The organism is Sediminibacterium goheungense, assembly GCF_004361915.1.
GTDB lineage: Bacteria > Bacteroidota > Bacteroidia > Chitinophagales > Chitinophagaceae > Sediminibacterium > Sediminibacterium goheungense.
Genome location: NZ_SNWP01000013.1, coordinates 57,672 through 115,342 on the forward strand (window position 1 = coordinate 57,672; position 57,671 = coordinate 115,342).

The window sequence follows — 57,671 nt, forward strand, 5'->3', positions numbered from 1 at the left end:
CGCTCCTGTAATACACGTAGTAATTTACTTTGCAGGCTCAGGTCCATTTCAGCAATCTCATCTAGAAAAATACTACCTCCGTTTGCCTCTTCAAATTTTCCCGGCTTTCTGGTTAAAGCGCCGGTAAATGCGCCTTTCTCATGTCCGAATAACTCGCTTTCAACAAGGTCTTTTGGAATGGCCGCCATATTTACGGCAATGAAATTTTTCTTTTTCCGATCGCTATTATAGTGAATGGCTTTGGCCACTACTTCTTTACCAGTTCCAGTTTCGCCTGTAATAGAAACATTGATGTTCGTTCTTACGGCTTTCTCCATCATCGTAAACACTTTTTTTAGCTTATCACTCTGTCCGATAATAGATTTTTCAAATGAAAATTTCTGACCAAGCTCTTCCCGCAAATGTTCAACTTCTTTTTTCAAAGACTGGTTTTCCCTGATTTTCACTACACTATTCCATAAGAGATCCTTGGTGGCTTCATCTTTTATCAGGTAATCACTTACACCCATCTTGAGTAACTTAACTGCCACGGCCACTTCATCCTGCCCACTGATAATCACCACTGGTACTGTTGGATTTACCTCCCTGATTCTCCGGAATAATTCATCACCCTGCATATCAGGCAATGAAAAATCAATGGTAATCAAATCAGGTTTATCTGAAAGTTTAGCCAAACAGTCTTTGGCAGACTCATACCGTGTGACTTTATAATCAGGATTCAAACTGAGATGGTAGGCCAGAATTTCGCCATACCATTTATCGTCTTCAACAATAAAAATAGAAAATGCCATATGCTAAATGAATGCGTGTATATATTGACTGTTAATATAATCAAATAATTACAGTATTTGGATTTATTCCAAATAATAGACTTTCGCATTTTTTATAACTTATATAAAACGTTGTTTTTCAATAACTAATGTTCTGGCACTGGCTTTGGCAAAAGGATATTCAGAAAAAAAAGATTATGAAAAGAGCCACCATTCATCTCAAACCCCTTACCCCCCAGTATGCCATTGTAGTACCCTGCTATAATGAAGAAAAACGTTTCCCTTACAGCAGTTTTTTACAATTTGCCAAAAGCCATCCTGAAGTGGTTTTGTGCTTTGTTAACGACGGCAGCAAAGATAAAACCCTTGCTGTGTTACATGCCATTCAAATGGAATGCCCTACCAATATTGCCGTTTATTCACTGGAACAAAACAGTGGAAAATCAGAAGCAGTAAGACAAGGTATGATTCATGCACATAACCAGTACCATGTGAACATGCTTGGATTTTTAGATGCAGATCTTGCAACAAAACCGGAAGAATGGCTTCAGATGGCTAAGTATAAGGAAGCCTATCCACAGTATGGAGCCATTGTAGGAAGCAGGATTCAACGCCTTGGCGCTGAAATTAACCGCAATGATAGCCGTTCCCTTTTCAGTTCGGTCATTAAAAAATGTATCCGGGTAATATTAAAAGCACCTTTTCAGGATACACAATGTGGCGCAAAAATTTTCCAGAGAGACCTTGTTCCTTTTTTATTCAGGAAACCTTTTCTTACTCCATGGCTTTTCGATGTAGAGATTTTCCTGCGCCTGCAGAAAAAATTTGGTAAAGCTACTTTGCAAAAAGGTGTACTTGAATTCCCTTTACTGCACTGGTCAGAAATCGGGGGTTCTAAACTTACCCTAAAACACACACTCAAGATTCCCATACAATTGATCAAACTGCATTATCAATATAATATTGCAGAAAAATTTATTACCAAATCAGGGTATCCTATTTTTTCGAGAAAACATACGGATACATTTTTCAGAAACTTCCTGTTTCGCTTTGTCAACATATTCTTTTAATCATTTTTTACATCCTTCTTATATGAATGCAAACAACTATGCAGTTATTATGGCTGGCGGCATCGGAAGCCGCTTCTGGCCTATGAGCAGAACAGCTTACCCAAAGCAGTTTTTAGATATACTCAATACAGGACACACATTATTACAATCGACCTTTAACAGGTTTGCAAAAATAATTCCTGTTGAAAACATCTTTATTGTTACCGCTAATGACTATACGGATATTGTAAATCAACAACTACCTCAGCTACCCGTAAGCAATATCATCGGCGAACCTGAGAGAAAAAATACAGCCCCCTGTATAGCACTGATCGCATTAAAAATTAAAAAGCTAAATCCACAAGCTAATTTAATTGTCTCACCCAGCGATCATTTAATTGAAAACGAAACAGTGTTTATCCATCATTGCTTGACAGCTTTAGCAGAATCTGCAGCTGGCGACAAACTGATCACTTTTGGTATTCAGCCTTCCCATGCGAATACGGGATATGGATATATCCAGTACGAAGCCAATCAACCGAATACCTCAGCATATAAAGTAAAACGGTTTACGGAGAAACCTGATAAAAAAACAGCTATACAATTTCTGCAGAATGGCTCCTACCTGTGGAACTCGGGTATTTTCTTCTGGAAAGCAGATACTATTATTAACGCTTTCAGAATGTATATGCCCAATATGTTTGATGTATTTGTGTGTGGACAATTGGATCTGAATACTGAAAAAGAAGCTGCTGCCATTGAACATATCTACCAGCACTGTCCATCTATTTCAATTGATTATGGTATTCTTGAAAAAGCAGAAAATGTTTACGTTATGCCGGTAGCGTTTGGCTGGAATGATCTGGGAACCTGGAACAGTGCCTGGGAAAATGCTGAGAAAGACCACTCACTCAACGCTATAAAAGGCCATAATACTATGGCTATTGATTCCAGGGGATGTATAGTTCATTCAACTGATAAAAAATTGGTTTTGGTAGGCGGGGTAAGTGATCTGATCATAGTAAATACGCCTGATGCCTTACTGATATGTAATAAAGATAATGAGCAACAGATCAAAGAATATCTCACCATCGTTAAAGAAACAAAAGGCGAATTGTATCTTTAAGTATAGACCCAACCCAAATGCTACATGCTGATACTTTCAGGTTATGGAATGAATACAAAGGTAAAAAGCTTTTGCTGGTTGCCCTTTCGCTCGCCTTGCTCACACACGGTGTAATTATCTATTTTACGCTACCAAAGACCTATGACGCTTTTGTGCATATTTTCTTTGCCGATCACTATGCAAGATTCTGGTTTGAGCCCTGGGAATACAGATGGTATACTGGTTTTTTAACAACCAGTTACCCCCCACTGGTTCATCAGGCCATTGCATTGATCAGTAAAATCTTTCCGCTTAAAATAGCTTTTTGTATTTATGCCATCATCATTATAGAACTGCTTATCATTGGGGTTTACAGGTTCAGTAAACTTTTCTTTGATAAGCAGATCGCAGGTATTGCCGCAATTCTAACAGTTGTCCTTTCATCTGTAATTGAAACTTTGCATGTGTATGGTCAGATGCCGACATTAACCGGTCTTGCTTTTCTATTGAATGCGCTTCCTTTTCTTTACCAGTATATCGTGAAGCGAAAGCTGGTTTATCTGCTCATGTCGCTGTCTTTTCTGGCGGTAACGGTAAGTTCACATCATGTTACCGCCATATTCGGAATGGCTTTTTTTATTGCCCCAACTGTTTTTATGGCATTGGCTGATGATCTTGCAGTTCAGGGAAAGCCTTACAAGTTGTTTGGCTGGTTACTGGCGATTATTAAAACAGCATTCCAAAAGAAAAAAGAGCTCATACTGTTCGGTATCCTGATGTTGATACTTGCCATCGGCTTAATTTTCCCGTACTGGTACTGGAGTAAAACTGATCCCATTACACAGGTATCTATACCACATGGCTCCAGAGATAATTTTCTTACACATCAGGCATCGGGTCTGGTTTTTTTTGTTATTCCACTAATGCTGATAGTGGCTTTATTACCTGCCATCAGTTATTATATTACCGTCAGCAGAAGATTTTTGGGTTGGGCCGTTTCTTTTTTTCTCTGTCTATTATTAGGCAGTGGCGGCACCACTCCTATTCCGAAAATGTTATTGGGTGAAAATGCATTCAACATACTTACATTAGACCGTTTTGGTTTCTGGGCCTCCATCATTGCGATTCCTTTTATCGCAAAATTTCTTTTTGCATTTTTATACGGATCGGTAAAACAATACTGGGTATCAAGATTCAGTACAAAAACACATTTTTTACTCTCTGCCAGTTCGGGTTTTTCTTATTTGCTATTCATCTTATTTATTTTCCATCTCGGTAGTTTCAGACCCTTACAACCTAAGGAAATTGAAATAGACCCAATGCTCAATTTCCTTAATCGCGATGAACATATGCGCTGGAGATACCTTACCCTTGGCTTTGGCGACCAGATGGCATGGCTCAGTGCCAACTCCCTGGCGGCTACTGTTGATGGCAATTATCACAGTGCCAGAAGATTACCTGAATTAACCAGCAGGCCAGTAGAACGCATAGAAAATGCAAAGTTCAGTGGTGTTGAAGGAATCGCCTCTCTGAACGACTTCTTAAGCAATGCAGAAAAATATAGCCTCAAATATGTCTTCAGCAACGACCGTTATTATGATCCCCTTTTGTATTACAGCGGCTGGAACAGAACCATCCGACTCGAAAATGGAATCATGGTATGGGAAAAAGGTAATATTTCTACCATACAACCTATTCAACCCAAAGTGCTTCATCCCTTGCTGAAAAAAGCCTGGGGAATTTTTCCACTAAGCAGTCTGGTCCTTGCTTTCCTGCTTACCCTTTGGTATTTAAAGAGAATAAAGGAAAAGGATTACACAGCTACTGTTCCAGAAAGTTCAGATCAACTTCCGGTTACCATCACCTATCTCTCATCTTTATTACCCCTGGTTTTCTCCACATCCTTTTTAATCAATCAGGTATATGAACTGCTGCTGGTAAAAGAACAGGATACACCTAAAAATGCTATCGTTAACTATTACAACCATCTCGACTTCCAAAGATTTGAGAAAGCATTTCATTTTTTTGAACCCAGTCCTACCTATCCGCTGGATCAATACCTTCTTGAAAAATCTGTAACAGACGGAGGTCTTTTACCTTCCTATGCAAAACTCGACAGTATCCATACCAGAGAATTATTCCGAAGTAAGGATGCTGCCAGGATACAGGTCTATACACGGTGGCGCACTTCACTTGGATTTCGTGAAAAAAAAGACACCATGCAACTGATCAGGCAGGAAAGAAAATGGTACCTACTTCCACCCTACTATACCCCTGAAATACCTGAAGAACAGGTGCGCAGCTATACGTATACCCTCTTTAAGCGACAGGGAAAAAGAGTGATCAGCAGCTTTCCCACTGTTAAGGACGACAGGGTAAAAAAACCTTTTGCCGTATTCCGACAGGTAAACCTTATCAGAAACGGAAATGCCAATTTTATAACGGGCGAACTACTGAATGCAGATGATGTACCGGTTAACCTGGCTTTAAGGGTTCAGGTGCTGTTTAAAGATAACAGCAGCAGAACCTATTATCCGGGTACCCATTTTCAATACAACCTTGCTCCGAAAGCCAGTACTTTTTTCCAGGTAGATATTGACAACTCCCGCTTACTCGATTCACTGCAAATCCGTTCGGTATCTGTGTATTGTGATACGGATATAAGTGAAAGGGGGTATATACACGGCGGCACGCCCGGTTATTCCGTTACGGCCTTGAAAAATAATCGTGTACAGATACATACCAGTTTGTACAATGAATTACCCACCGAAATCAATATACCGGGTGTATTGGTTGCTGAGAAAGACAGGCAGGGCACTATCTGGCAAACCAAACTGCTATTACATGAAAAGTCGGCCAGAAGCGGGTTGCATCTGAGCTTTACACATGAACTGGAAAAAATTCAGCAGAAGGCACTAAGAATACAGCAGATACCTATCACCATATTTATCAATGGACAACTAAGAAAGATACTGCCTTTACAAACAGATAACAGCGCCAATAACTCCCAGGGTATCGCACTGATTTCCCATTGTTTTATTAGCCAGGAAATTTACCTGCAATGACAAAGAAAACCATCTATTACAGTATCCTCTTCTTTTTCTTTTTTGCCTGCACCAAAAAGAAAATAACAGCACCTGTATGGTTAGATCATACCGGCATGATTACGATGCCGACCGATACTTTATTTTTCTCTTCTCCTGTAAAAGATAAGTGGAAGGCCAGTTTATTAAGTTTTGTGCAACCGGTTCAGTTAGAAGTAATACCGGGTTCTGAAGGTTTTATCGTATATCTGAAAGAAAGAACAGGTATTACTGAAGGCCCTGCACATTTAGTATTACAAAATGAAAAAACAGTTTTCTTTTTTCCCATACAGTTGCGTAATAGTTCACCGGGTTTGATTACAGAGAAAGACTATCGCTCCCCTAAAACTGTAAACCCCGATTCGGCCCTGCATCAGCATCGTATGTTATACACAACCGACCAGTGGAGAAACCTTAGGCCATTGCATAAGTCTACACAATTCTTTACAGAAAATATACTGGAGCTTACTAGCCAAACCGGCACTTATACTGCACAAAAAAATAATCCGGTAACTGCATTTTATGTACAGGCAGGCTCAGTACAAAAAATACAGTTGCATGCAAGTTATCAGGCATCAGACAATAGTTATACAGTAGTAACTGAGCTGCTGAAAGATGTTCATGATAACACCGTTGCCAATGGTACCAATGTGGTATTTTCTTACTGGAACAAAACGATGGTTTATAAAATGGAATCCTTAACCATCGATGGAAAAGCATCTGTAAAAATACCGGCTTTAGCAGATGGTTATTTCATTACTGCCACGATTGGGCAATATTCATCACACACCATTACTGTGCGTAAACCATCATGAGAATACTTTTTACATTCATCGTACTGATTATTGTAACACTCTTTGTATTAAAGGGAAGCAGGAACGACCGTAATGGCGAGTTACCCGTTTTTATGCGCACCGATCTGATCGCAGAAAATCATCAAACAAAAATAGAGGTACAGTTTCATTCCCTCTATCAACCCGATTCCTTTCAACTGGCCATGCTGAAAAAAGATTATAGTAATATATGGGCCCATCTCAACCATCTTTATGAAACCAATGATGTAGAAGCAGGAAAAGAATATTATACGGAAGACTGGTTCAAACAAATAACAGGGCATTACAGCGGCAAAACAACATCACCTGTACGCAGAGCAGATCTGCAACATGAACTTCATATTCAAAACTGGTCGGAAGATGGACTGGTTTGCTCGCTCATAGACAGTAACCTGGTTCTTAGCTATCACTTTCCGAATGAAAAGCAGGTAAGAACGGAAAAAATACAGCTTGCGGTGGCACTTTTATTCCAGGGTGATCATTGGCGGGTAGATGCCATACGGGTTCTGAAGCCCTGAATTCCAGATACCGGAATTTTACTGATTTTATCCAGATTTTGGATTTCAATAAAAATTTCGGCACGCATAACTAATTGATAATTAATTAAATAAAAACTGGCAGCTTAATTGAAATGCTATTGAAAATTGTAAATCATGAAAATAGCATTCGTTTCCCCTTTTCCGCCAAGCCAGGTAACGCTTAATGAATATGGTTACCACCTGATCAGGAGTTTTACGGGTAAAAAAGAAGTTGAAGCCATACAGGTTCTTACCAATCATTTACCAGACAATACAGCTTATAACCGTTATGCAACAGAAGGAATAGAAATGATTCCATGCTGGACCTTTAATAGCTGGTTCAGTGCATTTCAGATTACAAGGCAATTAAAGAAGCTGAAACCCGATATCGTTATCATGAACTTGCAGTTTATGACATTTGGCGAGGGTAAGATTCCTGCAGCACTGGGTTTGTTAACACCATGGTTCTGCAAACAAATGGGATTACCCAATATTGTGATACTGCATAATATCACCGAAACCGTTAAGCTGGACACGATTGGTATGGCTGGCAATAAGTGGAAAGAAAAATTATTCCTGTGGATCGGAAAACAACTCACTAAATTCATTTTACAAGCCGATCTGGTAGGTCTTACTATTTCACAGTATGTAGATATCATCCGTAAAAAATACAAAGCTGATAATGTGGTATTGCTACCCCATGGCAATTTTGAATTACCCCAAAGAACTTATTTACCCGATTATCCGGAGCTGATTAACCTCATGGCATTCGGAAAATTCGGCACTTATAAAAAAATAGAAGTGCTGTTGGATGCATTGAAACTGTTACAAAAAAAGTATCCCCTTCAATCATTCAAAGTCACAATAGCCGGTACAGATAACCCCAATGTAAAAGGATACCTGAGCAGTGTAAAAGAACGGTACAGCGATCTTGGCAATATTGAATTTACGGGTTATGTACCTGAGGAAAACGTTGAAGCCATTTTTAAAGCTGCCACATTCGTCATCTTCCCCTATACAACTACAACAGGCAGTTCGGGCATTTTACACCAGGCAGGAAGTTATGCACGTGCCTGTATTCTGCCCAAAATAGATGATTTAAAAAGAGTGGTAGAAGAGGAAGGTTATGGCGGCGCCTATTTTCAAACTGATGATGCACAAAGTATGGCGGATGCCATTAGTTACCTGATGGAGCATCCTGAAGAGCGTAAAAAAATTGAATCTATGAATTATGCAGCTGCCAAAGGATTACCCATGAATGAACTGGCCGAATGGTACCTGGGGCATGCACAGCAACTCATCAATCAAAAACAACCTACAAGCATTACACATGGTAAAAAATACAATACTGCAATTGCTTAAACTGGGCTATCCTTTGTTTCAAAAGCTGCTACCCTACCAGGTGTACACCTACCTCGCTACGGGTGCACTGAATACCGCTTTGAACATTGGCATATTTATGCTTTGTTATCAGCTATTCAATACCAGCATGATAGCTGTTGAAGCTGCTACTGCCATCGCATTACTGCTTACCATACTTTCGGGTTATTGGCTGCAAATGAATTTTGTTTTTACAGAAAGTGGTTCTGATAAAAAACGGCGGGCCGGGCAGCTCACAAAATATGCACTTGTAGCCATACAAGGGCAACTGAGTGCTTACCTGCTTACCAAAACCATGATTATCGTACTGCACCTGAATGCATCTTGTGCATACATACTAACCACTGTTTTCATGCTCACTGTTAATTATTTTTTGCAGAAATATTTCACGTTTAAAAAAGCAAAGCGGTTGAGTTAGTTAGTATTTCTTTTCCGTACGATTGTCCGGCACTGGGTATTGACAATGATATATGCAGCAGATTGCTGAACAGTATAATTCCCAATACCACCAAGAATTCATCAGAAAAAGTGTTAACTTGATTCGGGTCAATAATCAGGTCGCATGAAAGGTATTCTAAACGTACTTACATGGACCCCAACCGAACCACCACATGGTACTTCATGAATACAAACCCGGCAATCTCATTGCAGCATATATACGTACATTCAGGCTGGTTCATTATAACTGTAAAGCCGATGGCGCTCTCCCTGCCAAAGCCTATCCACCCAGACCTGAGCATTGCCTCAGTTTTTATGCAAGAGACCCCGAAACCGTTACCTACCAGAACAGCGGTTTAACTACGGGAAAACTCTCCTCTGTTTTATTCGGGCAACAAACAGAGGTATCGCTACGGTATGTGGGTAATCAGTTTTTACTGATACAGGCAGTCTTCAAACCCGGTGGACTGTTTCGCCTTACAGGCATTCCTTCCCAGCTCTTAACCAATCAATATATTGATGCATCAACTATTTTCTCAAAAGAAATCAAAGATGTTAATGAAAAAATCAATACTGCTGAATCTTTTCAGCAGATGATTCAGGTTGTTGAATCCTTTTTGGTAAGGGAAGCAAAACGGAAAAGCGGTGATATACATCCGCTCGATATTGCCACATCTCAACTGTTCCAGCAGGATACCGTTCCCGGTGTGGATGCACTGGCAAAATCGTCCTTTCAGTCTGTACGACATTTTGAACGCCAGTTCAAATTGCGGATGGGCGTGTCACCTAAATATTACCTGAAAGTAATGCGCTTTGAAAATGCTTTCCGGATGAAAAATAAAAATCCATTTCTCGACTGGCTCTCCATTGCCATCAACTGCGGTTATTACGACTATCAACACCTGGTGAAAGATTATAAGGATCTGACGGGATTATCGCCAACGCAATTTCATGAAATAGATATGCAGGCACCCGAACGCGTATTCGGCGAAGCCGACACTTACTAAAAAGTCGCTTTTTTACCACTAACCATCCGGGGGGTACATTTTCCTTTGCACGAAACCTTATACCTTTTATATGCAAAGAAGAAAATTCATTACCGCAACTGCTGCATCGCTGCCAGCCATTGTTTATGGGCAGTCTTCAGAAGCTCCTGAAAGCAGAACAGACAAAGGATTTGTGGTAAAAGCCCATGAAAGCAGATTCAATGAAACCACGCTTTTGTTTGGAGGCAGTAGCCCCAATGATATCAAAGTATCGGCCAAAGATACTGGTGGCAACCTCAGCATTTTTGAGTATACCGGTAAAGTAAAAGGAGGTCCACCGTTACATGTACATGAGAAGCAGGATGAAATATTTTTTATTGTAGAAGGAACTTTTACGTTTAAAGTGGGTGACACCATACATCATCTTAGTCAGGGTGATACCATTTTTCTACCGCGGAAAGTGCCACATACCTTCTCACAAAGTTCCGGTCAGGGAAAAATGTATTTTATGTTTCAACCATCGGGCAAAATGGAGGATTTTTTCAGGAAACTATCTGCTTTTAAAGGAGAACCCTCCCCTGAAGAAGGAGCAGCTTTGTTTTTGGCACATGAAATGAAAGTAGTAGGGCCACCATTAGAACTTTGATGGGTACTACGCTTTCCTTTCTGAAAACAGATGAAAGGGCCCTCATTTTTTATAGACACAAACAATGTTTTCAACAGACATGCACCTGATACTGATATCTGCCAACTGATATCAGTATCAGCTTTTACCATCTGAACAATACCCTTGCTGTGTACCAGTTAAACTGGTAGCCGGTGCCATTGGCTGCCGCAACTGTGCTGGTCTGGTATTTGAGTGTGGCTTCCAGTTGTTGCAACCTGATGCCGATTTCTGTTTGCAAGCGCAGCGATGGTTCCCATTTACCCGATTCAATTTTTTGCATACCGGCTGCTGCCTGCATTTGACAGTAAAATTTACTTAAACCGGGCAAAGCCGTGCTATAGTCAGCAAAAATTTCGGTATTCATATACCGGTTGGGTGAGAAATAGGTTTTAATACTACTGTCTGCATAATGAAGGGCTGAAAAATTAATACCTGCCTTCAAGGTAGGCTCCGTTCTTAATAAGCGGTAAACCGAACCAAAAAACTGAACCCTTTTATTGCGATCGGTTAAAATACCCACAGCACCCTGACTATAAAAACCGGTCTTACCATCGAGCATAATATGCGTGAGATAACCCAAACTATGATTGCGTATATTTTTTCCTAACAGAGAAGGCGTAAAATTTAAGATATCAGAACTCACCGAGAAGCCTACCATCCTTCTGTCATTCGGCTGATACCGGAAAGTCTGTTGTCCGGTAATACCTGCAAACTGCTCTCCTGTATGGGTTTGGATGAGCTGCAAATGAATATCTGTTTCCCCGGTCCAGGCACGGCTCCATCTTTCATCTGCTCTTACATGTGCAAACTGTGTGCTGGTTTTTTCACCCGCTTTTGAAGTAAGTGTAACATAACCGGCACTGGCTCTTAAGCGGTATTTTTTATTTTCAGACTGCTGCCACCAGATACTGTTTTCTATCCGGGTATTCCCGGCTATATCATTAAAATACACCATTTCGGTACCAGCATTTTGCTGTTGCATGGCTTTTAGTTTATTCGTGTAGGATTTATATTCATTTTCTGAAAAAAGTCCTTTCGCCTTTAACATGGTTGCAGATGATTGATCTACCTCCTTTTTACCCAATAATACTTCCGCATATTCCTGCACATAATATTTGTCGGGATAGGTTTTCACCAGACTATCATAATACTTCAACCCTTCCTGATACTGACCACTGGTGGTAAACAGTCTTGCTTTTAATACCAATTTTTGTGCATTGGAAAGCAAAGAGTCCTGTTGTTCCAGGAACGAACCTGCTTCTTTGGTTTTGATATTCCACAAAAGCGCATTGAAATAATTGATAATCGCCGATTTGTTGGCTGGATCATTTATCCAGGCTTTTTCTGCATAACCCAGTGCCTTTGCAGGCTGGTGATTCATAAACAGTGCATACGATAAATTAATACGGGCTATCGTTGTTTCAAATGCTAAGGGCAGCAGTTGTTTATATACAGTTACTGCATCAGCAAAACGTCTTGCCTGTAATAACAGATCACCTTTGAATAACAGTATGGGCGCATCTGCCGGTTGATGAACCAGGATGGAATCCAGTTGTTGCACGGCTGCACTGAATTGCTCATCACGCCTTAATAAGGCCGCTTTTTGTATATATTTTTCCCTCACTTCAGTATTCATTGAAGCGGTTATCATATTATTTTGAGCCATACTATTTTGAGCAAAAAGCAGCACAAAAAGGGTCAATAAAAAAGATACTGTTTTCATGGTAATAATCAATTAGGCAGATGCAGGAATAATGGCTACTTCAACAAAACGGTCGAGACCGGTTGTTTGCACCCAACGTTGTACAATAGAATTCTCTTTATAAGCCAGCACTATTTTTTTACCGGTACGTTGCAGCAAATAATGTGCATGAATAATTTCATTGATACCGGAAATATCTACTTCCTGGACATACTTGGTATCGATATAGATTTTTTCAAAATCAGTTTCAGCAAATTCTTTTATCTCATCACGAATGATAGCTGCTTCTTTACCGGTAAGGCTGTTTAAACTGCCGATACGGAGATTGCCATATTTACTGTTATTGGTTGTAAAATAATAGATACTGATACTCATATTAGTGTTGTTTAAAAATGAATTTGAAAAGAGCAGACACCAATACCCATGCATAAAATCCACAGCCCATCAGTGCTATGAGTATGCCGCCAAAGGAATTGTATTGGGGCCAGCCAATGAAGCGTATCAGCAGGAAAGCAGATACCAGCAATGATAAACTAAGCCAGAAAAACCGCTTATCCGCTGTGGTGGGTGCTACGGTTATTTTGGGTAAGCGATATACCGCATACAGCATAACCCCCAACCCTGCAACACTGAAAAGCAACTGTAGCAGAAAGTAGAATGGAATATTCAACCATTGCCATCCGGTATTTTGCTGCAGGAATACTATATTTTCTACAACAAAACCATCGTAGTGCGTAAACCCATCCCATACAATATGAGATGCAATGCCCACACCTAAAGAAAGAAGAACTGCTACAGGGTTTTCACGAACATGCGCATGCCAGTTAAAACGGCCTGTTTCTATAAACCTGCTCTTAACGGATGCCGGCAAATGAGCCAGCAATACATTCCGCAGCAAACCATGAAACAGGTAGCAGAGTAAGAATGCCACCGGCAAATCGAATAATACAATACCATACCAGTGATGACCGATATTCTCTACTTCACGCAACTGAAAGAAAAATTCAAAATCGGGTACCATACTGCCGGCAAAAAGAGCTGTAACGGAAAATCTTTTGTTCCTGCAAAGCGGAAGTATAATAGCTGGATGGGCGATGGTAAATGGCATGGGTGATTGTTTAATAAATTCTGTCGGCAAAAACCTGCTCCTCTTTCATTTGTTTGATAATATTTTCTACTTCTCTTTTGTTACTGTTGGCTTTCAGCAGGTATTCAAATGAGCCATAACGAATGGCGTCTACCGCAACACTCAGGTTTTCATGCGCGGTACAAAAAACCACGCCGATACCCGGATAATAATCCTTGATCTGGCGCAACACTTCAATACCATCCATATCTTCCATCTGGTAATCCAGGAAAACGAGATGCGGATTTAAATGCAGGTTCTTAATACATTCTTCTCCATTACGGAAAGTGCTGATATTGGTATAACCAAGGCTTTGAAGAATTTCAGAAAGAATGGCTGTCCAAAATGGATCATCGTCTACGATGAATGTCTTTTTAGTGATTTGCTGATGCATACTATTATTGTTTGGCACAGTTATTACGAATGAAATGCCAATTACTTAACCATTGATTATCAATAACTTGAAAAGAAGTACCTGCCTGCGGGATTCTATTATTGAGATAGCATTCCTGAATCTGGAAAAACCAATGAGATGGCTAATGGAATAGATCGCACCCAAAATTGTGCGCATTCACAGCGCCCCGTGCGAGATACATTTCTGCGGAATGTTTACAAAGCAGATGCTTAGGGAAGAAAGGAAGCAGATTGCCCGATAGTATAAGGGTAGTACAACCGATTTTAGGACTAGTCATCCTAACCCGCGAACTAAACTTTTGGAAAGTTTCGGAACTTTCCAAAAGTTATATCTCACAAAAAATCAGGCAATAAACATTTTGCGCTGATGCTATTTTATAGGTGTATAGTATATAGAAAATATTAACTATCAAGAAGTATCAAGAAGTTTACCTACTTTTCTTCAGTAAGGAACTTATTTTCGAATCCCTTTTTAAGCGCTGTGCTTGTTCAACAGCCTGGGCAAAGGTAATTTTTGGTCGCTTTGCAAGTACCTCAGCTCCCCCCAATGCCATTTCCTGAAATGATATTTTCAATTTACTGTCGGGTATCATGTGGTGATTTTTCTCAAAATTATTGATTTTGTTACAGCCTTAGCTTGTGACGGTTTTTAGTCACAGGAATACCTCGTAAACTTTTGGAAAGTTTCGGAACTTTCCAAAAGTTATGCGTCACTTACACTATGATCAAATGATTAACCTCTAAAAGTTAATGTCTGAAATAAGGGGTACTTACAAATCCTCTAAAATCCTATCAGAAAAAAAAGCGGAATGCAAATGGGCATTCCGCTTTTCAATTTCGGTCTGAAATTGGATTTGCTGAATTAGTTTTTATCACCCCGAGAGTTAAGTCTTTGAACAATCTCTTGATCAATTTTTTCAGATACCTTTTTTAATTCAAAAATAAACTCTCGTTTCGGCATGATAATTTTGTATTGATTTGAAAATGACTCAGTATAAATAAATTTAGCTTTAATCAATTTAAGATTGTGTAAGGAATCAATTTTAGTCGAAAATGAGTAAGGAATACCATTATATTTATTTGAATAAAAGTATTCCAAAGAATCACATATAGATTCATCTCTTTTATATTTTGCTGCATATTTCTCAGTCAACTCATAATCTGTGCCTTTTCCTGATGATATAAGCGAAAACCGATCTGTCTGAAACATTAACGGATTATAACTGCAATATTCTCTTAAAAAGTCAACTACACTATACATAAGCCCCTCATTCGGATTGTTGTTTTTGTAATAATAGCCAACAGAATCACCGATTTTATGAATAAAATAATCAAACACAATAGTTGACTTCGAAGATCCCTCTTTTTGATTACCATTTTTGTCAATTAGCACAACATTGTTTGTTTGTGTTGTTTGAATCCTGTATAGTGCCACCTTTTTTGTATAATAAATCGATATACTATCTCTATAATACGTAACGACTCCTTTAGAATTTACTAACGGGATGCTATTAATGAAGACAAAAGAACCAATATCTTCCTCTTTACTTTCTTGACCTGAGGTCTTACACATCGAGAAACAGGAAATGAGTAAATATATGTATAGAAGGCGGTTTAAAAATTGCATTTTCTTTTTTTAAGAGTAGTAATCAATTACCTTTCCCAAACATCAAATGAGGTACTACACGTCTTTACCTCCTTCTTGCCCAGAGGCGAACCATTACAAATTACGGAAATTTTGCCCTGTAAATCGAATGACATTGTTGCCGTCCAAATATTTAAATGTGAAGAAGGCTCATTAACTAGTGTGTGTTCAAATGTAACTCCAAAATATATAGGAGATACATCAACAGTTGATCTGTGTGTTAACTCCTTCCATGACCACCCATTAATAAAATGATTTGTGTGGATACCTCGATCATAGCTAATCACATTAAATATTTGAAACATAGATGTGGCTTCAAAAGCGACCCATTTATATTCAAATTTCCTCTCATTGATATTGTCGCTAGGGAGGGCTTTAACAGAAATATGGGTACCAGGAGTGGTATAAGAAGCAAGTGCTCTGTCAAGAACCAGATTGGGGTTTGTGCAAACATCGTTAGGGTCTTCAGTACTAGAGGTTCCGCCACCACTACCGTCACTATTACTATAACAGGTCTTATATAAAAACTCTATATTTAAGATTTCACCAGTATAGGCATCGTAGTAAACATTATAAGTGTAAATGCAAATTTCATCTTCATCGGGATCTGCAATAGAACTAGATTCATATTTAATCTGTTGATCTAAATTCTTGGCTTGAGTATTTACTTCCGTTTTACTTTCAACTCTTTCAATTTTCATTAAAGGACCATTTGGATTTTTTATCCACCCTTTTATCAACTTTCCATCAAGATCGGTTAACAGAATAGCCATTTCAGTTTTTGCTGTTTTGGAAGCTAAAAAAGTTGATAACTCATTTATTTCAGGGGCCTGATAAATGCCTTCAAATAAAAAAATGTCATTGTTTTGAGAAAAAACTAAAAATTTCTGTACGTTACCTGAATATTCTTTTTTTAGTTTTATAAGTATTATACTTTGACCTTCAAACGTATTTGTCTTAAATGAGGTAGAATAATCTAAAGAGGAAATAATATCGTTGGCATATTTCTTTTTTGAAGGAGAATAAGAGTCTATTTTTGACTTCCATTGGTTGACGGCGTTGGCAGCATCTTTATCCGAAAATCCTGATGGTTCCTTTTTGCAGGATAAGAAAAATAATAGTGCAGGGATTAACAGAAACAAGAATGCTTTAATGACTGTTTGGTTTTTCATAGCAGAAGTTTTATATATATTAATTCATAAACCTAGGAAGAAGCTCGAACTATTACAACTGTGTTTTTTCGCAGCTTAACGATGTGTATTCTACTCGAAAGAAGGGTAAAACAATAATGTTTTTTTCTGAAATTATGCGAATTTAAGTAAACTGTCATTGCCACAGAAAACACAGCAATACACAGAAGAGATAGATTTATTCTTATCCTAACTCTACTGTAATTGCACTTGCTAATTTGTAAATCTGGAATTTCTGAAATTGTTGATTGGAGCAAAACCAACAAAAAGTAGAAATATCAAGGAATAAAAAAAATATTAAGACTAGGATTAGGCAGAATAGTGTCAAAGTACATATTTTACTTGGCTTTGTAACCAGCCTCAGAAATTAAGTGTTAAGAAATTCATGTAATCAAGCGACTGCCGGCAGGCAGGTTAAGAAATGGATGATGCTTGGCTATATACAAAAGATGAAGCGCAACTTCGATTCATCAATGAACTAAAAGCCTGGCCTTTAGACTTCATCCATCGTAGTGTAATGTGATGCATTTTAGTTTTTTAAGAAGTGTTGACTTTTTTGCCTGTCTGCCATTAGGCAGGTTACTTTTTTGTGTTAAGACAAAAAAGTAAACAGAGGCGAATGCCTTACTATTAAGGATTTCTTCTGTATCAGCGACAATTTACAAAAAAAATGCGCCAAATATCTTGTTGCATAAAACCCGAAAAACTTTACATAACGAATAAAATGTAGAAAATTCAGGGTAGTTTGATTTTCACCCTAATTTTAAATGACCATTTTTTTTGGAACACTTTCAATAAGCCGCCAACAATTCTTCAGACTCATATTAAGTTCCCATAAAATTTGACTAAAGTTTTATATCACCTAAGAATAGGTTCGAAAAAAATCCACTTCGGGCAACGAAAAAAGAAAGCCTCACAGCAATGTGGGGCTTTTTCTTTATGGCTAACTCTCGAAATAAACTTTTGGAAAGTTTCGGAACTTTCCAAAAGTTATGCGTCAGCGAACCATGCCGGCTTACGCTTTATTGATTCATGAAAATATCCAGCGACACATGAATATCCGGCACCAGTTTTTCTTTGATGCCTGATAAAAAATCAATGGAAACCGGTTTTGGTTTTGCATGAATATTCCATAACTGCCGCGCTATGTCGACTTTGGCAGTAATATGGCTGGTTTTGCCTTGGGTGACAATGCTTGCCCTAAATTCTATTGGCTGCGTGATGCCTTTGATGGTAAGCTCTCCCGCTACCCTATAGTCTGTGGAGGAACCGATGCGGGTGATTTTCTTTACCACCATGGTGGCTATCGGATACTGGTCCGATGCAAAAAAATCGTTATCTCTTAACTCGGCATCCTTCTTTTTTCCCTCTGCCTGATTGGGGTTATCCGTTGTGCGGATGCTATTCATATCCATATAGAAGGTTCCGCGAACAGGTTCGCCCTTGGCTGAAAACGCTAAATTACCATACTGAAAAAGGAAATAACCGTAATGACCGCCCATCAGCTTCCCGGTATTCCACAAAACTTTACTTTTTTGCACATCGAGTTGCCAACCTGGCTCCATCTGCTGGGTACAGGCAAGGGTTTGGAACAGCATCATTAATACAAGAGTGGTAGTAACTTTATTTATCATAGCATTTACATTTGAAAGAGCAAACTACTTTCACCTGCTGTTTCCGATGCTATTAATATGGTAAATTAAAATGTAAACATTGTAAATTCTGCGTAATGGCCCTAAAAGACGATACGATATATCCTCAAAAGAAGAGGCGTTACCTGCTGCCGCTCCTTTTTCTGCTGACAGGTACAGTCATTTGTGCAGCCTTCGGTTTTACGGGTAATGAAAATTTTGACCTTGCCAAACGGCAGATACTCTTGAGGAATATCGGGCATGAGCTACTCCTGCATGCGGGCGACAGCACTTCGAGGGTATTACCCATACAGGAAATAGCCCCGCATGAATACCAAATAAGGTTTGAAAATGAATTTAGTTTTGAACCAGATTCCCTGGTAAAGATCATCAGGCAGTCGCTGGAGAAAGATCCGCTTGCAAAAGATTATATCGTGAATGTGCTGAACTGTTCGGGTAAGGATATTTTATTCGGCTATGGCATTTTTCAGCAAAAACAGAACAATATTGTACCCTGTTTGGGCCGCAGGCAACCGCGTGCCTGTTACCTTGTTAGTATCAAATTTCAGAACAAGGCTTTTACCCCTATACCCAAAGCCTACCTGATAGGTGGATTGTCTGTTTTCGCTTTTATCGGGTTACTGGCTGCGCGGCCCCTCAGAACAAGGCGGTCGGGGGGTACAAGAGCAGATACGAACGCAGCTGTTTTGAAGATCGGTGATACCTTATTTGAACCGGGAAAAAGGCAGATCACTATTGCGGGTATCACAACAGAACTTACGCCCAAGGAAAATAAACTACTGAAAATATTTGCCGATGCTACGGGCAATCTTGTTGAAAGACAGCGGCTTCAAAAAGAAATATGGGAAGATGAAGGCGTGATTGTAGGACGGAGCCTGGATGTATTCATCTCAAAACTCAGAAAGAAACTGGAGGGCGATGCGTCGATACAGATTGTAAATGTACATGGAAAGGGATACCGCTTGCAGATCAATGATACCATTATATAAACAGGATGTAATAACAAGAAATAGCATTGTTCAGCTCTTCATATCCGAAAGCTGACGAAGCCCTTCAAGTAATCGGTTAGAAAATAATTCGGGTCGGGCAAGGAAATCCTCACAGCAATGTGGGGCTTTCTTCTTTTAAGACCAGCTCTCTCATTTAATTACCCGAAGTTCATGAACGCTACGAAAGTTAAATCGCCGTAAACATATGTTAATTTTAATCATTTAAGCATGGCAGGTGAATCACCATTGCAGCGGTATGTATAACTTCAGGGCAACTCACCCAACATCTATGCAACCAGCCACTAAACTGATTACCCTTTTTATACTCAGTTGTTTTGTTTTTGAGGTTCGGGCACAATCATTACCCGACAGCCTGGTATTGAAAAAAATAAAGTCGGCTGCTGCAAAGCAGTCTGTTATTGCAACTGCTGTTACAAACCTGGCAGATATTCACGGCCCCCGCTTATTGGGTACCACTAATTATTACCATGCTGCACAATGGACTAAACAACAGTTATTGAAGAATGGTGCCGACACTGCCTGGTTCGAATCCTTCGATCAGCAGTATCGTGGATGGAAAGTGAATTCCTTCAATGTAGAAATGACCGCTCCCTCCTATATGCATATTGCTGCCTATCCGCTGGCATATACAAAAAGTTCAAAAGGAACGGTGACGGGCGATGTGGTTGTATTGAAACATATAGATAGTCTCTCCGCACTGAAAGGAACATTAAAAGGGAAAATACTGTTGTTGTGCGATGGCTATCGTCCGGTAAACAATATGCACAGCATTACATCGCAGCGTATTTCCAAAGAACAGTTGCAGCTGGCGGCTGACAACCCCGACCCCAATGACCTGATGATCGGTTACCACAGCAGACGCTCTACCCTTCAGGCCATTACTTCTCAGGAAAAACGCCGTGAAGCATTAAACGCCTTCTTTCAATTGTGCGAAAAAGAAGCTGTGGCTGCCCTCATAGAACCCAGCGATTACCCATATGGCATTCTGCATATTGATGGGAACAACCATATCCCTTCCTATAGAAAAAATAATGAGATCACACCTGTGCCTTCGTTTGTGATGGCCAATGAACATTTCGGACGATTGGTAAGACTGGTTGAACATGGCATAACCCCGAAACTGCGTTTTCATGTAGATGCCGTTTTCAATTTCAATCCCGAATACAATGTAAATGTGATAGCAGATATAAAAGGCACCGATAAAACATGGGGTGATGAGCAGGTCATCATGGGTGCACATTTAGATTCCTGGCATGGTGGTACGGGCGCGGTGGACAATGCCGCCGGTGTGGCAGTTATGATGGAAGCCATGCGTTTACTGAAAGCTGCTGACCTGAAACCCAAAAGAACCATCCGTATTGCCCTATGGGGTGGAGAAGAACAGGTATTTGCGGGATCACGTGTGTACACAGAAAAAAGAGTCGGCAGCCTGGTGAACGGAAGTACCCGGCATGACTTTTCAAAAATATCCGCCTACTTTAACCTGGATAATGGTACCGGAAAAATCAGGGGCATTTATGCACAGGGTAACAGCGCAGTTAAACCCCTGTTTGAAGATTTTATGGCTCCTTTTGCTGCCGGTGGCAATGGTACGGTTACATTACAAAATGCCAACCAGACAGATCATGAATTATTTGATGCACTGAATATTCCCGCATTTCAGTTCATCCAGGATCCGCTCAATTATATTTCAGCCGTTCACCATACCAATCTCGACGTGGCTGAATATGTAAACAAACCCGACCTCCAGGAAAGTGCTATAATGGTAGCCTATCTTATGTATAAAGTAGCCATGCACGATAGCCTGCTCCCCCGAAGAGAACATATCAGTATTGAACCCAGTCTCAATGGCAATACCCGTTTTTTTCTGAAAGGTTTTGACAATGCCGGCTCCGTATCTATCGTGAGCGATTTCAATAACTGGAACATGTTTGGAACACCCCTGAAAAAAGTACCCGGTGGCTGGACCTGCAGCCTGAACCTGAAACCGGGCCGATACCTTTTTAAATACATTGTAGATGGTGACTGGACCAACGACCCGCAAACACCACCCGACAAACTGCTCCGCGATGGAAAAGGACATGCAGGGTTAACGGAAATAATTGTGAAATAAATGGGGTTGAAGAAAGCATAGGTCGCGCAACAATCCAAATTTTAAACCGCTGTACGTTTAGGCTTATGGCAGTTTTTGTTCCTGGGAATACCCCGGAAACTTTTGGAAAGTTTTGGAACTGGCTTTGCAGTTCATCTTCAACGATAATAGCAGTCAAGGATCGAGCGATTAAGTGATATAATACGCTAAGCCTGCGACTAATTCTGGGTAGTATAAAGATAGGAAACCTAAACTAGTAGAGAATCGCATGCATGGAAGGATGAAAAGAAAAAGGGCGGTTTTAAACCGCCTGTAAGTGTCCCTAAAAAGCAGACAGTTTAAAATTAGAGCCGAAAGCTTAAATTTAAACTGCAAATATGAAAAAGACACGATTTACGGAGACTCAAATAGTTTCCATTTTAAGAGTTAACGCTCACTAAGTCGCAAAATTTCGCATTATTCAATAAAATAGTAGATACATCTGTATGGCTAAACAGACTGAAGGTTATTTTTACTTAAACGACTTAAAATCGGAAGTTTAGTTTTAGCATAATCATTCGTGGCCTGATCGTATAGCGACTATCTGAAAGTACGTTTGTAGAAACAATTTGTGTTCTATAAATCACATGGTTTAATACATTACTTACAGTTAGTTGCAAGTCTGTTCTGGAATTAGGTAATCGCAAAGTGGCATTCCCATCAATAAATAAATAATTGGCTGTATTACCAATGGGCGGAATATTGATATAGTTCTCTATTACCCATCTTAGATATAAGCTTTTATGAAGTAAAATACTAGTTTCAAGTTCTTGAGTGATCTGTTTTGCGTCAACTTTATTTAGCTGATTTTGCATAGCATTGACTAACTTTTGTGTTGCGGAGCTATACGCATAAACGGCAGTATAATTAAAAAGGAGGTTAGATGAAATTCTGCTATCAACTCTTAATCGATAGGCATACCCATTATTTTTTGACTGAAGTAATTCACTGTTTTGAATTTGATTGAATCTTTGATGATTCCAGATAAACCCGAGCTTAATATCAGTTTGTATCTTAAAAAAATATTTATTGAAGCTGCCGGAAAATGAATAGTAGTCTATATTATTATTGAAATAGTTAACCGCAGATGTCATGAGCGAATTAGAAAGCGTTACATTTTCAATAACATTTTTTGAAGACTTTACATATACAATCCCTGTATTTATAAATATACCATCAATAGCTTTTTTGAATAAATAATTGACAGATAGACCTTTACTATATGATATCGGCAGTGAAGAGACATGAGAAGTAGCGGTTCTGTAGGTTGAAAAAATATATCCTTGATACACTTCATTGATATTCCCTATTCGATTATCCATAAATGCTGAGAATTGAATTGAATTCTGCCGACCGGATAAGAGCCGGACCTGTAACGAAGGATTAAAAGGGATGATTTTCGCCATGGTATCTGCCTCAGTATGCATTTTGTCATGATACCTTGTGTATTGAAAGTTTAAAGGTAAAGCTAACGCAACCTGTATTCTATCAGATTTATACTCAAACCCTTGCTGCACATAGAATCTCATTCTTTTCCAAGAAGCTTGATTACTAAAACTATCATTAAGGTTACGATTTTCTAAATTAAGCTCATATAAATCAATACTGGAATTAAGTAATTGGCTTTGATAACTGATCCCAATTTGACTTACCTGGCTCCACTGCCCAATTCTTTTTCTGATAGTAAAATAATTTGTCGTAAAAAAAGTAGGAATTTCTAAATGCTGAATCAGTCCATTATAATTCTTCCCTTTATTCAAAAAATTTTGATGAAGTCCAGGGTTTACTGTTAATGAAGACGGCGACTTCGTTGTTTGTATATAACTATAAAACTCAAATGCCTTTGAAGATTTAGTTCTTTTAATAATTGTCAATTCATTCGAAAGCTCAGTGTAAAGATTTGCAAGATTTTGTTGAATACTTGACATACCATTGCCCGTAAACGTATTAGCCAAACCGGTTGATCGCTGGTTTTCTATGACAGATATATTATTTAAATAATAATTACTATCATTTATAGTTACGGTAGCTTGACTTCTAAATGTATTGTTAGTTGATTTGCCTGTTTGCAATTCACTATATTTTATGGAACTAGTATTAGAGAAAAATGAAACTTCTCGATCAAAACTTTGATATTGTTTATCATACAAATAATACGCATTGATTCGAAGTTGAGTCTTTTTATTCAAGTTAATTAAAGCATTTATGTTGGGAAGCCCTGTATTATTTAGTAAATATTTTCTAGCAGATAAAGACGGGGGATTTGGAATGGTAACATTTAGCAGATCTCGAAGAGGCTGATAACCTATCCGTTTTTGATTATCAACTATATTATGAGATATAACATCTTTTGTGATGTCAATCCCCGAATTGTTAGACTTATAGTAATTAATAAACTTTGCTTTCTTTTTTAATAAGATATTATTAACGGTTACTTCATGTACAGATGGACTTCCAAATGAGGCATTACCTTCAATGATAATTTTTTTTCTTGCCGCCTGAGTCGTTATAATATTTAATGCAGGGGCATCATTGTATTGAATATTCTCTAAAGCTTTTACAGGTTGGTGCTTATCTAATATCTGAATAGTTGTGACAAGGTCATTAGGGATACCATTGGTAGCAATATTGTATTTATCATCGAGTAGATTATCACCATCAATATAAAACCGACTAATAGGTTTACCTTGATAAGAGATTTTTCCTTGTTCATCCACATCAATACCGGGAAGTCTTCGTATTACATCCCCGATACTTCTATCAGTTTCCTTTGCAAAACTTTTGACATTGTAATTGAGGGTATCACCTTGCGCTCGTATGGGTCTACTCTTATTTTGAACAACTATTTTAGGAAGTTCAGTCATTTCTGTTTGCAAAATAAAATTTACGATAGCTTTCTCCTTTTTTAGCAGTATGCTTTGCTGTGCGTAACCAAATGGTCGCACTTGAATTAAAAAACTATCAATTTGAAACATATAGTCTTTGACAATTAGCGTGTACTCCCCTTTTTGTGAAGTGGTGGCAAAAGCAATAATGGTTCCAGTTCTTACTTTTACCAGCATCACATGAATATCTGCTATTGGGCTATTATGACTATCTGAAACTTTCCCTGATACGGCAAGTTGTGCTGAAGTCAAACTTGAAAACATCAGACATATAAATACAAGAAGTTGAATACTTTTCGTCATTAGAATGACAACTATAGAAGTTGCTACTTTATAGGAAATTGGAAGCCTATTTTTCCGTTAACTCAATTGGGTTATTAATATTAACACTCTTTTGTTTCATATTGGATAGTTTTTGCTTAGCAATCATTTCAGCATTATCTTTTAAGAATTGCTCTGCCATTTGATCTGTCATACCAACAAATTTTCCAAGAATCCAGGGATTTTGTTTAGCAGCTGTCATTAATGCATCAAATTTCTCTTTGGTGGTTTGTATAGTCTTGGGAGGAAGTTGTATCATTCTTTCCTGATGGGATATATTCTGTATTGATATAAATTTAAATTGAACTTCTTTTTTTTCATCAGCCGCTTCAAGAATGAGACCCGGTAGACCGTGTAACTTCCATGGGCCCGTTGAAAAAGGCAGACTGGGTGCGAACCAAACATCATATTTTCTTCCTTTTACAAAAGCTGTAGCTTTTTGGCATAATATGTCATTGATACGAGTCGTATCATCTGATATTTTCCACTCAATTCTTGGCAACTCAAAATCATATCCAAAATATAATTGATACACCAAATTATAAACTGAATAACTTTTGGCAGGGTTGGTGAAATTGTATTGTATCATTCTACTTTTATTCATATAGTTCGGAGGATAATTCGACCCTCTATGAATAGTACCATCTGCTCCTATTTCTTCCCATCTGGCTTTATGATAATTAGCATACTCAATTTCAAAATCATAGCTGCTGAATTCAGAACCAAGCTTTGAAATTAAGAGTTGCATAACTTCTTCACCAGGCTTATCCCGATTTGTAGTATCGTATATATGTATAATTTTATACTTCGTTAATAAAAGTGCATTCTCTTTTTTTTGACCACTGGTTATTTGTGATATACCTAGGAAAAACAAAAGGAATGAAATGAATTGTTGCATGGTATAACAAATATAGTACCGAATGACAAAAAGGCATTCGGTACTTGTTAAAAGTAGATTAGTGACCGGAGAAAACACCGTTTACATATGTCCAAGTAGTCCAACCGTTGGCACAAGCTTGGTTACAGAAATCTTGCTCCATTTCAGGAAGAAGTTGATTTCCGGTTACTGTCCAAGTACCACAAGTAGTTGAATAAGTTCTTGGTGACTCTGTAAGAGACTCTTGTGAAACAGTTTTTTTACCTAACATGCCGGCTGAAAGCTCAATCTTTGTTTCTTTTGTAACTACATTTTTTGAAGGCTCAGTTTTAGCACTGGGCGAAAATGAAGAAAGTGTAAAAAGACCAATGAGTCCAGTTACGGCTACAATCAAAATTTTTCGCATATTTTTTGTTTTATTTCCCTGTCTATTGCCATGGGAATTTTGTCAGCGTCACGCTTAGAACCGCTACCGTGATCTCGGTGTTTCCAGTTTTAGAATTTTTTTCCTGGCCTGTGTTTGCTTCGCCATTTTCAATCTAAATCAACCATTACTCCTTTTAAGAAAGGATCATTTATGACCATGCCCTTCAAGTATGCGCTTACTTGAATTCTTATCATAACAGCTATGCATCGCAATCATGATAATGACAGATTGAATTTTGTAAAATGGGGGGGGGGGGGAGTAATACTAATTTTGCTATATGATAATAGAATAGAAAGATGCTTGTTAGCTAAATTTGTTTTCTCATAAATTGTACGATACAATATGATTGGATCCTCACACAATTTATCCTGTTAGAATCATAAAAAAAAGGGGTAAAAACCCCTTTTTCAACAAGTAGTTAGTCACTCATTAGAACCTAAAAGCTTTGTTTCAATGATTTGCATTTGCAGTAAAATATTAAGCAACCATATTGATTATTAAGATTATTAGTTACAGGACAGGGCACTTTACATGTATAGCAATCATATAAACGGGCCTCCGATTTTGAACGTTCCTCACAGCTCTCTCTCGTAAAGGACATACCAACCCTTATAGGAAAGTTAATGATTAATTTTATTACTCGATTATTCAGCAAAGAATCAGTAATCTTCAAAGCAATTGGTACACCCTAGCGGTGTAACACGAAGTCCCTCGTGCCTCGGAGACTCTTCGACGAACTTCTTTGCTTTAAGCAAACCCTGCGGAGAAAAAAGTTTTAGAACCTTCTGAAAGCTATGTCACATATTGTTTTTTTGTATCTTAGGTTTTCCCCCAAATCTAGATACCCTAAATTTTATTATAATGAGCAGCAGGCTCCAATTAATCGAACAGAAGCTGACGACACTTGGCGGGGCTGAATTCCAAGTACTTTGTGACGAGTATATAGGGATGCGCGAAGAAGGTTTGTCTGGCTTTCACAGATATGGAACACAATTTGGCAAGGAAAAAACACGTCCTGGTACCCCAGATACCTTTTACAGGACAGCTAAAGGCGATCTGGTGTTTGTTGAATACACTACACAAGCTGACGACTTAGTAAGCAAATTGAAAGGTGACATTGACAAATGCCTTGATGAAGAAAAAACAAACGTTCCCGTTTCTGACATTACTAAAATCGAACTATTTTTCAACAGTAGACTTACTCTGGAAGAAGAAAGAACGGTGTACGACTATGCAAAATCAAAACGTATACCCATAATGCTCATTGATCAGGGGTGGCTTGCTCAGGAGATTTACACTAAATATCTTGTTCTTTCTCAACACCTTGGTATTCCATTGGATACTGGTCAGATTCAAACAATCGAAAAATTCATACAGGAGTATACAAACAAAGGTGGCTCAGTATCTACTCCTCTTGACAACCCATTCTTTTATCGCGAAAAAGAAAAAAAAGAAATCGAAAGTGCACTAAACTCAGATACAATACTGATACTTGAAGGATCTCCTGGTGTTGGAAAAACAAAAATCGCTTTACAAGCGATTACAGAGTTCCTACAGAAAAATATATCATACAAAGGGTATGTAATTGCAAGAAAAGACCAAGATATCGCCGACGATCTTAAAATACACTTACATGCTGAAAAAAACTACATTTTACTTATCGATGACGCAAACAGACAAGCACCAAATTTCCGCCAGCTACTCGGTTATTATAGGCAACTGCGCAAAGGAAACCTGAAGATAATACTGACAGTAAGAAATTATGCTCTTGAAGAAATAAGAAAATATACGAATGACCTACCTACTATAGAAATTCCTATTGCTAAATTTTCTGATCAGGAAATACTTGAGATTGTTTCGCAGGAACCATTTAAAATAATAACACCACAATATCAAACTAGGGTTGTCATGTTAGCTGACGGTAATATCCGACTCGCTATCATGGCTGCAAGATTAGCCAATAAAATTCCAGGAGGGGCTTTTCTATATGGCACGCTATCGGAAATATATGACGACTACTTTAAGAATTTTGTTCATGCTTCAACCATTTTTAGCAACCCAGACATTCTCAAAGCAATAGGAATTATTTCTTTCTTTTTCTCTGTTAATAAAAAAGACAAATCCTTTATTACAACCTTATTAAACTTATTAGAACTCGACTATTATAAGTTCCAAGATGCACTGTTTGAATTGGAACAAAGAGAACTTGTCGAATCCCAATTTGAAACCGTTCGAATCTCTGATCAAGTAATGGCAACATACTTTTTCCATAAAGTATTCATCAAAAACAAACTACTTTCTTTTGAAATATTGCTTAAAAACTATTTCCCCGAATATAAACAGCGTTTTTCGGACAGCATTATTCCTTCTCACAACATGTTCGGACATCAAGCTATTCTGAACGAGATTAGCTCAATTCTGGATAAATACCACAGAGATATTAAAAATGATCTTGTACTTGAAAGAGAATACTTCGACTTTTTTTGGTTCTTTAAGCGGATTGAAACCCTTGACTATATCAATACTCATATTCAAAACATCCCATTTTCGCAAAATCCAGTTTACGAAACAGACTATAGTATGAATGCCTTTAGTTTCACAAGAGACAGATGTTTGGATATGCTGAGTAAGTTTTTTCCGTATGATATCGATTCATTCCTCCCTTCCTTACAACTCTCTTTTGAATATGTAAAGAGAAAGCCAGAGGCTTTGCCTGAATTGATCTATAAAATTCGTGAGAAGTTGATATTTGACCAACCCGATCAGGATTTTGGATTCGCTAGACAAGTGAAACTTTTCGGTCTTTTGGTTAAAGAGACAATAAAAAAAAATCCGGTATATGTCAAATCCTTTTTAGCACTCACACCGACGTTTCTTGCTCACCATTACCAAATCACTAAGGGTGCAAAAAATAATGCTATAACCTTCTACCAATACCCAATCCCTTTAAATCCCATTATTAGGAATTTCAGGAAGAAAATATGGGATGCACTTTTTGCTTTATATATCGATTATCCAGTCCAAGTAATGGGCATAATACAAAATTTTAGTCCGGGTCTGCGCGAACCAGATAAGAATATATGGGAATACGACTTGCAGTTCATCCTTCCATTTTTGAAAGAAACGCTCTGTCCCGGGAATATAAAAGATGCAGAGTATGTGTACGAACTCAATGATCGGATGAAAAGACTAGGAATAACAAAACCTGAATTAGGCGAACTGAAAGCTAAACTTGAAACAGCAGAATTCAAATACGCAAAGGCACTCGACTGGAACTATGTAAGAGGCAAAAGTGAATTCGATGCCAAAAATCTTCATGAATACCGGGCTGCGAAAGAAAAACAACTACGAGAAGAATTTGTATTTCAAGATAAAAATAAATTCGATGACTTGTTTGTTGGCATTAGTAATATTTTACTGATAAATAACAACCAAGGGTATGTACTTCAGCAGCCTTTGAACGTGATACTTGACGAAAATCTCAAGAAGGAATTCGAAATCGGATTCAGCCTCTTCGAACGCCTCATAAAACAATATCCCCCACAAATGGGTTTGCTTACTGAGCCTGTTAGATACATTTTGAACACCAATGAAAAAAATATTAATAGACTCTACCGTCTTCTTGAAACAACCGCCGCTGAAATCAGGGACTTATGGCTTCTTAACTTTTTCTGCTTTTTACCGGAGAAATATATTACCGAAGAATACACGAAACAATTACTCGAGTTGGTAGCACAAATAAATGACAACAGATATATTCCAGTTGATGAACTTTTGAAATTCGAAAAATTCGATTCTAATCTACTCAAGAAAATTATTACGAGTGTCGTCAGAAGCATTAGCGACAAAAATTACCGAACAAGTTTATCTTATCACTTCTTCGAAAACTATGCGGAACGACTGAAGGAAGATTTCGATCTACTTACCGAAGCCTATTTTCAGCAGGAAACGATCACTGATCATTATGACTTCAGTAAAAAAGGATTACAGCAACTTGTATCCATTAAACCAGAATTTCTAATTACCTATATCAACAAAAAATTTCATGAAAAGAGTTGGGAAACCACAGATGCAGACGATAATTTAACTTTTATATGGAGCCTGAATTTGCCATATGCAATGCTCTCACAAGTTGCCGATCGTATTATCGAATCCACTTATCCTATTGGGGAACACGCCTTGAACAGAATGTTCCAGGGAACACCACCCGATCAACAAAATATAGCATTCATTTTCCTCGATGATTATTTCACTCAGAGTATTCGTAATTATAAAAAAATCGAAGCTATTGTCAATGTCTTGAAATATTCATTTCCCTCAAAATTGAACAACTATATAAAGAAATATCTAGAATTAAATCCAGACCCTATGGAATTCCAGAAAATCGAATGGATTGGCACTGGAGGAGTTTATAGCGGAGACATAATAATTGGAGAATTACGAGCAAAAGACTGGGAGGAAGTACTCAAAGTTGTAACTAATATGGAAGACCAAATTGCAATGCTTCCGATCGCACGCTATATAAAATCACGGATAGAAGATGAATTAAGAAGCGCAGAGCAGGAAAAGGAAAGAAAGTTTATTAACCCAAGATGGTAAATATGAGCACACCTCTTGAACCAATAGAACAATTCCTAAATAACCCGGGTATAACTTACGGAGCACATGGTAATTTCGGATATGTTCATGACTTTGCTATTTCGCCGGAAGCATTTTTATCCTTTGCGGAAAACGATTTAGACTCGGGTCAGAGCCATAAGGATATCAACGCGCTAAGTAATGCAAAAAGAGCTATAGAATGCCAAATGGAATGTATCCTCAAGGCCTTTACTTTATTTTCTTCCAGAATTACTTTTCCTGAAAAACAGGTGATACTGACCAAGATCGGTTTACCAGCTAGTACGATGCTAAACCGATTTAATAAAATTAGGAATGATCTTGAACATCGGTATTTGCCACCTACTCCGGAACAAGCACGCGAATCGGTTGAATTAGCTGATATGTTTATTCGGTCTAGCAGGAACTACCTTGATGATTTTACCTCTTACTTTGAAATGGAAAACAGCGAAACTGGAAAAAAGATATGTTTTGATATTAACCACGATTCAACAACAATTTCAGCAAGGATTATTGATAGTAGTTACGATTCTCTTAACGACTATATGAATAAGCTTCCCGCCACCAATACTCCAGACTCTTTGATAATTTGCCAGCAGCCGCAAGCTGAATATGATCGTCTACTGAGGCTTTTCGGGTTTCATATGTTGAGAATTAGGCGTAGGACATTTTCCGATAAGCGAAAATGGCATTTGTAGTAATATCTAAAAATGCGACAACCAACAAGTCTTTCATCCTGCGAATCTTCTATTTCTATCACCTTTGGTGAAGTATCAAGCACCTTGTAGCTATTCACATAAAGAAAAGTCTATTATTAACTATCACTCCTAATTTTCTACTAACGAATTACCAAACTCTACACTAAATCGCACCATTTTAATAATAAAAGTATAGCCATTTAGAGTTTTCCAAATGGCTATACTTTTATCATTAAAACTCCTACTTACCCCCTTCCCAATCACCCTCAACATCTCCTTCACCGCTGCTTCTATCTGTGTATCCTTACCATTGATGAGCGCATCGTAAGGCAGGGTGATATCGGGTTCCAACTGAAAATTTTCTAAGGGTCTTTTTTCTTTTACGCCATATTCGCCATCATGGGTATGCCAAATACCAGGGTGGGGTTTATCTGGGTTTCCCACCAAACAAAAGTGCTGGTACCCGGTACGGACATCGCTGTATGGCCTGCGCACATGAGCAGAAAATGCAGCTGTCAGACCTCTTACAAGGCTAAATATTTTGCATACTTGATAATTTTATGTAATTTAATAGAATATTTGCCAAAGCTGCCCCTTTTATGAAAGCAGTACTTTCTATCTTTCTATTATGTACCCTGCTCACAGGTTGCGACAAATACACGGAGAAACTGCATGAAACCAGCTCCTGTAATTTTGTTGATTTCTATTATACTGGGGATACCACCATTTCATTGGGGCCAATTTCCAACCATTATATAGTGGTAGCTTTTGACAGCAATGCCACAGAAAGCCAGATCAGAAATTTTATTGCCGCAGACAAAGAATTGGATCCTTCTTATCAGTTCAAATTGTATGCTGATAAAGTTACGGCCCTGAAATTTGCACAACCCAAAACCTGCGAAGAAATAACCGCAACGATTGCCCGCCTGCAAAAAAATGCCATAGTGGTATTTGCACACTATACCATGCAAACCAATGATTGCAGCGATCATGTTGGCAATACGATGGGGAATCTTTGTGTGAACAGTTATAGCAATCATTTCTATGTTAAAGTGAAAAATGAAAATGATATAACGGATCTTGAAAAATTAATCAAGCTAACCAATACCGAAATGGTTCAACAGAATGGTTTCATGTCCAAATGGTTTACCGTAAAAACCACTAAACATTCAAAAGGAGATGCCATGCAAATGGCCAACTATTTTAAAGAGTCAACACTTTTTGACTTTGCAGAACCTAACCCCTGGAAATTACCAGTTGAATGATGGCATTTTTTCTACACGGTCTCCGATATTGCGCTACCCACAGTTATCCTTCCGTATAGGTCTGGAGAACCTGCACAAGAGAAATACCAGGCCACTTACCCATCAAACTTTCAGCACAAGACACGGCCCAGATACGGCTATGATCCGAACCTGATCTGAATAAAACCCCTACTTTCAGGAAAAGACAAGACCGACAAGCTATCAGATATGTTTTTTATATATAAAAAACATATCTTACATGCAATTTCTAATTACCGATAATTTAAGTGATTCGTTTAAAAATTTACACAATATTTTCCTTGTTTTTTTGTGTCAATGTTTTATTTACTGAACATGTTCACGCTCAACTAATTTCCACTATTGCAGGTAATAATTCATATGGATCCACAGGTAATGGGGGCCCTGCAACCGCCGCTAACTTAGCAGACCCACGTGGGCTGGTTATTGACAAAGCAGGAAATATTTACTTTGATGACTATGCCCATTCTGTTATCAGAAAAATAGATGTAAATGGTATTATCACTGTTTTTGCTGGCACTACTGGTCAATCCGGATATTCTGGAGATGGTGGATTGGCTATAAATGCTAAACTAAAAGCACCTACATGGCTTGCTATTGATGCATCAGATAATATTTATTTTACAGACCAGAATAATCTGGTCGTCCGAAAAATAAGCAGTCAGGGAATTATCAGTACTGTAGCAGGACAAACAACCAGATTCAGCTATTCACCAGACGGTACACCGGCGCTAGATGCATATCTTGATGCTGTTTCAGGTTTAGCAGTTGATCAGGCAGGAAATCTTTATTTATCCTGTGCAAGTCGGCACCAGATCAGAAAAGTGAATACCTCTGGTATCTTATTAACCGTTGCAGGTGATCCTGTAAAAGCAGTTTCTCCGCAAGCTTTTACAGGAGGTTTTTCTGGTGATGGCGGGCCAGCCATTAAGGCAGAACTTAACTGGCCCTATGCTGTTCATATTGACAAGGACGGGAATATTTATATTCCTGATTCCAGAAATCATTGTATCAGGAAAATCAATACTGCTGGCATTATAAGTACCATTTCCGGAACATCGGTAAAAGGATATACCGGCAATGGTGGCCTCGCCACAGATGCCACTATGAATATTCCGGTAAGTGTTGTATCTGATCACTCCGGCAACCTTTACATAAGTGATCAGCTCAATAATACCATTCGTAAAATTGATAATGCAGGAATAATCTCCACGATTGCAGGAATAGGTGTATATGGCTACACAGGAGATGGAGGGCCGGCTACTGCTGCACGTTTAGCTGATCCCTGGATGTTGGCATTAGACCCAAGTGGTAATATTATTTTTTCCACCGGATCGCTTAGTAATTCAGCCATCAGAAAAGTATCTATCTGTGGGCAAATTGCACAAACAACAGGTATTCAGGAAATTTGTATTGGCTCCAACACTTTACTTTCAAATACCACAGCAGGTGGTAGTTGGAGCATCGATAATCCTTCCATTGCATCGATTGATGCTTCGGGAAAAATAACAGGAATCGCAGCGGGGAAAACAGTTGCCAGTTATAATAAAACCATTGGTACTTGTGTTGTATCGGCACCATTAGCCATAACCATTACCGGGCCTCCTACTGCATCTCCCATAACAGGAGCCTCAACCATTTGCGAAGGATTATCCACCACATTAAATACAACTACCCCAATGGGTAACTGGAGCAGTAGCAATTCAGGTATTGCATCTGTTGATGCATCAGGTAAGGTAACCGCAATAGCACCTGGCAGCACTATTATCAGCTATGTTGCAACGAATACATGTGGCACTTCTACTTTAACAAAGTCAATCACCGTTAATCCTACACCCAATATACAGTCTATTACAGGCCCTACAGAACTATGTGCTTCTTCAAAAATAGTTGTCAGTAATAATACTACCGGTGGCACCTGGAGTTCATCTAATCCAGCGGTGGCTACTATTAATGCAAATGGTGAAATAACAGGTGTTTCAGAAGGTAACAGTACCATTCAATACAGTGTAACAGCATCAGGATGCAGCAATCAATCTTCCATGCTGGTTACTGTTAAATCTTTACCAGCTATTACGCCTATTACAGGTCCTTCATTAATATGTAAAAATTCAAGTGCTCAATTGAGTAATGCTACCAGTAATGGCGTTTGGAGTAGTAATAATCCATCTGTGCTTTCTATATCTCCCAATGGTCTGGCGAATGGAATTTCATATGGTATAACATCCGTTAATTATACAATTAATAATAATGTTTGTGGAAGCTTAACAACTTCATTTACTATTAAAGTAGCTCCCATACCATCTGTTTCATTTACTATGCCTGTTATTTGCTTACCTGCTGGTAATGGTAGATTCATAAATACATCCACCATTATCGATCAATCAGAAAATGAATTCAAGTATCTGTGGAGCTTCGGTGATAATAGCAATGTTTCATCATTACAATCCCCATCACATACCTTTTCATCAACAGGACCTTTTATTATAAAACTGACCGTAACATCCAAAGAAGGTTGTAAAGACTCACTTTCTCAATCTTTGAATACAGTCTATCCACAGCCAAAAGCAAGATTAACTACTACTGCAAATGAAGTATGTGTTGGAGAAGAAATTAAGTATACAGGACTAGTTGACCCAGCAGTTTCATCTATCCGTTCTTATCATTGGAGTTTTAAAAATAATGATAGCTCTTTTGTAAAAGATCCTACTTATCGCTATACCGATTCCGGGCTCACCTACACCCAGTTTTACTTTTTTGATCAATATGGCTGTGTAAGTGATACGGCTAAACAACAAATCGTAGTGCATCCCTTCCCCAAACTCATTATGCAGAATAATAACGGGGTACTTGAAGGGGGGAAGATTTCCCTTGAACCAAAATACTATTATGGCAATTCTTTACTTTTCCGTTGGTCACCGTCTACGTATCTCAATAATACTACCATCGCATCGCCTATCAGTACACCCACTAATGATATAACCTATTTTCTTACCTTAACTGGTCCTGGCTCCTGCAGTGTAACAGATAGCATTGCTATAACCGTTTTTAAAACACCCATTATCCCAAATGTATTTTCGCCAAATGGTGATGGCATCCATGATACCTGGAAAATAAAATATTTAATCAGCTATCCCAATGCTGATATCCGGATTTTCAACAGAAATGGACAGATCGTTTTCCGATCGACTGGTTACAGCAAGGAATGGGATGGAACAATGAATGGAAAACCTGTACCGATTGGTGTGTATTACTATATCATAGATTCAAAAAGCGGAAGACCATACTTTACCGGCTCTGTTACCGTGATAAGATAATACTACGATATATTCCTATTTGATTGTACGAAATGAATATGATTACCGAAATATCTACGACTTAAACACAGAGTGAAGAATACAGCATCTATTGGTCATTTGCGATCATCAATACCGTGATCCCCCAACTGTGAAATTATAAGTAAACCTGAGACCTATTGAAACACCGCTTGCTTTCTTTGATGAAAAAGATTCGATGTAAGTAGCAAGATCAATCTGACGCCCGGCCCTGTCTGGTTGAAAAAGAAAACCAAATGCAGCACCTCCCACTACCCCATTAAATTTAATATCCACATTTCCTTCAGCATTATCGTAATAACTTTCTGCACCATATACATTAAAGCCTAATTGCGGCTCCGCATATATACCAGTTCCTTCGCGGTTAAAAGTGTACTTATATCCTACTTTTACAGGAATATATCCAACCCCATAACTGGTGGATTCCTTTTCAAAAAACAACTTAACCCCCGTTTCCATCGTAATAAAATCAGCTTCACCGGATGGGAATGCAAATTTTAATATCGCACCATATCCCAGCCCATATTTATTCCCTCTGCGGGGAAGCATATGCGAAAGTTCTAATTGAGAAAATAAATCTGAGGAACAAAACAAAATAAAACAGGCAGTCAATAACCACCTCATAAAGGCCTTCTTCATAACCATAACAGTAGTTTGTTGGCAAAATTTGGTTGCACGGCAAATATATAATATTAATTAATATAAAAAAATCACTACTCTCGCATCAAGGCTAAACCGCAAATATTGTTTCAGTTGAAAAATTAAATAAAACATCAACCAGCAAAAGGATGAAAAATGCTATTGTTGCTAAAAAGTTTACGGATACAATAAATATTTCTTCCGCATTTCCTTATAGGCACTCAACCCCGGCTCCCAGCTTTTACGGATTTCTTCTTCTGAAACGCCATTGATTATTTGTTGTCTGAATTCGCCCACACCAATCTGCACTTCTATAGAATTCATCTGATCACTCAGTCTTTCAAAAAACTTCTCTTTGAAAGGATGTGCTTTATAGAGCTCCATGATCCAGCCGATATTGATTTTTTTACTCTTTCTTAATTTCTCTACATCATAGTTACGCAGATCGAGTCCATAACATTCCTGATCCATAAACAAAGGTTTCTCTGCCATACCCTTGATGCTGGTGGGGGTGTAAGAAAACGAATAAATACCTTTCAGTTCCGGACTACCCAGCACCGTAAACGGATACATGGTACCACGGCCATGGTTAAGGTATACCCCTTCAAACATACAGGTGGATGGATATAACAGGATGGCCTGCTGTGTATTTAAATTGGGAGATGGTTTTACAGGCAATGTATAAGGCATATCGTGGTTATAATTGGCCACAGGAACAATACGCAGGCTGCATTTTACTTTATTGGCCAGCCATCCTTCCCCATTGGCCATCTGTGCAAACTCAGCCACTGTTAGGCCGTGCGACATCGGTATGGGAAACATACCGATACCCGATCTGTATTTCATATCCAATACCGGACCATCTACCAGGTAGCCATTCGGATTGGGGCGGTCGAGTATGAGTAATTCTTTTCCATTATCTGCACAAGCTTCCATTAAACGCGAGAGTGCATTGATATTGGTATAAAAGCGAACGCCTACATCCTGTATATCGTAGATCATGATATCAACATCTGCAAGATCTTCTTTACTGGGTTTGTTTTTCTTTCCATAGAGTGAAATAATCGGAATACCGGTTGCCCTATCTTTCTCATCAGCAACTTCTACCCCCGCACTGGCATTACCACGAAAACCATGCTCAGGACCAAATACTTTTACGATATTCACCCCAAGCTTATGCAGGCTGTCTACCAGATGCACTTTACCAATAATGGTGGTGGGGTTAGCCAATATGGCAACACGCTTTCCTTTTAAGAATGGCAGGTACTTCTCCGTCTGGTCGGCACCGGTGCGAATGGATTTGGCATTTATTGCATCCGCTGCAAATGATGGCAGATTACTGAATATAAACAGGCAAACAAACGGTACTATCCATTTCTTCATATAAGGGCAATTGAAGGTTAAATATAAGTACAATTCTAAAGGAGGCGAATTGTAAAGCCACCAATGCACAGATTACCTGAACCAGTCTGTACATTGGTGGCTTTCTATAAACAGGAACACTCAAATAGCAAACATCCACCGTACATCAAACCTGTCAATGATTTCTATCAGCGGTTCCTGGTCTTCCATTACAACTAGGGTATTTTCATAATCATACAATTGCACGATAAAATGTTTTCTTTCTTCACAACTCCTACACAGGATCAGTACTGCCATATAGTTACCTACCCTTCTCCCTTCATGATACACCAGATCAGAACCCTGTATCGTTACTATTGGCGAGTGTAATACTGCCCTTATAACGGGTCTGTCTGCATAGGTGCCAATTTTTTGTGTAAAGTCTTCAATAACCAGGTCGCCGCCAAAACAGGCATGATACAGCGTAAATGCCTCGCGGCAGTTACCACTGAATGTAAGAAACACACCACTTCCTGTATGGGTTACAGGTGTATTCATTTGTTGGCTTTTGTTTCATTTTCCTTTTTCCGGAACAATAGTAAATCCTGTATCAGTTTCTCTGGTAAGGGTTCCTTGTTCGGAATCTGTATGGCGGCTTTACTTACTTTATAATGCTTTAGCTGCTCTTTGAAATGTTCGAGCAATGCCTGACTAAATGGGTGCGACAGGGTAATATGCTTATCGAATGCTGCATAATAAATCAGGTAACCCTTATACTTGAAACAGGGTATCTGATAACTAATACATTCTTCTACATCCGGGACCAGTTTTCTGATCATCTTTCTGATCTTCTGCATTCTTTGCAAAGCTTCTCCGCTGAATGCAGCATGGTATTCATCAATATGCTGGTAATTGGTTTTAGCCATGTTGCACTGCTTGAGGTTGAAAACGATAGGATATAAATAAAATCACACCTACTACCACCGGCATCAGTATAAAGCCGATGTTACCATCTACCATCATATGACTGATGACCGCAAACAACAGGTTGAAACTGAGACCTGCATAGGCCCACTCTCTCAGTTTAGCGGGTAGTCGGGTAATAGCAATCGCAGTTGCACCCAGTACTTTGCAGACAATCAATGTATAGGCGAAATAATCCGGGTAACCGAGGGGCTTGGTGCCTGCGTTCACATATTCCGGCATAAACAATACAGTTGACAATGGCATCACGCCTTCCCATAAAACAATGATAATGGTAGCGATCCAGAAGATGATTTTGTTGCGTTTCATGATGAGGTGTTTTAAGGTGGGTCTATTATTTGTTCGTGACATATTGAACAAAATTGTTCAGAATGGCCTGCCAGCCCTGCTGTTGAACCTCGACCGGGTTTTCAGCCTCAGCATCAAAAGTGGTGGTAATCAGCACCTGGTTTTCTTTTTCTTCAAAAAGCGTGGTAACCTGTCTGCCATCGGCCATGGTATAGCTGATTTCTTTGTTGGGTACCACCAGATCATATACCCCTCCGAAATCAAATCCGAAACTACCATCTCTGGCTTCCATCCTGTGTTTAAAAGAACCGCCGGTACGCAGGTCATTTTCACTACTCGGACAATGCCAGTCTGGATGTGCCGTATTCCATACCTTTATGTCTTCAGGATTGTTCCATGCATCCCATACTTTCTGAACCGGTGCTGCTACCTGGGCTGATATGGTAATTTTTGTGTTTGTGCTCATTTTCTTAAGTTTATTGATGGATTGTTGATTGACCCTGCAAAGATGTATCACCCATCCTTAGATTGCAATACTTGAAAACGACAAGTTTAGGGGTGGATTATGACATTGGATTATTTTTATTGTTAGATATAATAGAGCCAGCCATGCGTGTATCTGTTTTTGTTCCCGAATATGGTGTTATCGAAGCCATTACACCCCCTTTCAGGTCATTTCATACGGCTAATGAATTCCTGACGGCATTTGGCAAAGAGCCTGTATTTGAAGTAGAATATGTGGGGCTTCATACCCATGTTCCTGCCAATAACGGGGAATACACGATTAAGACAGACCGCTTATTGAAACAGGTGGAGCAAACTGATCTGTTGATCATTCCGCCTACTTTTGGAGATACCGCCCGGGGCATTGAAGCCAATGCAGAAGCCATCCCCTATTTTACAAAACTATATAAGCAGGGTACCAGTCTGGCAAGCCTCTGTATTGGTGCTTTTCTTTTGGCAGAAACGGGTTTATTGAATGGTAAGAAATGTTCTACACACTGGGCCTATATCAGCGAATTCAGGGAAAAATATCCGGAAATAGAAGTAGAAGACGGGGCCATCATTACGGAATATGAAAATATCTACAGCAGTGGTGGTGCCAGCAGTTTATGGAACCTGGTTTTATACCTGATAGAAAAGTTCTCGGATAAAGAAACTGCGGTTATGATCTCCAAATATTTTGCCCTGGATATTGGCCGCGATAGCCAGGCCCAGTTCGCCATCTTCAGAGGCCAGCGTAACCATACAGACACAGAGATACAAAGGGTACAGGATTTTATTGAGAAGAATTATGAAGAAAAACTCAGCATTGAGCAACTGGCTGAAATGATCAATACCGGACGAAGAACTTTTGAAAGAAGGTTTAAGCAAGCTACCAGTAATGCCCCGATTGAGTACCTGCAACGTGTGCGAATTGAAGCCGCTAAAAAACATTTTGAAAGCTCTAGAAAAAATGTAACCCAGGTAATGTATGATGTGGGGTATACAGACACCAAGGCTTTTCGCGATATCTTTAAAAAACTGACCGGCTTAACACCGATTGAATACAGGAACAGGTTTGTGAAAACAGTGGCTGAAATTTAATCAACCGAGATTTTTGTAATGGAGAAGATATCTGATAACAGATCATTAGCCGCTCCCTTTTTGGCTATGTATTTGATAATCAATGTCTCAAAACATCCCTTTTCTGCGCAGCAATATGGATGATATTTTTTCAAATATTTTAGGTATCTTTATATATCCCCCGTTAGATTTCCTCATCCAGTCCTGAAATAATATCATGCGTAAATCGCCGTTTTCCTTATTATTATTTTTCCTGGTATTTATCGGTTGTGGTAAAGACGACATGTATAATGAGGCTGACAGATTCTGCAATTTTAAAGGGTATTACTATCCTAATAATGTGGCTAATTTGATTGGCGAATTATCCAATGACTACATCATGCTGGGCTTCGACAGCATATATAATGAGTCTGAGATAAGGAAATTCATATCAGCTGAAGCCGAATTCGATCAGCAGTATAATTACAAGCTTTTGGGAAAAGATTTTGCTGTGCTGAAATTTAATACACCTAAAACCTGCTCAGCAATAGCAGCTTTTATTGCGAAAATGCAAAAAAGCCCCATAGTGAGTTATGCCCATTATACCATGAAAACAAATGATTGCAACGATCGTTTTACCAGATTTGGGCTAATGCTGGGCTTTACTTGTATAACTATCTATAGCGATATTTTTTCCGTAGAAGTAGCAGATACGAACAAACTTGCTGATTTGTACCAACTGGTAGCTGAAACAAAAACAGAACTATTGCCATACGTCAGCTCATCCCCTAATGTGTTCATGCTGAAAGCCACAAAAAATTCGAAAGCCGATGCGCTAGCAATGGTCAATTATTTTTTTGAATCGAAACATTTTGTATCAGTAAAGCCTGATTTGTACAATTATGCGGTTAAATAAACATCTTACACAAGCTCAGGGAGAAAAAATATCCTGGCTTACATGCGTTCCGGGTTTATAAAGGTGTTTATTAAAAATCGAAATGATAATTCAATCCCACACCTACCATACCCACATGATCTTTATTGAAGTTACCCTGCTGGTAACGTAACTGTAGTTCCAGGCTCCCGAAATCATGTCCAAATGATTGTGACCAGGTAAAACCGGTATTACTGTCAGTAGCCGTTCCTACTGTACTTTTTGCTTTCAGTGTATAGAAACCCAGACCTACCTGACTTTCAAAAAATAGTTTTTTATAGGTTTTCCGATACCCGAACAGCAATGGAACAATATGATAACCCGATGAAACACCCCCCACCAGTGTTTTTACCTTAAAGTATTGGTAGCCTGCCGTAAGTGTTAGATAATCTCTTGTTTTGAGCAGATACATACCTTTTACATTGGCGCCCAATCCGGTGTTTACCACTTTTCCGAAATCACCTGTTGGCAAGGCAAGTTCAGGACTTATCTGCAAATGCCACCGGCTTTCCTGGGCATGCACCATAAAAGCACTTACCAGCAGACATATCAGTATTGTTATTTTTTTCATATAGGTCTTTTATCAGGTTTTGATTTATTTCTTATACAAAGGAGTGCGTTTCAATAAGTACTGTAATGTGATCTTGTAAGCATTATCACTGCTCCAGAAACTCTGGTGATCCTGGCTGAAGAGGTTTTCTCCCTTGTCATTGAATACACTCATGGTAACAGATGTACTGTAATTCTGAACTGAAGTACTATACCCGCTATAAGACGATCTTCCGTTAATGGAACCAATGACATTTTTATTATTGTTATTGTTCAGCTTAACTGTACTTGAACCAGAACTGATATTGCTGGCACTTGTTTTATCCTGTCTGATAGATCCCTGTAATACAAATTCTACTCCCAATACATCACAGATTTCACCCATGGTAAATCCACGGATATTGCCACTGTTTACACCCGCTTTAATCAGCAGTGCATTGGTTGTATTGGTAGATTGTAACTCGAGCATACCCGCATGTTTCGACAAAAAAGAAAAAGCTTCATTCTGAACAGCATATGTCATCTGCTCACCCGCATCCTGCTTATCAATCAGATAAGAGAAAGGCAGAATGGCTACTTTATTGTGGTGATCGCCTAGTCCTGAGACTACTACGGGTTTGGGATTGGCATTCCCAGGTGTGGTATTCGCTGTTTGAGATGGCAATGCCGGTTTATTAATAAATTCTATACGGCCACTGGCATAGGTAATTTTAAGGATATCGGCTTTTTTGATGGTGTATACAAGGGTTTCGCCTTTATACACGAATTTGATATCCGCATCATTGATTTCGGTTACCTTACCTACCATTTCATCACCATTGATTTTTAGTACCACATCGCTGTTGTTATTGGTTTGTGCGATGACAGAAAGAAAAAATAAAAAAAACAGTAATGTTCCGATGATCTTTTTCATGATGTACATTTTAAAATAGGGTACCTGATACCATTCAGGTAATAAGCCTATGCATTAAATATAAAAAATTCTTTTACGGGTCGTATCATATGTTCATGTTTGAATACCCTTTATGCATTTCCTGATTCCTCCATATCTATTTTTTAAAACCTGAATCCGGTTGAATATCTCAAAAAGGGATAGGACCTGGTAAAGTCAGGATAGTTCTGATAATTACCTTGTAAACTAAAGTGTCCCAATTCAAGTGTAAAAAAAAGATTATCCCTGGGTTCTAACCTAAACTCATTGGTTACGGTGTTCAGAAAAAAATCAGAACGGTTCCCATTTAATGTTTTAAACCAGCCTCCCCGGTATTGAAGGCTATAAAAAAACTTTTTATTGAAACTCATTTCCGTACCGGCATGATAACCGATACCGGGGCCATAATCATAATTTCTGCCTTCGCCATAATAAAGGTATACATCCGGAACAGCAGCGAGTACAATCAAACTTCCTCCTGCTGTTGTTTTTAACTGATTTCTGGGATTCTTTGTTTTCCAGTCGGAGATAATGCTATAGCGAAAACTTTGTGCTCCATATTCAAAAGCATTGTTTTTCAGAAAATCGTAGTTCATACTGATAACGCCCATATGGCTTGCCTTATCCGTTGATCTCATCTTCCACCGACGCAGATAACCCGTAACAGCGAGTGTATTGATATAACCTGAATCAGCTGCACCCGCTTCTGCAGTTACTGCAAAACTACTGAACGGTATTTTAGAGGCTTCATTGGCATTACCATATAACACCCTCAGGCGCAGATAGAATTCATTATTACCCCTGCGCTTAAAAAAGTCTTTTGTTTTCTCACTAAAAAATCTGCCCCCATAATCCATAAATGTGTGTACCAGTTTGGGTCTTACCTGCTGCGATGAAAAGGGTTGTACCCTTCCCCACTTTCTGTCGATTATCCTGTTTAAGCCATTCACCGGATTCAACAGCAGGCCGAGAATTTCCTGCGTGGTTCTTTTAAAACCCCGTGCAGACGGATCGATCAGCGCATTTGATAAACGAAAAGTCATTTCGCCCAGTGATATCCCTCCCAGACTTGTATTGATAAAATCGTTGGGGGCAGGCACATGTGTTTCGCCTGCTACTTCCCAAAACAAACTACCTGCAAAAGCGGCAGGTGCTGATCCCCAGAAATTATAGCCATTGGTTCGCAGGGTATTGAAGTAAAGATTGCCATGAAAAGGATGCGCAAACTGATTGGTTTGAAAAGAATTATCGTCCCACTCCCAGGAAGATGGTTGTACATTATGTGACAGACTTTTGAAGGATATTTTGGCAAAATCTGCTTTACGCACAAAGCGGTTGATAGACCATGGTACAGCCTGTGTTACCAGCAGCTCTGTAACACCTCTCACAGCTCTTTTGTGTCCGATAATAATATCCTGTTTCGCCGGATTAAAGAGGCTTGTATCTGATGTTTGTGCCCATAACCTTTCCATATCTGTAACAGTCGCCATGATCAGCATCAAGCAGAGGATCACAGAACGGCATTGATGATATGAATATCTGTTCCCCTTCATTTTATTGATTTGCTGTTCTTAAAAAATGAAATACGGTAACTCGCATTTACACCTATCATAGTGAGCTTATTCACACCTGCATCTTTCAGGTTACCCTGCTGATAACGAACCGATACATCCAGATGCGGCCATATGAAACCAAAACTTTGTGCCCAGGTGAAATTCGCATCTGTACGCTGCTCTTTCTGTCCCAATGCAGCTACTTTGATGGTATAAATACCTGTTCCGGCCTGCGTCTCTGAATAGAAATGGTTGATATACCTTCTGTAGCCGAATAAAACTGGTATAATAGTATACCTGGATGAAAAGTCAAAACCCGGATTCAGCACATCGTCTTTGATATTGAATGAATAAAAACCCATACTAAAACTTCCCTGATCACCCGACTTACCTGTTAACAACCATTTCATCAATGCACTTCCACCGGGCTGGTATACTTTCGAAAAATTACCGGTGGGAAAAGCTAGTTCAGCACCGGCTATCATATCCACCCTCCCTTTTTGAGCAGATAGATGAATCGCAGAAAAGAAAATTAAAAAAATGCTTGCTGCTATTTTCATGAGGGTGTCGGCTGATTTAATCTTTGTATTCTTTTTGTATAGTGTCCAGTGTTTTTTGTGCCGAAAGTCTGGCCCCTTTTAACAACTCCAGCATGGTACGAAAAGATAGTTGATAAAACGCTCTTTCGCCAACAGCTTCGGTTAACAGTAATTTACCTGCAGCAGTTAAAGGCACAGGTTCATTGGTACTTTTTTTCAATTGTACAAAATCGAATAAGCGGAAATAATATTGTTGACTCAGTACTTCCGTTGTCATTACATTTACTTGCAACTGAAATTTTCGGATGGCCTGATCGTATCGCATGATCTGATTGGCAACTTCTTTTTCTTCAATCAACCTTAGCGCCCCTGCATTTTTCAACTGTTGAATGGTTCTGTCATCATAACTAAAATCTTCAAAACCTATATAATTTGTCCATAAACGATAGGCTTCTCTGGAATCGGTCTTTATGGCTTCACCCGACAATAGACCGATGAGGGTATCTAATCCTTTTTCTGCTCTGCTCCAGTCTGCCAGCAAGCGATCCATTTGCCGGATATCGGAACTGATATCTTCCTGAATGGAATGGATGTATTCTCTTTCCTGCTTATGTTCTATGCTGTTATGCACCTGCATTTCTGCAAAGAATCCGCACAAAACTGCCAGAAACAACATAAAAAACTCTTTCAGACTTTCCTTCCATCCGGAACCTTGTTCATGCTTGTGATGATGATGTACCTCCATACTATATTTTATTGCATCTTTTATTTCTTACCGATACATACAGTTATCATTCTTCTCGTATACTGCTTAGTACCCATTGATACCCAGCTTCGCCTCTGATCATTTTATAACTGATGTACCTTGTTTTGGTAAGTCCCTGTTTGTCTATCACCGTAAACCTACGTTGAAGGATATTTTCCACAACAGCAAATTCATCTTTACCCTGATAACCTTTCGATGCCACTGAATCATCCTGAATATCAGGAAATGAAATCATACTCATCGACCGGCCCTTGTTCACTGATAATCCAATCACATCTCCTTTTTTTTCGGCTGAGCGTGTTCTTGTATAAATTAGTAATTCCGGATAACCGTCGCTGTTTATGTCTTCCATTTCTGCATTTACCAAATACCTGTCTGTTAAACCAATCCGGAAACGGGCAGTGTCTTTGGAAAGTCCATAAGGTGTTACCAACAGGTACACCAGCGAGCCTTTCTTTTGTGTAGTAACATCGAAAGATATATTCTGTAGTGTGAGAAATTTTGAATAAATGCGAGGGTCGATCTGCGAAGCTTCGAGATTATTTTTTTGTCTGATGTAGTTCCCTGCGAAACTTGCACCACCTGAACAATAATAATAGAGTGCATTCGCATCTTCCTGCTTTTCCGGCTGTATCTGTAACAATGAATCTTTGAATACCAATAGTATATTGGTTCCATTTACAACAGCCCGTAGTGTGCTGTCATCGAGTATTCCTGCTTCTGCATCAAAAAAGCAGGTTGCTTTTTTTCGGTCAGCTCTCGATCGAACCGAAATATGATAGGCACTATCTTCTCCTTTACTGATGATGATGCCTATCCAGTCCCAGCCTTCATTTCTTTTTGCATAAGCATTGTCTGCATAATGTCCGATAAACGGATCACGCTCGCCGGATGTATTTCCGGGCTGCTCATCTGTTTCATTTGTGCATGCGGATGCAAAAAAAATGAGTATCATCAGGCTAAAACACCTGCAATATTTGCTCATGGCATAGGTTTGGTTGTTGCGCGAAACGTTATTGGAAAATAAGAATTTTAGATGAAATAAATAAGTAAACAGATGCTTTTATGCGCTTCCTCAACCCTAAATGTTCACTCATTATTTCACAAATAACGCCTCCAGTTAAACAAAACCCTTATCCCCGCAAACCAAACCTGCTGTAAAGCCGGCGCAGTTGCTGTTGAAGGAGCCAGTAACCTTACCCGATGAGGAATATCTGTACCGGTATACAACTGTAATAAAATACCCGATGACTGATTGGCTGTAAAACTTTTATAAGGTCTGTATTCAATAACAGGGAATTCAATTTTAGTAGATCGGTATTCAATAAGGATCGCCTGATTATTGTTATCAGGTAAAATCAGGTAATCACGTGGCGAGCGAAGTCCATATAATGAAACACCCATCTCTCTGCCTAAAATTATCTGAAAACGCCCTATGCCTGTATGAAGTGCAGACTGCCATGGAATAAGTCCGCCATTGACGGCGGCTATGGCCATTTTTTTATACAGCTTCGGTGCCAGTAATCCCAGCACGGGTGCTGCCAGAATAAGATCACCCGGAATGATACAGAAGGGCATGCGTAAACGAAGATTATAAGCTGAGCGGGCAGGAATGGCAGATGTGATGGCATTGGTAGCCACTGCTCCTCCACTGTAAAATATATTGTTACTGGATGAGGATTCCTGTTTCCATCCTGCATCAATAAATATCAATCCATCACCCGATTGGTTCACCACACCATCTAATCCCAATCCGAAACGGATATTGGCTTCCAAACCGCCCAATGCACCTGCTTCGTTTTGATCAGGTCCAAATCCACCAGAAACAGACATCCCGCTGATACCCGTACTGATGCCAATAAAAGGTCCCAGTTCAGCCCGGAAACGTGGCAATGAACCGGCACCACTTGCCAGCCCTGGGATAGGGGTCATTGATACCATTTCATTGATCATAGCTGTATCAAACGAAAAATCAGGCATGGTTGTATTGGTACAAACATTAAATCCGTCGGGATTTCTGTCTCCAGGCCCCAATGGCATCTGACTGTTCAGTACAACGGAAAACAATTGGGTAAGACTTTGGCTCACCACAGTGGATACAAGCTGAATGTCCTCTTCTGTTATATAAGCATCCCCTTTCACTACTTTTCTTTTACCTGCCCAGGTTTCTATTTCAAGTCCCTCTTCGTTATAATGATCATGTGTACCCTTTTGCAATGCAGCCCCACCCCAGGAACCAGCAATATGTCCGGCAGCAAATGCATCCTGAAGAAAATGTATAGCAAAAGCTTCATCGGCCAATGCGGCAATCAGTAAAGAAGTATGCCCGGGTGTTTGTTCAGACTCATGCCAGTAATTCCAGAGTTTCTGCATGGCCAGTTGATGAAAATACGTATATACACCCATCGCATTGAGTGATGCACCCTTCCTGGTACATTGTTGAATATATTGGATCAATGAAATTTCTGTAGTGTTTCTGGGCAATAAAAAGTGTACACTGTTTACCCCTGCGCGACTTGCATAGGCGTCATCTTTTTTTAACAACTGCATATCAGACATCCGGAGATAATTGGAACGCTGGCTGTTATTTTTGGCTGATAGCAATCGTTCACCCAGTTTCACGCCTACTTCATTTACCCCTGATATCCAGGTACTATTGGTTATTGTATGGAGCATTTCAGCAGGAGAACAACTATGATCTCCTGCAATAGCAGGCCATGCAGCAAAATCGAGTAACCGAACTTTTTCACTTTTTGCAGTGTCTATTACTGAAATACTGAATCGATTCTTATACTGCTGCTGCGCAAGGCTCCACAAGAAATTCAAGGTATTTCTTTGCTGATAAGATAGCTTTTGAATTGCTGCAATCGTAATCAGTCTGTGTTCAGGATATACCCAGGCATATATTCGTTGCGGATACACAAAGGTTATACACGCAAACAATACCGCAATCCTGCAACCGGAGTGCCAAAACCTGCCTGCAAAAATTGAATACGATAGCATTTCAGGAAAGTTACTGAATATATAAATTGGCTGGTAAGTATAACCACATAGTTTTAGGGAAACCGTATGCCATAGTTTTTCATGCTGATATTATTTTCTAACTTACCCTTATGAAATGGCTATTCTTTATCGTTGTTCTAATATGTAAAGATTTACAGGCCCAACCTACACTCATCGTATTGGGTACCGTACAGGATGCAGGCTCTCCTCAAATTGGCTGTACCAAAGACTGCTGCCAACAACTGTTTACCAGACCTGACCATAGCCGAAAAGTTGTTTCATTGGGACTGATTGATAAAGAAAACCGCAGTACTTATTTATTGGAAGCGAGCCCTGATATCGCTGCACAGTTACGCTTACTTAAAAAATATTCCAATAAGCCTCATGATTTTCCTGATGGCATTTTTCTTTCCCATGCACATATCGGGCATTATACAGGTTTGATGTACCTGGGTAAAGAAGCGGCGAATGCCCAGCGAATAGCGGTATACAGTATGCCACGCATGAAAGAATATTTATCACAAAACGGACCCTGGAGTCAACTGGTGAGCCAGCAGAATATCGTACTTCAAACACTTACCAATGAAAAAACGGTTAGGTTAAACGCCTCTTTGGATGTTACACCTTTACAGGTGCCTCATCGGGATGAATATTCAGAAACCGTTGGCTATCTTATCAAAGGGCCCGATAAAAGTGCTTTGTTTATTCCTGATATTGACAAATGGGAAAAATGGGAGCGCAATATAGACTCATTAATTGCCACTGTAGATTATGCATTTATTGACGCTACATTCTTCGATGCAAAAGAAATCAATAACAGAGATATCAAAACCATACCCCACCCCTTTGTTATTGAAAGTATGCAGCGCTTTGCTCACTTATCGCTGAATGATAGAAGAAAGATTCATTTTATTCACTTTAACCACACCAATCCACTTTTGATAAAAAGCAGTTCAGCGGTTAAGAAAGTATTGGCAGCCGGATTTAGGATTGCATCAATGGGAGATGTTTTTAAATTATAAACCGACTTGCTATACTTCCAGTTCGAAAAGACTCACTTTGTCTAATTTATAATGATCGGGCAAAGTACTGGTATCTTTTAATGCCACCATTCCCAGGAAACGGAAACCACTATCCTGATAGTGTTGTATGAGTTTCTGATTCTCTCCTACTGTATCCAGCCGCACGTATTTACAATCCTGCTCCTTTGCATACCCTTTTGCCCAGTTCACAATTTCTTTCACCAGATGTCTACCCCTGAATGCCGGCACTGTGGTAATACGGTGTATGTAAATAGAGGGGTCGGCATCTTTTTCTTCCCATATCTGCGGATCATTAAAGGTAATGGCCCATATACAAGCCAGTTCTCCATCTATCATCATTTTCCATTGCCTGCCTTCTTCAATTTCATTGATTACCATATTTCTATCAAACTCGGGGAAATGCACCCAGAATCTCTCTTTCATATACCCGGCAGCCATTCTGTATAAACTGAAAATAGTATCTAAGTCTGCGAGCGTGCTGTTTTGTATTTGCATATGGTAAAATTAGCAGGTCTGGTAAATTGAAAAGAATGATAAATGACAAACGGCTTTGCACAACCACTACCTTCCAGATTTGGCTATTTTCAGAGGTATTTTCTTGTCTTATAAAATGAGGTTTTTCTCCCGCCCGAATGCTTTGATCGCTCTACAGGCAAAGGATACAAATGCCCACGTACCAAGGATGTTATTTAGCAAAAAAAACGTATCTTTATATAGTACGATGTAAGTACCAGACAACTTATAACAGGTTGGTTCAGGATTTATTTTCAGACTGCAGGAGATGAATACAATCATGCAGGGCCTCTTTCCATTCCCGCATCACAATGCCATAATCCTTACTGATTTTACCCGTATCCATTACCGAATAAGCAGGTCTTTTGGCAGGTGTCGGATATTCTGCAGTTGTAATACCCTTGACGTTACAAGCAAGCTGAGCTTCTGTTGCAATGGCTTTCGCAAAATCGCACCAGTTGGTAATGCCTGCATTACTGAAGTGAAAAATACCATAGTGCTTATTACCGGCCTCCAGTTGCTGAATGATTTGTATAATGGCAGCCGCAAGATCATGTGCATAAGTTGGTGACCCGGTTTGATCTGCTACTACATTCAATGATTCACGGTCTTTCATCAAACGTATCATTGTTTTTACAAAATTGTTACCATGCGAACTGAATACCCATGAAGTTCTGATAATAATGGTTGCCGGATTATTTGTCAGCGCCAATTGCTCGCCAGCCCGTTTACTGTAACCATAATAATTAACCGGATCTGTTGGCTCATTCACAGGATATGGTTTTGTTCCATTTCCATTAAATACATAATCGGTAGATATCGTAATAAGTGTAGCATTTAGTTTTCTGCAGGCATCTGCCATGGCACCTGTGGCCGCTGCATTTACCTGATAGGCCATTGCCTGTTCTGTTTCAGCTTTATCTACAGCCGTATACGCTGCACAATTAATACAATAGGCAGGGCGGTATTTTTCGATACAGGTTTGTATCGATAGGTTGTCGGATAGATCCAATTCAGTCCGACCTAAAAAAACGAAATCAAATGAATGATACGCAGCTGCCAGTTGAGAAAGTTCCCAACCCAGCTGACCATTTTTACCTGTTACGAGAATAAGCGGCTTAGACATATGATCAGTTAAACTCTTTGGGTTGTCTGGACCATTCTTCTTTGGGCAGTGACTTAAAATATTCGTAGGTTTTTTTCAGTCCTTCTGCTCTGTCAATTACAGGCTCCCATCCCAGTAGTTCCTTTGCTTTTGTAATATCTGGTCTGCGCTGTTTGGGGTCATCGACCGGTAAAGGTTTGTGTATGATTTTTACAGAAGAACCGGTAAGTTTCAATACTTCTTCGGCAAATGCGAGTAAGGTTATTTCATTGGGGTTACCAATATTTACAGGCAATGCATAATCGCTCATCAACAGGCGATAGATGCCTTCTATCAGGTCATCCACATAACAAAATGAACGGGTTTGGGTACCATCACCAAATACGGTAAGATCTTCTCCTCTCAAAGCCTGTCCGATAAATGCAGGTAAGGCCCTGCCATCGTTCAAACGCATTCTTGGCCCATATGTATTGAATATGCGTACGATTCTTGTCTCCACCCCATGATAGGTATGATAAGCCATGGTAATAGATTCCATAAATCGCTTGGCTTCATCATACACGCCTCTGGGGCCCACAGGATTTACATTTCCCCAGTATTCTTCTGTTTGTGGATGTACGAGCGGATCACCATATACTTCACTTGTTGAGGCTACCAGTATCCTGGCTTTTTTTTCTTTGGCAAGCCCCAGGCAATTGTGCGTACCTAAAGCACCTACTTTCAGTGTTTGAATCGGTATTTTCAGGTAATCAATCGGACTGGCTGGCGAGGCAAAATGAAGTATGTAATCCAGATGCCCCGGCACATGAATAAATTTGGTTACATCATGGTGAAAGAACTCAAAGTCTGGCAGGCTGAAGAGGTGTTCAATATTCTTCATGTCGCCGGTAATAAGGTTATCCATTCCGATAACATGGTAGCCTTCTTTTATAAAACGGTCACAGAGATGTGAACCCAGAAAGCCAGCAGCACCTGTTATGAGTATTCTTTTTTTTGACATAATCTATGGTTGTTGATCCATCACTATCAGATATGGATCATGGTCTGTTCACTATCAACTATTTCCTGCCAATACTTTCGTAATAATAACCCATATTTTTCATCTGTTTTACATCAAACAGGTTACGTCCGTCGAATATGGCTTTGCTTTTTAACCGTGCCTCCATCATTTCAAAATCAGGCGTACGAAACTCACTCCATTCTGTTGCAATAATTAAAGCATCGGCTTCATTGAGTGCATCATACTGGCTATTGGCATATTGTATCTGATCGCCCAATAACTGTTTTACATTGGACATCGCTTCCGGATCAAAAGCAGTAACAGAAGCGCCTTTTTCAAGCAATACCCTGATCATTTCCAAAGCAGGTGCTTCTCTGATATCATCCGTATTGGGCTTAAATGCAAGCCCCCAGCATGCCAGTTTTTTACCCTTTAACTGATGATCAAAATACTGTTCTATTTTTTCAACCATGTGCAGTTTTTGATGGGCATTCACCTGTTCTACTGCTTTTAGTATTTTAAAATCATAACTGATTTCTTCTGCCGACCTTATCAAGGCCTGTACATCTTTGGGGAAACAACTTCCTCCATAACCGATACCGGGAAAAAGAAAACGCTTACCGATCCTGTCGTCACTACCAATACCCCTGCGCACCATATCCACATCGGCTCCCATTCGCTCACAGAGTTGTGCAATTTCGTTCATGAAGGATATCTTGGTAGCCAGAAACGAATTAGCAGCGTATTTGGTAAGTTCTGCAGAACGTTCATCCATATAGATAATGGGATTACCCTGACGTACAAAAGGTGCAAACAGATCACCCATTATTTTCCTTGCGCGTTCAGAATCGGTACCCACCACTACCCGATCTGGTTTCATAAAATCATCCACGGCCACCCCTTCTCTAAGGAACTCAGGATTACTTACCACGTCGAATTCGCCTTTATAATTGAGCGCAATGGCTTCTTTTACTTTATCTGCCGTACCTACAGGTACGGTGCTTTTATCAACAATGACTTTATAAGCAGTCATGATTTTACCCAGGTCTTCGGCTACCCCAAGAACGTATTTAAGATCTGCTGCACCATCTGCACCGGGAGGTGTGGGTAAGGCCAGAAATACAATCTCTGCTTCACTGATACCCGTTGCCAGATCGATTGTAAATTTTAATCGCCCCTCTTTGAGGTTACGAAGAAATATTTTTTCCAGCCCGGGTTCGTAGATCGTTATCTGTCCTTCAGATAAACGTTTTACTTTAGATACATCAATATCAATACAGGTAACTTTATTCCCTGTTTCTGCAAAACAGGTTCCTGTTACAAGTCCAACATATCCCGTTCCAACAACTGCAATCTTCATTCCTTATTTATTTACAAAATTTAATACATGCGCTGTTATGTACTCCAGTTGATCGGCATCCATTTCCGTATGCACCGGTAAAGAAATGACTCTTTCTGTAAGCCAGTCTGTAGTGGCAAGATCATAGGCAGGCAATGCAAAACTTTTAAACATATCCTGTTTATGCCCCGGAACAGGATAATAGATCATAGATGGAATTTTATGATCTGCCAAATAGGCAACCAGTTCATCTCTGTTTACACCATTCAGCAGCAGGGTATACTGATGATATACGTGCGAACTATATGATGCTACATATGGTGTGGTAATTTTTTCGTTGCCGGCAAATGCATCATTGTAATAGGCCGCAACAGACTGCCGGGCCGCATTGTATTGATCCAGTTTTTTTAGTTTAATATTCAGTATGGCAGCCTGAATACTATCCAATCTCGAATTACAGCCCACTACCTCGTGGTAATATCTTTTCTGTTGTCCGTGGTTGGCCACCATCTTCAACTGTTGGGCCAGTGCATCATCATTGGTAAAAATGGCACCGCCATCTCCGTAGGCCCCCAAATTTTTACTGGGATAAAAGGAAGTTGCACCGATGGTTCCCATGGTACCCGTTTTTTGAACCGTACCATCGGAAAATGTATAATTACAACCTATTGCCTGTGCATTGTCTTCTATGACATAGAGATTATATTCTTTCGCTATTGCGAGAATTTCTTCCATGGGTGCAGCATGACCGTATAAATGCACCGGAACAATGGCTTTGGTTTTGGATGTTATGGCTTTACGCAATGCTTCCGGATCCATACAAAAAGTGCGGGGATCTACTTCCACAAATACAGGCGTTAACCTTAACAAGGCCACTACTTCTGTAGTAGCGATATAAGTAAAAGAGGGTGTTATTACTTCATCACCGGGTTGTAAACCCAGCGCCATCATAGCAATCTGCAACGCATCCGTACCATTGGCACAGGGAATCGTATGTTTCACACCAAGGTATTCATTCAATCCACTGGCAAAATCCTGAACCGCTTTTCCGCCAATATAGGCAGCCGAGTTTAATACTTCCTGAATAGCAGCATCTACGTCTGTTTTAATTTGTTCATACTGCCTCTTTGTATCCACCATCTGTATGGGTCGCATGCTTTCTGTGCTTTAGGGGGCAAAATTACTGTAAAAAAGCTCAGCTTATTGCCACCTACCTTATCATCAAAATGGTTTTCAAGCCGTTTAAGTTGTTATTTTGTACTTATAAATTATTGCTATTGCGTTTATTGTACCGGTTATTTGTATGGGTATACCCCAAAGCCGCATGGTTATTATCTTTTTATAACCCTAAGGCCCGGCTTTGGATAGCCGGCAGAAAACAACAGTTCCGTAAACTCGCTATGATTTTCCATACCAACCAAAAACCAGTGGTATGGATGCATTGCTCATCATTGGGCGAATTTGAACAGGGCAAACCCATTCTGGAAAAAGTTAAGCAGCAATTCCCGCAATATTTTATACTGGTCAGTTTTTTCTCCCCTTCCGGTTATGAAATCAGAAAAAATGATCCGGTAGCCGATCATGTCTGCTACCTTCCCATGGACCGTCCCTACAATGCTGTAAGGTTTTTAAATATTGTACAGCCCTCACTGGTATTTTTTGTGAAATATGAATTCTGGCATTATTACCTCGATGAAATCAAACAAAGAAATATTCCCTTACTACTGGTATCGGGTGTATTCAGAAACGATCAGCCATTTTTTAAGTGGTATGGAAATTTTCACCGGAATATGCTGCAAAAATTTTCCCATTTATTTCTTCAGAACACATTTTCAGCAGATCTCTTACAGCAAATCGAAATGAAAACAGATTTCTCTGTAGCGGGTGATACACGTTTCGACCGTGTACTGCAAATTGCCGGCAGGTTTGAAGAAATTGCTCCCATTACTTCCTTTTGTGGCGACCATCCGGTAATTGTTGCGGGCAGTACCTGGACAGAAGATGATGAAGCACTGGATCATTTTGCCAATACTTACGCTGATATTCGTTTTATCATAGCCCCACATGATATTGATGAAGACCGACTAAAAGAATGCGAACAACTTTATGAAAGAAGTATCCGTTATTCGGTATGGGCAGCTCAGCCTGAAGCAGGCCAGAACAAAAATGTACTGATCATGGATAATATGGGTATGCTGAGTAAACTGTATCATTACGCTACTATTGCCTATATAGGGGGTGGTTTTGGCGATGATGGCATACACAATGCACTGGAAGCTGCTGTATTTTATAAACCTGTAGTTTTCGGTCCCGTTTACGATAAATACCAGGAAGCCATTGATCTGGTAGATGCGGGAGCAGGATTCAGTATTGAAGATGCTTTGGAATTGGAAGAGCAGCTGAAAGCATTATTATCCGATCAAACCCTTTTAAAAGAGTCTGGAACCATTGGGGGCAATTATGTAAGGGATAAAGCAGGTGCTACAAAAAAAATCCTTGATTATATTCACGCAAAACGTCTTCTTACCAACTGATCGAACATGCGCGCTGCTTCGCATTGATCATTCCATCCGAGTTTCACCTTCAATTCCCTTTCTATCCAGTATTGCGCTTCCGGATAAATGCTGAACCCATTGATGGTTTTCAGGCTTCTCTCATACATATTTTCATCACCGCGAAACAATTCATTCACAAAAAGATAGCGGTCATTAATCCCAACTGCTTTTTTAAGATCGCGTACAGGTGCACTTTGTAATACCGTGGCTACTTCTACCTTTTCCTCTTTCAGTCTCTCATTTATTTCAGGTTGTTCATGCTGCGCCACCAGTAATTCATTCAACTCATATACTTCTTTCTGAGATTGAACAGATTGATGTACCATGGTAGGTATTTCAACCGGCATATTCATCATCCAGGGAATCGATACTTCTTTTTCAGCCGGTTCTGCTACAGGAACCATTTGTGCAGGTTCAAAAACTGGCTCTTCTACCGCTAAGCTTTCCTGAGGTGTTACTACTTCAGGGATAACAGGACCAACCGTACCATTCATATATGATGATGGCATCGTAACCGAAACCTTGCTTTTAATAGTAGAGGGCTGTTGCTGGAGAGCTGTTTGCAGTTCAGCCAGCAATAGACGTGTATTTACCAGCAGTTTTGCAGCATCAGCATCCTGCTCAAACTGCTCTTTCAATTTATTGATCAATGTGCCTACTCTTTCCATGGCATGATGATTTAGGGGGAGAAACACAAGTTACTAACGTTTTTTAGTACCATTTAGTATTTCTCCCCCTGTTTTTATTGCCATCCACCTCCCAGTGAACGATATAAATCGATCTGAGACTGCAGTAAAGTTTTATACGTAAGTACAGACTGTAACTGACTTTCAAGCGATCCCTGCTGTGCTGAGATCACTTCAAGATAAGATGCATACCCTGTTACGTATAGCTCCCGGGCC

51 protein-coding genes (2 of these 51 cut by a window edge) are annotated in these 57,671 nt (G+C 39.4%); 19 read left to right on the forward strand and 32 right to left on the reverse strand.

The window, feature by feature from the left end:
* Window positions 1–791: the 5' portion of a sigma-54-dependent transcriptional regulator gene (locus tag BC659_RS14055; RefSeq protein WP_133475450.1), read on the reverse strand. 556 nt of this gene lie to the left of the window's left edge; the window shows 791 of its 1,347 coding nt (coding positions 1–791); it begins with the start codon at window positions 789–791; its stop codon lies beyond the left edge, outside the window.
* Window positions 792–967: 176 nt separating this feature from the next.
* Between BC659_RS14055 and BC659_RS14060 the strand changes: the two genes are divergently transcribed.
* The 9 genes from BC659_RS14060 (at window position 968) to BC659_RS14100 (ending at window position 10,808) form a co-directional block, all read left to right on the forward strand.
* Window positions 968–1,840, forward strand: a complete 873-nt coding sequence (locus BC659_RS14060) for a glycosyltransferase (protein WP_162847443.1) — start codon at window positions 968–970, stop codon at window positions 1,838–1,840.
* Between the two features lie 22 nt (window positions 1,841–1,862).
* Window positions 1,863–2,945 (forward strand): mannose-1-phosphate guanylyltransferase, encoded by a 1,083-nt coding sequence (locus BC659_RS14065; RefSeq protein WP_133475452.1) that lies wholly within the window; start codon window positions 1,863–1,865, stop codon window positions 2,943–2,945.
* Window positions 2,946–2,962: 17 nt separating this feature from the next.
* Complete coding sequence (locus BC659_RS14070) at window positions 2,963–5,989, forward strand: hypothetical protein (RefSeq protein WP_133475453.1); 3,027 nt, start codon at window positions 2,963–2,965, stop codon at window positions 5,987–5,989.
* Entirely contained in the window at window positions 5,986–6,822 is an 837-nt protein-coding gene (locus tag BC659_RS14075; protein WP_133475454.1) for a hypothetical protein, read from the forward strand. Before BC659_RS14070 ends, BC659_RS14075 begins: the two co-directional genes overlap by 4 nt.
* A complete protein-coding gene (locus BC659_RS14080; protein ID WP_133475455.1) occupies window positions 6,819–7,358 on the forward strand; it encodes a hypothetical protein in 540 nt (179 codons plus the stop codon). Before BC659_RS14075 ends, BC659_RS14080 begins: the two co-directional genes overlap by 4 nt.
* 135 nt (window positions 7,359–7,493) lie before the next feature.
* Window positions 7,494–8,720 (forward strand): glycosyltransferase, encoded by a 1,227-nt coding sequence (locus BC659_RS14085; RefSeq protein ID WP_133475456.1) that lies wholly within the window; start codon window positions 7,494–7,496, stop codon window positions 8,718–8,720.
* Window positions 8,689–9,156: a GtrA family protein gene (locus BC659_RS14090; protein ID WP_133475457.1), complete on the forward strand. Its 468-nt coding sequence runs from the start codon at window positions 8,689–8,691 to the stop codon at window positions 9,154–9,156. The genes BC659_RS14085 and BC659_RS14090 overlap by 32 nt, the downstream gene beginning before the upstream one ends.
* 193 nt (window positions 9,157–9,349) lie before the next feature.
* A complete protein-coding gene (locus BC659_RS14095) occupies window positions 9,350–10,183 on the forward strand; it encodes a helix-turn-helix domain-containing protein (RefSeq protein ID WP_133475458.1) in 834 nt (277 codons plus the stop codon).
* 70 nt (window positions 10,184–10,253) lie between these two features.
* A complete protein-coding gene (locus tag BC659_RS14100; RefSeq protein WP_133475459.1) occupies window positions 10,254–10,808 on the forward strand; it encodes a cupin domain-containing protein in 555 nt (184 codons plus the stop codon).
* Between the two features lie 124 nt (window positions 10,809–10,932).
* Here the strand turns inward: BC659_RS14100 and BC659_RS14105 are convergent, their stop codons facing one another.
* The 7 genes from BC659_RS14105 to BC659_RS14135 all read right to left on the reverse strand — a co-directional run bounded on the left by BC659_RS14105 (window position 10,933) and on the right by BC659_RS14135 (window position 18,540).
* A complete protein-coding gene (locus BC659_RS14105) occupies window positions 10,933–12,552 on the reverse strand; it encodes a tetratricopeptide repeat protein (protein WP_133475460.1) in 1,620 nt (539 codons plus the stop codon).
* Window positions 12,553–12,564: 12 nt separating this feature from the next.
* A complete protein-coding gene (locus BC659_RS14110; RefSeq protein WP_133475461.1) occupies window positions 12,565–12,906 on the reverse strand; it encodes a hypothetical protein in 342 nt (113 codons plus the stop codon).
* Window position 12,907: 1 nt separating this feature from the next.
* A complete protein-coding gene (locus tag BC659_RS14115) occupies window positions 12,908–13,639 on the reverse strand; it encodes a DUF4184 family protein (RefSeq protein WP_133475462.1) in 732 nt (243 codons plus the stop codon).
* Between the two features lie 10 nt (window positions 13,640–13,649).
* Window positions 13,650–14,051, reverse strand: coding sequence for a response regulator (locus BC659_RS14120; protein WP_133475463.1), 402 nt, complete (start codon window positions 14,049–14,051; stop codon window positions 13,650–13,652).
* 882 nt (window positions 14,052–14,933) lie between these two features.
* Window positions 14,934–15,698, reverse strand: a complete 765-nt coding sequence (locus BC659_RS14125) for a hypothetical protein (RefSeq protein WP_133475464.1) — start codon at window positions 15,696–15,698, stop codon at window positions 14,934–14,936.
* Window positions 15,699–15,724: 26 nt separating this feature from the next.
* Complete coding sequence (locus BC659_RS14130) at window positions 15,725–16,888, reverse strand: hypothetical protein (protein ID WP_133475465.1); 1,164 nt, start codon at window positions 16,886–16,888, stop codon at window positions 15,725–15,727.
* Window positions 16,889–17,928: 1,040 nt separating this feature from the next.
* On the reverse strand, window positions 17,929–18,540 hold the full coding sequence (locus BC659_RS14135) for a YceI family protein (protein WP_133475466.1): 612 nt from the start codon (window positions 18,538–18,540) through the stop codon (window positions 17,929–17,931).
* 95 nt (window positions 18,541–18,635) lie between these two features.
* On the opposite strand from BC659_RS14135, the gene BC659_RS14140 reads away from it, so the two are divergent.
* A complete protein-coding gene (locus tag BC659_RS14140; protein ID WP_133475467.1) occupies window positions 18,636–19,547 on the forward strand; it encodes a winged helix-turn-helix domain-containing protein in 912 nt (303 codons plus the stop codon).
* Window positions 19,548–19,836: 289 nt separating this feature from the next.
* Entirely contained in the window at window positions 19,837–21,681 is a 1,845-nt protein-coding gene (locus BC659_RS14145; RefSeq protein ID WP_162847444.1) for a M20/M25/M40 family metallo-hydrolase, read from the forward strand.
* 503 nt (window positions 21,682–22,184) lie between these two features.
* Here BC659_RS14145 and BC659_RS14150 read toward each other — a convergent pair.
* From BC659_RS14150 to BC659_RS14160, 3 genes are read right to left on the reverse strand one after another with little or no spacing between them, the layout of a single operon-like run.
* Window positions 22,185–24,887, reverse strand: coding sequence for a carboxypeptidase-like regulatory domain-containing protein (locus tag BC659_RS14150; protein ID WP_133475469.1), 2,703 nt, complete (start codon window positions 24,885–24,887; stop codon window positions 22,185–22,187).
* 46 nt (window positions 24,888–24,933) lie between these two features.
* The gene (locus BC659_RS14155; protein ID WP_133475470.1) at window positions 24,934–25,803 is read right to left on the reverse strand and encodes a GLPGLI family protein; all 870 of its coding nucleotides are present in this window, start codon (window positions 25,801–25,803) and stop codon (window positions 24,934–24,936) included.
* Between the two features lie 58 nt (window positions 25,804–25,861).
* A complete protein-coding gene (locus tag BC659_RS14160; RefSeq protein WP_133475471.1) occupies window positions 25,862–26,188 on the reverse strand; it encodes a hypothetical protein in 327 nt (108 codons plus the stop codon).
* Window positions 26,189–27,070: 882 nt separating this feature from the next.
* Here BC659_RS14160 and BC659_RS14165 point away from each other — a divergent pair.
* On the forward strand, window positions 27,071–30,808 hold the full coding sequence (locus tag BC659_RS14165; RefSeq protein ID WP_133475472.1) for an nSTAND3 domain-containing NTPase: 3,738 nt from the start codon (window positions 27,071–27,073) through the stop codon (window positions 30,806–30,808).
* A 2-nt stretch (window positions 30,809–30,810) separates the two neighbouring features.
* Window positions 30,811–31,524 carry a hypothetical protein gene (locus BC659_RS14170; protein WP_133475473.1) on the forward strand — a complete coding sequence of 238 codons (714 nt, stop codon included), beginning with the start codon at window positions 30,811–30,813 and terminating at the stop codon, window positions 31,522–31,524.
* Window positions 31,525–31,653: 129 nt separating this feature from the next.
* Here BC659_RS14170 and BC659_RS14175 read toward each other — a convergent pair whose 3' ends face one another.
* Window positions 31,654–31,968, reverse strand: a complete 315-nt coding sequence (locus BC659_RS14175; RefSeq protein ID WP_133475474.1) for a hypothetical protein — start codon at window positions 31,966–31,968, stop codon at window positions 31,654–31,656.
* A gap of 155 nt (window positions 31,969–32,123) precedes the next feature.
* Between BC659_RS14175 and BC659_RS14180 the strand changes: the two genes are divergently transcribed.
* Together BC659_RS14180 and BC659_RS14185 are read left to right on the forward strand one after the other, a co-directional pair.
* A complete protein-coding gene (locus BC659_RS14180; RefSeq protein WP_133475475.1) occupies window positions 32,124–32,789 on the forward strand; it encodes a hypothetical protein in 666 nt (221 codons plus the stop codon).
* Window positions 32,790–33,088: 299 nt separating this feature from the next.
* Window positions 33,089–36,124, forward strand: coding sequence for an NHL domain-containing protein (locus BC659_RS14185; protein ID WP_133475476.1), 3,036 nt, complete (start codon window positions 33,089–33,091; stop codon window positions 36,122–36,124).
* Window positions 36,125–36,232: 108 nt separating this feature from the next.
* Here BC659_RS14185 and BC659_RS14190 read toward each other — a convergent pair whose 3' ends face one another.
* From BC659_RS14190 to BC659_RS14215, 6 genes are all read right to left on the reverse strand, one after another.
* A complete protein-coding gene (locus BC659_RS14190) occupies window positions 36,233–36,691 on the reverse strand; it encodes a hypothetical protein (RefSeq protein ID WP_133475477.1) in 459 nt (152 codons plus the stop codon).
* A gap of 267 nt (window positions 36,692–36,958) precedes the next feature.
* Window positions 36,959–38,164: an exo-beta-N-acetylmuramidase NamZ family protein gene (locus BC659_RS14195; RefSeq protein WP_133475478.1), complete on the reverse strand. Its 1,206-nt coding sequence runs from the start codon at window positions 38,162–38,164 to the stop codon at window positions 36,959–36,961.
* Between the two features lie 120 nt (window positions 38,165–38,284).
* Entirely contained in the window at window positions 38,285–38,680 is a 396-nt protein-coding gene (locus BC659_RS14200) for a VOC family protein (RefSeq protein ID WP_133475479.1), read from the reverse strand.
* Window positions 38,677–39,048 carry an iron chaperone gene (locus BC659_RS14205; RefSeq protein ID WP_133475480.1) on the reverse strand — a complete coding sequence of 124 codons (372 nt, stop codon included), beginning with the start codon at window positions 39,046–39,048 and terminating at the stop codon, window positions 38,677–38,679. Before BC659_RS14205 ends, BC659_RS14200 begins: the two co-directional genes overlap by 4 nt.
* A complete protein-coding gene (locus tag BC659_RS14210; RefSeq protein ID WP_133475481.1) occupies window positions 39,041–39,415 on the reverse strand; it encodes a DoxX family protein in 375 nt (124 codons plus the stop codon). The genes BC659_RS14205 and BC659_RS14210 overlap by 8 nt, the downstream gene beginning before the upstream one ends.
* A gap of 25 nt (window positions 39,416–39,440) precedes the next feature.
* Window positions 39,441–39,860, reverse strand: coding sequence for an SRPBCC family protein (locus BC659_RS14215; protein ID WP_133475482.1), 420 nt, complete (start codon window positions 39,858–39,860; stop codon window positions 39,441–39,443).
* 71 nt (window positions 39,861–39,931) lie between these two features.
* On the opposite strand from BC659_RS14215, the gene BC659_RS14220 reads away from it, so the two are divergent.
* Together BC659_RS14220 and BC659_RS14225 are read left to right on the forward strand one after the other, a co-directional pair.
* Window positions 39,932–40,981 (forward strand): GlxA family transcriptional regulator, encoded by a 1,050-nt coding sequence (locus tag BC659_RS14220; protein WP_246027151.1) that lies wholly within the window; start codon window positions 39,932–39,934, stop codon window positions 40,979–40,981.
* A gap of 196 nt (window positions 40,982–41,177) precedes the next feature.
* Window positions 41,178–41,855, forward strand: coding sequence for a hypothetical protein (locus tag BC659_RS14225; RefSeq protein ID WP_133475483.1), 678 nt, complete (start codon window positions 41,178–41,180; stop codon window positions 41,853–41,855).
* A gap of 70 nt (window positions 41,856–41,925) precedes the next feature.
* Here the strand turns inward: BC659_RS14225 and BC659_RS14230 are convergent, their stop codons facing one another.
* The 7 genes from BC659_RS14230 to BC659_RS14260 all read right to left on the reverse strand — a co-directional run bounded on the left by BC659_RS14230 (window position 41,926) and on the right by BC659_RS14260 (window position 49,214).
* A complete protein-coding gene (locus BC659_RS14230; RefSeq protein ID WP_133475484.1) occupies window positions 41,926–42,444 on the reverse strand; it encodes a hypothetical protein in 519 nt (172 codons plus the stop codon).
* Between the two features lie 24 nt (window positions 42,445–42,468).
* Window positions 42,469–43,335 carry a hypothetical protein gene (locus tag BC659_RS14235; protein ID WP_133475485.1) on the reverse strand — a complete coding sequence of 289 codons (867 nt, stop codon included), beginning with the start codon at window positions 43,333–43,335 and terminating at the stop codon, window positions 42,469–42,471.
* Between the two features lie 143 nt (window positions 43,336–43,478).
* Window positions 43,479–44,906, reverse strand: coding sequence for a DUF3943 domain-containing protein (locus tag BC659_RS14240; protein WP_133475486.1), 1,428 nt, complete (start codon window positions 44,904–44,906; stop codon window positions 43,479–43,481).
* Window positions 44,903–45,466 carry a hypothetical protein gene (locus BC659_RS14245; protein WP_133475487.1) on the reverse strand — a complete coding sequence of 188 codons (564 nt, stop codon included), beginning with the start codon at window positions 45,464–45,466 and terminating at the stop codon, window positions 44,903–44,905. Before BC659_RS14245 ends, BC659_RS14240 begins: the two co-directional genes overlap by 4 nt.
* A gap of 16 nt (window positions 45,467–45,482) precedes the next feature.
* Window positions 45,483–46,190 (reverse strand): hypothetical protein, encoded by a 708-nt coding sequence (locus tag BC659_RS14250; protein WP_133475488.1) that lies wholly within the window; start codon window positions 46,188–46,190, stop codon window positions 45,483–45,485.
* A gap of 46 nt (window positions 46,191–46,236) precedes the next feature.
* Window positions 46,237–47,196, reverse strand: coding sequence for a hypothetical protein (locus tag BC659_RS14255; RefSeq protein ID WP_133475489.1), 960 nt, complete (start codon window positions 47,194–47,196; stop codon window positions 46,237–46,239).
* Window positions 47,197–47,312: 116 nt separating this feature from the next.
* Window positions 47,313–49,214 carry a hypothetical protein gene (locus tag BC659_RS14260; protein ID WP_133475490.1) on the reverse strand — a complete coding sequence of 634 codons (1,902 nt, stop codon included), beginning with the start codon at window positions 49,212–49,214 and terminating at the stop codon, window positions 47,313–47,315.
* Between the two features lie 110 nt (window positions 49,215–49,324).
* On the opposite strand from BC659_RS14260, the gene BC659_RS14265 reads away from it, so the two are divergent.
* Window positions 49,325–50,236, forward strand: a complete 912-nt coding sequence (locus BC659_RS14265; RefSeq protein WP_133475491.1) for an MBL fold metallo-hydrolase — start codon at window positions 49,325–49,327, stop codon at window positions 50,234–50,236.
* Window positions 50,237–50,245: 9 nt separating this feature from the next.
* On the opposite strand, the gene BC659_RS14270 is transcribed toward BC659_RS14265, so the two are convergent.
* From BC659_RS14270 to BC659_RS14290, 5 genes are all read right to left on the reverse strand, one after another.
* Window positions 50,246–50,752 (reverse strand): GNAT family N-acetyltransferase, encoded by a 507-nt coding sequence (locus BC659_RS14270; protein WP_133475492.1) that lies wholly within the window; start codon window positions 50,750–50,752, stop codon window positions 50,246–50,248.
* A 259-nt stretch (window positions 50,753–51,011) separates the two neighbouring features.
* On the reverse strand, window positions 51,012–51,896 hold the full coding sequence (gene rfbD, locus BC659_RS14275) for a dTDP-4-dehydrorhamnose reductase (protein WP_133475493.1): 885 nt from the start codon (window positions 51,894–51,896) through the stop codon (window positions 51,012–51,014).
* A gap of 4 nt (window positions 51,897–51,900) precedes the next feature.
* Complete coding sequence (locus tag BC659_RS14280) at window positions 51,901–52,875, reverse strand: UDP-glucuronic acid decarboxylase family protein (RefSeq protein ID WP_133475494.1); 975 nt, start codon at window positions 52,873–52,875, stop codon at window positions 51,901–51,903.
* A gap of 58 nt (window positions 52,876–52,933) precedes the next feature.
* Entirely contained in the window at window positions 52,934–54,235 is a 1,302-nt protein-coding gene (locus tag BC659_RS14285) for a UDP-glucose dehydrogenase family protein (RefSeq protein ID WP_133475495.1), read from the reverse strand.
* A gap of 3 nt (window positions 54,236–54,238) precedes the next feature.
* Complete coding sequence (locus BC659_RS14290; protein ID WP_133475496.1) at window positions 54,239–55,369, reverse strand: DegT/DnrJ/EryC1/StrS family aminotransferase; 1,131 nt, start codon at window positions 55,367–55,369, stop codon at window positions 54,239–54,241.
* 122 nt (window positions 55,370–55,491) lie between these two features.
* Here BC659_RS14290 and BC659_RS14295 point away from each other — a divergent pair, with 122 nt between their 5' ends.
* Entirely contained in the window at window positions 55,492–56,748 is a 1,257-nt protein-coding gene (locus BC659_RS14295) for a 3-deoxy-D-manno-octulosonic acid transferase (protein WP_246027152.1), read from the forward strand.
* On the opposite strand, the gene BC659_RS14300 is transcribed toward BC659_RS14295, so the two are convergent.
* Window positions 56,721–57,437, reverse strand: coding sequence for a hypothetical protein (locus tag BC659_RS14300; protein ID WP_133475498.1), 717 nt, complete (start codon window positions 57,435–57,437; stop codon window positions 56,721–56,723). The genes BC659_RS14295 and BC659_RS14300 overlap by 28 nt on opposite strands.
* A 74-nt stretch (window positions 57,438–57,511) precedes the next feature.
* Window positions 57,512–57,671: the 3' portion of a TolC family protein gene (locus BC659_RS14305; protein WP_133475499.1), read on the reverse strand. The gene runs 1,283 nt beyond the window's last position; 160 of the gene's 1,443 nt are visible here — the last part of the coding sequence; its start codon lies off the right edge, out of view; the stop codon is at window positions 57,512–57,514.

Excerpts from the sequence above, each read along its gene's own strand:
- BC659_RS14270 (WP_133475492.1), bottom strand. The coding sequence starts at position 50,752 with ATGCAAATACAAAACAGCACGCTCGCAGACTTAGATACTATTTTCAGT.
- BC659_RS14255 (WP_133475489.1), bottom strand. The coding sequence starts at position 47,196 with ATGAGCAAATATTGCAGGTGTTTTAGCCTGATGATACTCATTTTTTTT.
- BC659_RS14120 (WP_133475463.1), bottom strand. The coding sequence starts at position 14,051 with ATGCATCAGCAAATCACTAAAAAGACATTCATCGTAGACGATGATCCA.
- BC659_RS14140 (WP_133475467.1), top strand. The coding sequence starts at position 18,636 with ATGGCCCTAAAAGACGATACGATATATCCTCAAAAGAAGAGGCGTTAC.
- BC659_RS14155 (WP_133475470.1), bottom strand. The coding sequence starts at position 25,803 with ATGCAACAATTCATTTCATTCCTTTTGTTTTTCCTAGGTATATCACAA.
- BC659_RS14205 (WP_133475480.1), bottom strand. The coding sequence starts at position 39,048 with ATGGCTAAAACCAATTACCAGCATATTGATGAATACCATGCTGCATTC.
- BC659_RS14095 (WP_133475458.1), top strand. The coding sequence starts at position 9,350 with ATGGTACTTCATGAATACAAACCCGGCAATCTCATTGCAGCATATATA.
- BC659_RS14160 (WP_133475471.1), bottom strand. The coding sequence starts at position 26,188 with ATGCGAAAAATTTTGATTGTAGCCGTAACTGGACTCATTGGTCTTTTT.
- BC659_RS14225 (WP_133475483.1), top strand. The coding sequence starts at position 41,178 with ATGCGTAAATCGCCGTTTTCCTTATTATTATTTTTCCTGGTATTTATC.
- BC659_RS14250 (WP_133475488.1), bottom strand. The coding sequence starts at position 46,190 with ATGGAGGTACATCATCATCACAAGCATGAACAAGGTTCCGGATGGAAG.
- rfbD (WP_133475493.1), bottom strand. The coding sequence starts at position 51,896 with ATGTCTAAGCCGCTTATTCTCGTAACAGGTAAAAATGGTCAGCTGGGT.
- BC659_RS14100 (WP_133475459.1), top strand. The coding sequence starts at position 10,254 with ATGCAAAGAAGAAAATTCATTACCGCAACTGCTGCATCGCTGCCAGCC.
- BC659_RS14165 (WP_133475472.1), top strand. The coding sequence starts at position 27,071 with ATGAGCAGCAGGCTCCAATTAATCGAACAGAAGCTGACGACACTTGGC.
- BC659_RS14300 (WP_133475498.1), bottom strand. The coding sequence starts at position 57,437 with ATGGAAAGAGTAGGCACATTGATCAATAAATTGAAAGAGCAGTTTGAG.
- BC659_RS14110 (WP_133475461.1), bottom strand. The coding sequence starts at position 12,906 with ATGAGTATCAGTATCTATTATTTTACAACCAATAACAGTAAATATGGC.
- BC659_RS14115 (WP_133475462.1), bottom strand. The coding sequence starts at position 13,639 with ATGCCATTTACCATCGCCCATCCAGCTATTATACTTCCGCTTTGCAGG.
- BC659_RS14285 (WP_133475495.1), bottom strand. The coding sequence starts at position 54,235 with ATGAAGATTGCAGTTGTTGGAACGGGATATGTTGGACTTGTAACAGGA.
- BC659_RS14085 (WP_133475456.1), top strand. The coding sequence starts at position 7,494 with ATGAAAATAGCATTCGTTTCCCCTTTTCCGCCAAGCCAGGTAACGCTT.
- BC659_RS14080 (WP_133475455.1), top strand. The coding sequence starts at position 6,819 with ATGAGAATACTTTTTACATTCATCGTACTGATTATTGTAACACTCTTT.
- BC659_RS14240 (WP_133475486.1), bottom strand. The coding sequence starts at position 44,906 with ATGAAGGGGAACAGATATTCATATCATCAATGCCGTTCTGTGATCCTC.
- BC659_RS14195 (WP_133475478.1), bottom strand. The coding sequence starts at position 38,164 with ATGAAGAAATGGATAGTACCGTTTGTTTGCCTGTTTATATTCAGTAAT.
- BC659_RS14070 (WP_133475453.1), top strand. The coding sequence starts at position 2,963 with ATGCTACATGCTGATACTTTCAGGTTATGGAATGAATACAAAGGTAAA.
- BC659_RS14125 (WP_133475464.1), bottom strand. The coding sequence starts at position 15,698 with ATGCAATTTTTAAACCGCCTTCTATACATATATTTACTCATTTCCTGT.
- BC659_RS14075 (WP_133475454.1), top strand. The coding sequence starts at position 5,986 with ATGACAAAGAAAACCATCTATTACAGTATCCTCTTCTTTTTCTTTTTT.
- BC659_RS14135 (WP_133475466.1), bottom strand. The coding sequence starts at position 18,540 with ATGATAAATAAAGTTACTACCACTCTTGTATTAATGATGCTGTTCCAA.
- BC659_RS14260 (WP_133475490.1), bottom strand. The coding sequence starts at position 49,214 with ATGCTATCGTATTCAATTTTTGCAGGCAGGTTTTGGCACTCCGGTTGC.
- BC659_RS14235 (WP_133475485.1), bottom strand. The coding sequence starts at position 43,335 with ATGAAAAAGATCATCGGAACATTACTGTTTTTTTTATTTTTTCTTTCT.
- BC659_RS14065 (WP_133475452.1), top strand. The coding sequence starts at position 1,863 with ATGAATGCAAACAACTATGCAGTTATTATGGCTGGCGGCATCGGAAGC.
- BC659_RS14145 (WP_162847444.1), top strand. The coding sequence starts at position 19,837 with ATGCAACCAGCCACTAAACTGATTACCCTTTTTATACTCAGTTGTTTT.
- BC659_RS14150 (WP_133475469.1), bottom strand. The coding sequence starts at position 24,887 with ATGACGAAAAGTATTCAACTTCTTGTATTTATATGTCTGATGTTTTCA.
- BC659_RS14060 (WP_162847443.1), top strand. The coding sequence starts at position 968 with ATGAAAAGAGCCACCATTCATCTCAAACCCCTTACCCCCCAGTATGCC.
- BC659_RS14090 (WP_133475457.1), top strand. The coding sequence starts at position 8,689 with ATGGTAAAAAATACAATACTGCAATTGCTTAAACTGGGCTATCCTTTG.
- BC659_RS14245 (WP_133475487.1), bottom strand. The coding sequence starts at position 45,466 with ATGAAAATAGCAGCAAGCATTTTTTTAATTTTCTTTTCTGCGATTCAT.
- BC659_RS14280 (WP_133475494.1), bottom strand. The coding sequence starts at position 52,875 with ATGTCAAAAAAAAGAATACTCATAACAGGTGCTGCTGGCTTTCTGGGT.
- BC659_RS14230 (WP_133475484.1), bottom strand. The coding sequence starts at position 42,444 with ATGAAAAAAATAACAATACTGATATGTCTGCTGGTAAGTGCTTTTATG.
- BC659_RS14105 (WP_133475460.1), bottom strand. The coding sequence starts at position 12,552 with ATGAAAACAGTATCTTTTTTATTGACCCTTTTTGTGCTGCTTTTTGCT.
- BC659_RS14290 (WP_133475496.1), bottom strand. The coding sequence starts at position 55,369 with ATGCGACCCATACAGATGGTGGATACAAAGAGGCAGTATGAACAAATT.
- BC659_RS14215 (WP_133475482.1), bottom strand. The coding sequence starts at position 39,860 with ATGAGCACAAACACAAAAATTACCATATCAGCCCAGGTAGCAGCACCG.
- BC659_RS14210 (WP_133475481.1), bottom strand. The coding sequence starts at position 39,415 with ATGAAACGCAACAAAATCATCTTCTGGATCGCTACCATTATCATTGTT.
- BC659_RS14170 (WP_133475473.1), top strand. The coding sequence starts at position 30,811 with ATGAGCACACCTCTTGAACCAATAGAACAATTCCTAAATAACCCGGGT.
- BC659_RS14180 (WP_133475475.1), top strand. The coding sequence starts at position 32,124 with ATGAAAGCAGTACTTTCTATCTTTCTATTATGTACCCTGCTCACAGGT.
- BC659_RS14190 (WP_133475477.1), bottom strand. The coding sequence starts at position 36,691 with ATGCTTCCCCGCAGAGGGAATAAATATGGGCTGGGATATGGTGCGATA.
- BC659_RS14200 (WP_133475479.1), bottom strand. The coding sequence starts at position 38,680 with ATGAATACACCTGTAACCCATACAGGAAGTGGTGTGTTTCTTACATTC.
- BC659_RS14130 (WP_133475465.1), bottom strand. The coding sequence starts at position 16,888 with ATGAAAAACCAAACAGTCATTAAAGCATTCTTGTTTCTGTTAATCCCT.
- BC659_RS14265 (WP_133475491.1), top strand. The coding sequence starts at position 49,325 with ATGAAATGGCTATTCTTTATCGTTGTTCTAATATGTAAAGATTTACAG.